Raw genomic sequence first — 56,304 nt, 5'->3', positions numbered from 1 at the left:
GCCATCGAAGGGGCCACCGCCCTGCTCTATCCGGTCTCGTCCGGAACGGATGAGGAGCCACCATGACCGACATTGCCATCGCCCTGCTCGTCATCGTGGTCGCGGGGGTGATCGTCCTGGCCACCGGGGTGATGCGGACCGTGTGGATCATTCCGCAGGCGCGGGCCCGCAACGTCGAGCGCCTCGGCCGCTACCACCGCACCCTCGAACCCGGCATCAGCTTCGTCGTCCCGTTCGTCGACCGCGTGAAGGCCCTCATCGACCTGCGCGAGCAGGTCGTGTCGTTCAAGAAGCAGCCGGTCATCACCGAGGACAACGTCGTCGTCCACATCGACACCGTGCTGTTCTTCCAGGTCACCGACCCGCGCGCCGCCGACTACGAGATCGTCAACTACATCAAGGCGATCGAGCAGCTCACCGCGACCACCCTGCGCAACGTCATCGGCACCCTCGACCTGGAGGCCACCCTGACGTCCCGCGACCGGATCAACACGGCACTGCGCGGCGTGCTGGACGACGCGTCCGGCAAATGGGGAATCCGCGTCACCCGAGTGGAGATCAAGGCGATCGAGCCGCCGCCGTCCATCAAGGACGCGATGGAGAAGCAGATGCGCGCCGAGCGGGAGAAGCGCGCCGCGATCCTGACCGCCGAGGGCGCCCGCGCCTCCAAGATCCTCACCGCCGAGGGCGAGAAGCAGTCGGCGATCCTCAAGGCGGAGGGCGGCAAGCGCGCCGCGATCCTGGAGGCCGAGGGCCAGTCCAAGGCGATCGAGACGGTCTTCGGCGCGATCCACGCCGCCGACCCTGACCCGAAGCTACTCGCCTACCAGTACCTCCAGACCCTCCCGAAACTCGCCGAGGGCCAGGGCAGCACCTTCTGGGTCATCCCGAGCGAGGTGACGACCGCCCTACAGGCCGTCTCGCAAGCGTTCGGCGGCTCCTTGGACGAAGCCAAGTCCGCCCTCGAAAAGGCCGCCGGCAAACCCGAGTCCACCGATCCGCAGCAACTGCCCCAGCCGGACGGCCCCTTCGAACTGACCCCCGGCGCCAAGCACAACGGCCAGGAGGACCCCGCCGACCGCACCTGATCTGAGCCCATTCCCGTTTGCGGTGCCACCCGGCTACGGATCAGCCGGTGAACGGGGGTGCGGCCTTGAAAGCGGGGTGGAGTTCGATGGTGGGCGCAACCGCGGTCATGAGGCGGCGGGCACGGGACAGGGGATGCTGCGGGAAGTGGGCGTCCCAGCCAGGGTCTTCGGAGTGGTTGCGCGGGAGGCCGCCCTGGACTTCCGGGGCGTAGGGGTGCTGCGCCCACCAGCGCATCATCTCCTGCATGTCCCGGCCCTGCCCGTACTGGGACATGTAGTGGTTGAGAGCCGTGCTGTCACGTATTCCGGTGACACCCTGTTCCAGGCACTGGGCCTTGAGGACCAGGCTCCGGTCGGCGCGCGGGACGGTGAAGCTCCCGATGTAGGCCACACCGCTCGGGCGGTCGGGCAGCGGCAACTTGATGATCTGCCGGATGGCGGGCAGCCCGTCCAGCGTGATCACGTCCAGCTCGATCAGCCCGCCGCCGCCCTCGGCCGTCTTCGCGACGGTGCGGCCGCGGAGCAGGTCGAGCTGCTCCAGCGGCGCCGGCAGGTCCGGCGGGATGTCGAACCCGTAGAGGCCGAGGGTGTCGCCGTCCGCGTTGCGGAAGGCGCCGGGCTGGATCTGCTCCCAGCCGGTCTGATCGAAGCGAAGCGACATAACGGTGCACATTACCGGCCCTGCGGCGCCCCTCGGCAGGACGGTGGGAGCGGCACGTGGCATGCTTGGCCGATCCGAACCCAGAAGGTCCACGGGGGGCCGGACGGAGGCTAGGCGATGGGCATGCGGGGGAAGACGGCCGTGGTCATGGCCGGGGTGGCGCTGGCCGCCGCGGCGTGCGGCTCCGGTGACTCCGGTGCGAAGGGCGCGACGCCGCCGCCCTCCGCGAAGCCGGGAGGCACCGGTGGCAAGCAGCCGACGAAGGCCGCCAAGGAGCCGATCCTGATCGCGTTCGGCGGCGACACGCACTTCGAGGGCCAGCTGCGGGGCCAGCTGGCTCAGCCTTCCACCGCGCTCGGCCCGGTCGCGAAGCAGCTGCGCGCGGCGGACCTCGCCATGGTCAACCTGGAGACGGCCATCACCACCGGCGGGACGCCCGCGCCCGGCAAGGAGTTCACCTTCCGTGCGCCGCCGTCGGCGTTCAAGGCGCTGAAGGCGGCCGGTGTGGACGTCGCCTCCATGGCCAACAACCACGGCATGGACTACATGGAGGGCGGCCTACGTGACTCCTTGGCCGCCATCAAGCGCAGCGGGTTCCCGGTCGTCGGGATCGGGAAGAACGCCGACGCCGCCTACCGGCCGTACCGCGTCACCGTAAAGGGCAACAAGGTCGCCATCGTCGGCGCCACCCAGGTACTGGACGACAACCTGATCCAGGCGTGGACGGCCACCGACACCAAGGGCGGCCTGGCGTCCGCCAAGAACATCCCGCGGATGGTGCAGGCGGTGAAGGAGGCGCGCCAGGGCTCGGACGTCGTCATCGTCCACCTGCACTGGGGCGAGGAGCTGAAGTCGTGCCCGCTCGCCCGTCAGCAGGAACTCGCCAAGGCGCTCGTCGCGGCGGGCGCTGACATCGTCGTCGGGGGGCATGCGCACATTCCGCTGGGCGGCGGATACATGAACGGCTCGTACGTCCACTACGGCATGGGCAACTTCGTGTTCTACTCCGCCAGTGGCCAGACGGCGAAGTCCGGGGTCCTGTACCTGAAGGTGGAGAACGGCAAGGTCACCAAGGACAAGTGGGACCCGGCCCTGATCTCCGGCGGTCTTCCCGTCCCGATGAAGGGGGCCGCGGCCAAGACCGAGGTCAAGCGGTGGAACGGCCTGCGTTCCTGCACGGGTCTGAGCGCGCGACCGTCCTGACCTGGAAGATCTGGTGGGCTGATGCGAGACCAGCGGGTGAGGTCGGGCGAGATCGGGTTGGCCGTGCGGGTGCGCGGCGAGGAGAACCGGCCGACGGTCGTCCTCGTTCACGGCTACCCCGACACCAGCGCCATGTGGGACGAGGTCGCCGGGCGGCTCGCCGGGCGGTTCCGCGTCGTCGCCTACGACGTGCGGGGCGCCGGCACGTCCAGCAGCCCGTCCGACCCGCTGGACTACCGGCTGGACGCGCTCATGGGCGATCTGGAGGCCGTCCTGGACGGTGTGGGCGCCGATGAGCCCGTCCATCTGGTGGGGCACGACTGGGGCTCGGTGCAGGGCTGGGAGGCCGTCATCGGCGACCGGCTCCGCGGCCGCATCGCCTCGTTCACCTCGATCTCCGGACCGGACCGGCGGCACATGGCCCGCTGGGCCCGGGCCGCCGTCCGGTCCGGCCCGCGCGGCGTCGCCGAGGTGCTCGGGCAGGCGGTGCGCAGCGTCTACATGCCGGTCCTGATGGCGCCCCGGGTCGGTGAGGTCGCCGCCCGCGTGCTCGCCGTGGGCTTCGGACGGGTGATGCGGCTGCGCGAGGGCGCCGAGCCGCGCCCAGGTCACCCGGCGGACACGCTCGCCGCGGACGCCCGCAATGGGCTCGGCCTGTACCGCGCCAACATGCGGCGTCGTCCGGGCACCGCAGGGGATGGGCGGACGGACATACCTGTCCAGCTCATCGTTCCCGTGAAGGACCGCTACGGCTCGCAGTCACTTCTGTTGTCCGCGCGTGGGCCGGTCTCGCGTCTGTACGTGCGGCGTGCCCCAGCCGGGCATTGGGTGGCGCGTAGCCACCCGGAACTCATAGCCCGCTGGATCAGCGAGTTCGTAGAGCACATCGACGGCGGACCGGAAACACCTGGCCTGGCCCACGCGCGCGCGGCGGGAGCGCCTGTGGAACGGCGCCACCGCTGACTCAGGGTCGCTTCAGCGTCTGTGTGGGTGTCTCACCGAATCGCTGCCGGTAGTGGGCGGCGAAACGGCTCATGTGAAGGTATCCGGCGGCTTCGGCGACATCCGTGATCGTGCGGGGCCCTGGCCGGGCCACGGAGAGTGCGGCGCGGGCGTGGTCGAGCCGTACGCCGCGCAAGAGCTGGGTGGGTGTCAGGCCCCACTCGTCCTGGCAGATGGCCTGTAGCTGCCGTACCCCGACGCCCACTGCCACCGCGATGTCGGTCACGCCGATCGGACGGTGGTGGTTTGCCTCGACCCACTCCCGGATGAACCCGGCCAGATAATGCGGGATCTTGCGGTGTGGCTGGGTGAGGCTCTCCACGCCGGTATGGGGCAGGCCGAGGAGGATGGACGTGAGCAACGCCTCCTCCAGGGTGCGCTCTGCGAGCGGGTGGAGACCGCCGTGCTCGGTCGCGTGGTCGAGGACGTCGCACACGTAGCGCCAGGTGCGTTCGACGATCGACGGCGAAGTGATGGCCGGCTTGTCGACGTTGTGGAAGCGCAGGGGCGCGGTGTAGTCGCGGCCGAGATGATCGGCGAGATGGTCGGCGAGACGGCCCGTGCTCGTGGCGATGACCAGGCAGCCCAGCGTCGGATGCGGCCTCATCCGCATCGCCTCGTCATGGGACAGGACGAGGCTTCCTCCGGCGGTCTCCCGGTTCTTCGTGGCCCGGTACTCGACGCCCATGGGCGCGATCGGGGCGCACATGGCGAAGTGCCCTTCCGTCGGCGGCGTGTCCACGATGACACCGCCGCCCCCGTACCGCACCCACACCAGGTTGACCGCCCCCACATTGAGGGCATTGACGAGGCCGTCCAGCGGGATGTCCGGCTTACACGCCTGGAGGTCGTGACCGACGGCGAAGGGTTCGACCGTGTCATGCAGGACGTCGATGTCGTTGCTGGCGACCCGCTGGTGGGCGGACAGGGGCGGTGCGATGTCGAGAGAAGTCATGGTCCTTATGGCGAGGCCGGTTCCTGACGGTCGATGGACAGAACACCCCGGGCGCGCAGCCGCGGCATGACCTCGGCGGCGAAGTAGCCCAGTTCATCAGCGTAATTGAGGAATGACAGAGCGATACCGTCGAATCCGGCACGGGCGAACTCCGCGATGCCGTCGGCCACGTCGTCGGGGTCGCCGACCAGCGGGCAGCTGCCGTGCCCGGCCGCGAACCTGTCCCGGAACACCTGCAGCATCTCCGGCGTGAACGACTGCGCGTGCAGCCCCTGCAGCCGCATCACCTCGTCGACGGCGGGCCAGTCGGCGTGCTCGTCGGCGTAGTAGCGCAGGAAGTCCTCGGCCTCGGTCCTCGTCGGGCGGCACACCACGTGGCCGAGCGTGAAGACACCGACCGTCCGGCCGTGGGACTCGGCCTCGGCGCGGATGGCCTTCACGATCTCCGCTCCGTCCTCGGGCCCGGCGACGACGGTGAACGCCCGGTCGGCGTTGCGCGCGGCGAACGAGCGTCCCTGGGTGGAGGACCCGGCGTTGATGACGGGGAGGCTGTGCCCGTTGTACGGCTTGGGCCTGCCCACCACGTGCTTGAGCTGGAAGAACCGGCCGTCATGGTCGAACGGCTCGTCGGTCGACCAGATGCGCTTGACGACGTCCCACCATTCCTGCGCGAGCCCGTAACGCGTGTCGTGGTCGTTGGGCAGGGTGAGGCCGAACATCTCGTACTCGGGAGCGTGCCAACCCGCGACGATGTTCAGCCCGATCCGCCCCTTGCTGAGATGGTCGGCGGTCGCGAGCTGCTTCGCCGCGACGACGGGGTGGTGGAACGCGGTGTGGACGGTGCTGAACACGCGGATGCGGCTGGTGGCCGCCAGAAGCCCGGACGCCCATACGAGCGGGTCGAGGGCGCTTCTGTGGAAGTCGGTGTCGGGGCCCCAGTCCGTCCAGCGCGCGACCGGGAGAAGGAAGTCGATGCCCGCCTCGTCCGCGAGCCGGGCGAGCCGCAGGTTGTTGTCCCAGGTGGCGTGCCATCTTTCCGGAGCGGTCGTGATCGCGAGCCCCGATTCGGTGTTCGGGGAGAACAAGCCAAGCTGGAATCCCATGCCGACCCCTTTTCGTTACGGCCGTGTCCGGCATTGCCCGCCCAGTATCGGAAGCCGCCGGACGGCGGGCAATGGCCGAAAATAGCCATGTCAGACCGGGATGGCGCCGAGCGCGAGCCGGTCGAAAGGCCCCGGCCCATTAGGGCGGTGGTCGTCGGTCGTCGCGTACACGACGACCTGCGCCGGATGTCGGCGCTGCTCACGGGCATGCAGCGCCAATTTCTGGACGGCTTCGGCGAGATGGGCCCCGCAGGAATCGAGCCCCCCGTCCCGCGGGCCGTTCGCCGCTTCGAGCCGCACATGGAAGCACGACGACCGACCGCAGCGCGGTATCGAACAGGCTCGCAAGGATATGCCTCCGTGGCGGGGGGACGAGGCTCCAATGATGACCCACTCGGCGCCGCTCTTCAACGCGGACGAGATAGTCCATCGCGCGCACGGGCTAGTGTCGCGGCCATCCGGGCGGCGAAGGCGACGTAGGGTGGCGGGCATGCAGGCCCGAGTCCTCACCTTCAACACGCTGTTCAAGGGCGAAACCCGGGCGCGCATGGGCGTCCTGGCCGAACTCATCGAGCAGGCGGACTATGACGTCGTCTGCCTCCAGGAGGTCATTTCGCCGCGCGTTCTGGCCCTGCTGCGCCGGACGGCCGCGTCATACCCGCACATCGCCTGTGTTCCGAGGTTCCCGCTCGTCCGCGGCGGCCTGGTGACCCTCTCCCGCCATCCGGTGACCCGGCGCCACTTCGAGCCGTTCACGCTCGTCCGCCCGGCCCGGCCCGAATGGCTGCTGAGCAAGGGCGCCCTGTTCACCCGGATCCGTCTGCCCGGCGGGTTCCTCACGGTGGTGAACACGCATCTTTCGGCGAACATGGACATGGACTGGTCCCCGTCCAACGCTTACACGAAGGTGGAGGAATCCGAGCTCCGCGAGCTGGCGGCCGCCGTCAACAGAATCGATCGGGCGGAACCGCTGGTGGCCATGGGCGACTTCAACGTCCCGCGCGACTCGGACTACTTTCAGGGGTTCCTTTCCACCACGGGGCTGCGGGACGCGTTGGCGGGCGACAACGAACCGACCTATCGGCCCGAGTACGCGGACATCGGCGCCATTGACCAGCTCGTCGTCAGGCCGGGCCTTGAGGCGACGACACGCCTGGTCTTCAAAGAGGAGGTCCGCCTCCCCAACGGCCGCTCGGCCGTTCTGTCCGACCACTACGGCATAGAGGCGACCCTCACCGCCTGACGTTTCACGCTTTGCTGGCCACCGCCGTCCAGCCGGCGTTGGTGATGTATTCGCCGCCGTACGGACGCCATTTGTGCAGGGGGACGACGCCCGGCTCGACAATGGTCAGGCCGTCCAAGAGGGCGGTCACCTGGTCGCGGGTCCGGGCGACCAGGGGCGCGCTCGCCGATTGGGACCGGTAGGTCTCGCCGACCTGCTCGTTGCGCAGCTCCTCCGCCGCCGCGTGCGACAGGATGACGAAGCTGCCCTCCGGCAGTGCGTCGGTGAAACGCCGGACGAGTGCCCCCGGGTCCTCCGCGTCCGAGAGGAAGTGCAGGACGGCCACGAACAGCACGCACACCGGGCGCCGGAGGTCGATCAGCCGGTGCACCTGCGGGTCGTCCAGCACCTTGTCCGGATCGCGCACGTCGGCGTGGACGATGCCGGTCCGCTTGTCGGTGGCGACCAGTGCCCGCGCGTGGACGACGACCATCGGGTCGTTGTCGACGTAGACGACACGGGCTTCCGGATGTTCTTCGCGGGCGATCTGGTGGACGTTTCCCTGCGTGGGCAGGCCGGTGCCGATGTCGAGGAACTGGTCGATTCCGCGTCCGGCGACGTAGCGGACGGCGCGCTGGAGGAACGCACGGTTCGCTCTGGCGACGCCCTCCACCGTGGGCAGCGCCTTCACCACTTCCTCGGCCGCGACACGGTCGCTCGCGTAGTTGTCCTTGCCGCCCAGGAAGTAGTCGTACATCCGGGCCACACTCGGCGTGGTCGTGTCCACGCCGGGCATGGACGAGGCCTCTCCGGAATCCGTCATCCCGCCCGCCACGCCTTCCCCAACCGGTTCAAACCATGATCATTCAGTCTACGGCGGCGCCTGGGAGCACAGGACTCGATGGCCGGAGGCGGGCGTTAGGCTGCCGACATGTGTGAGACGGCTGACGGGGAGGCGCAGGCGTCGATGCCGCGCCCGGCACCCGGGGCGGCGGTCGATCCCGTCGCGCTGGAGCCGGTGGACGAGGTCGAGATCGTCACCCTGGTGGACAACGTCTACGACGCCCTGCTGGGCGACGACGAGCGCACCCGCCGGGCGGGGTTCGGCGCCGGGGTGGTCACGGCGCCGCAGTTCGAGGAGGGCCGCACCTTCGCCGGGATGATCGCCGAGCACGGGTTCTCCGCGCTGGTCACGGTGCGGCGCGCGGGCCGCTCCACCACGCTGCTGTTCGACACCGGCCTGTCGCCCGACGCGATGGTCACCAACGCCGCGAGGCTGGGGATCGACCTCGGTGACATCCAGGGCGTCGTGCTCAGCCACGGCCACTTCGATCACGCCGGAGGGCTGTCCGGCCTGGCGGGCCGGCGCGGCGTCCGGTCGCTGCCGATGGTGCTGCACCCGCTGGTGTGGACCAGGCGCAGGCTCGCGGTCCCCGGCCGGGAGGTGGAGGAGTTGCCGACGCTCAGCAGGCGGGCGCTGGACGGGGAGGGCTTCGAGGTCATCGAGCGCCGCGAGCCCTCGCTCCTGCTGGACGGCAGCGTTCTGATCACCGGCGAGGTGGACCGCACCACGGAGTTCGAGCACGGCATGCCGCCCCCGCACCAGGCGTGGACCGGGTCCGCGTGGGAGCACGACCCGCTCGTGCTCGACGACCAGGCGCTCGTCGTGAACGTCCGGGGCCGGGGCCTGGTCGTGCTGACCGGCTGCGGTCACTCGGGTGCGGTCAACATCGTCCGGCATGCGCGGCGGCTGACGGGAGTGGACCGGCTGCACGCGCTCGTCGGCGGGTTCCATCTGGGCGGCCCGGCCTTCGAACCGGTCATTGCGCCCACCGTCGCCGCCCTGACCGAGCTCGCGCCGAGCCTCGTCGTTCCGGGTCACTGCACGGGCTGGCGCGCCCAGCACGCCCTCGCCGCCACCCTGCCCGACGCCTGGGTGCAGGGCAGCAGCGGCACCTCCTACCGGCTGACCGCCGCGGCGTAGGAAGCGGTCAGCCCAGGGCGTGGCCGGTGGTGGCGTCGATGTGGGACGGCACCGCCTCGTGCCGGTCGCCCACGCTCAGCGTGCCGGCCGGCTCGAACATCAGGATGGACGCGCCGGTCGGCGAGGACGGCCTGTGCTCGGTCCCCCGCGGGACGACGAACACCGATCCCGCGGGCAGCTCGACCGTCCGCTCCCCTCCGGAGTCGCGCAGGGCGATGGACAACTCGCCGTCGATCACCAGGAAGAACTCGTCGGTGTCGTCGTGGGCGTGCCACACGTGGTCGCCCTCGACCTTGGCGATCCGGACGTCGTAGTCGTTCACCCGGGTGACGACCCGCGGGCTCCACAGCGCGGTGAAGGAGGCCAGCGCGTCGCGCAGTTCGATCGGTTCGTCGCTCATGGCCCCACCCTGCCGTTCCGCCGCACGGCCCGGTCAGTGCTAGGAATTGCATATGTCGCAAGGATCCTCGCACCGGGTGGTGATGATCGTCGACACCGGCTCGAACCCGTTCGAGCTCGGGGTGGCGACCGAGCTGTTCGGCCTGCGCCGTCCCGAGCTGGGCCGGAGGTGGTACGACTTCGCGCTCTGCGCGGCGGGCGGCCGCGCGGACATGCACGCCGGATTCTTCACCATGTCCGGCGTCGCCGACCTGGACGCGGTCGACCGCGCGGACACCGTGATCGTGCCGAACCGTCCCGACCCGGAGGACGGCCCGGCGCCGGCCGTCCTGGCGGCGGTGGAGCGCGCGGCCGGACGCGGCGCCCGGCTGGTCGGGCTCTGCACCGGCGCGTTCACCCTGGCCGCCGCGGGCGTCCTCGACGGGCGCCGGGCCACCACGCACTGGCGCTGGGCCGAGCGGTTCCGCTCACGCTTCCCGGACGTGACGCTCGAACCGGACGTCCTCTTCGTGGACGACGGCGACGTGCTGACGTCCGCCGGCAGCGCGGCCGCACTCGACCTCGGTCTGCACCTCATCCGCCGCGACCACGGCGCCGAGATCGCCAACGCGGTGAGCCGGCGCCTGGTGTTCGCCGTCCACCGGGACGGCGGGCAGCGGCAGTTCATCGAGCGCCCCGTGCCCGACGTCCCGGACGCGTCGCTGGCGCCTCTCCTCGGCTGGGCGCGGGAGCGGCTGGACCGGCCGCTGAGTGTCGCCGGCCTGGCGTCCCGCGCGGCCGTCAGCCCCGCGACCCTGCACCGGCGCTTCCAGGCCGAACTCGGCACCACCCCGCTCGCGTGGCTCACCGCCGAGCGCGTGGCGCTGGCCTGCACCCTCCTCGAACGCGGCGAGCCCAGGCTGGACGTGGTCGCCCGGGCCAGCGGCCTCGGCACCACGGCCAACCTCCGCACCCAGTTGCGGCGCCGGACGGGCCTCAGCCCCTCCGCCTACCGGGCACGGTTCGCCCGGGCCTCCGGCTGACCCGCCGGGTCGGGGGCGTCATGTCATGCCGGTTTGCGGGCCTCGATCAGGGTGCGGGCCGAGTGGGCGATGAAGGGGCCGTCGCGCCGGATCCGGTCGTGCAGTTCGCGCAGGCGGGCGCGGTGGGCGTCCACCGTGAAGCCGGGCACTATCCAGATCACCTTGCGCAGGAAGTAGACGACCGCGCCGATGTCGGAGAACTCCATGCGGAGGCGTTCGGAGCGCAGGTCGACGATGTCCAGCCCGGCGGCCCGGGCGTCGGCGCTCTCGGCGTCGGGGCGGCGTTTCCGGCGGGCCTCTGGTTGCGGGCCGAGGAAGTACTCGGTCAGCTCGAAGACGCTCGCTGGGCCGACGTGCTGGGCGAGATAGGTGCCGCCCGGGGCGAGGACGCGGGCAATCTCCGTCCAGTGGACGGTGGCGGGGTGGCGGCTGACGACCAGGTCGAACGCCTCGTCGGCGAAGGGGAGCGGCGGTTCGTCGGGGTCGGCGACGACGACGGCTCCCCGGGGGTGGAGGAGGCGGGCGGCCTTCTCGATGTTCGGCGGCCAGGATTCCGTGGCCGCCATCGTGGGCGGGAATTCGGCCGCCCCGGCGAGCACTTCGCCGCCACCGGTCTGGATGTCGAGCGCCGCCCGGGCCCCGGCGAGCCGTTCGCTCATCAGGCGCTGGTATCCCCAGGAGGGGCGCTGTTCGGTCGCGCGGCCGTCCAGCCAGGAGAAGTCCCAGCCGGCGACGGGCGCGGACTCGGCCTCGGCGACCAGGACCTCGAACGTCATCCCGGGATTCCGAACATGGGGAGGCACGGGGAGAGCCCTTCGATCGTGACGGGAATGGTGCGGTGGCGTTCCCAGTCGGCCCGGGTGAGGCGCAGCCGGCGTTCGACGGTCATGGCCCCGCGGACGACGTGGCGGTACACGCCGTTGGGCTGATAGCCGAGCTTGCGCGAGACCGCGTGCGAGGCGTGGCTGTCCTGGAACGCGGCGGAGAGGGCCTCATCGGCGCCGAGGCCGGTGAACGCCAGGTGGAGGGCGGCGGCCCGCATTTCGGTGCCGATCCCCTCCCCCTGGTGGCGGAGGCCGAGCCAGGAACCGGTGTCGACCTGGCGGAGGACGGCGAAATCGCACGCCCTCACCGTCTGCTGGCCGGCGACCTCGCCGACGTGGAACACGGTCAGGTCGAGATCCCAGTCGTCCGGCGTCCATTGTGCGAGCGTCTGCCAATGATGCTGGACGACGCCCCGGGCGACCTCGGCGGCCGGACGGTCCGTCCACGGCACCGCGAACGGCATCCTCTCGGGAGCGTGAATGCCCTCCGCCGCGACATCGGCGAGGGCGGCGAGTTCCTCGGGCGCGGGCAGCCGCAGTTCGAGCCGGGGTGTCGTCAGCCGTAGGCCGAGCAGCGGGAAATGGTCGACCAGCATCCCCTCACCATGGCGCTTCCGGCGGCGTGCGGCATCTTGTTTTCCGTGCCCCGGTCAGTGCGCCCGCTCAGGCGTTGCCGCCCCAGCGCGGGCCGGCGAATCGGGCGACGGTCGCCTCGATCTCTTTGCGGGAACCCTTGAGCCGATGCACGGGCACGACCACGATCCAGCCGGTCTTCCGCTCCAGGTAGCAGAGCGGCGTGCGCGGTCCGCGAATCGCCGGCAGGGCTGTGCCGGGCAACGGGAACACGCAGATCGACCATCCGGCGTGGTCCGCACGGCGGACCACGACGCGGCCGATCTCATGCCATCGGTAGAAGATCCGGCGTCCGCTGTACTGAAGGTCGATTCCTTCCGCGCCGACCTGCAGCTCGCAGGGTTTCCGCAGCGCGTTGACGAGCGGGACGATCCAGGTCGCGGGAAGCCGGGTGAGCCAAACCGCGATCGCGAAGAGGCCCGCATGGACGAGCGCGGCCATGGGGCTGTCGCTCAAGTCCCCTGAGTTGGTCGCGCTGACCACCACGAGCAGGCCGAGGCCGAGCCCGAGCAGAAGGCGGAGGGAATGCCCGACGAGCGCGAGTGCCACGGGAGCGATGTTGCCTTTGAACAGCATGGGGGGCAGTTGGTGGGGGATGGGCGGCTCGGGCTGCCCGGCCGTGCCGGGATCCAGCGGTTCCGGGGAAACGGCCGTCCACCCAGAGGTTCCGGATCTGGGGCCGGTTCCGGAAATGGGGCCGGGCCGGGGAACGGTGCCGGTTCCGGGAACGGGATACCGGGTCAGCATGTCCTGAACGGGTTGCGGAAGCCAGGCGCTGTTCTGCCCGGCCGTGGCCAGAGTTTCCAGCAATTCCGCCGGTTTCGGACGCGCGGCGGGTTCCTTGGTGAGGCAGCTTGCGACGATGTCGTGCAGCGGGGCGGGCAGGCCGTCCAGCACGGGCTCCTTGTGGACCACACGGTAGGTCAGCGCGTCCGACGGCCCTTCGCCGAAAGGCCGGACCCCCATGACGAATGCGAGGACGGCGCCGAGGGCGAACACGTCGCAGGCCGGGGTGACGGAACCGTCCGAGATCAGCTCGGGCGCCATGAAACCGGGTGTTCCGGCGTGGGTGGTGACACCGGAGGCGTCGACGGCGCGGGCGATGCCGAAATCGATGACGCGCGGGCCGTCGGCGGCGACCAGGACGTTGGAGGGTTTGAGGTCGCGATGCACGACGCCGACCTGGTGAATGGCCTCCAGTGCCTCCGCCAGTCCGGCCCCCAGCACGAGGGCCGACTTCAACGGAAACGGTCCGTGCTCGGCGATCGCGGTGGCGAGCGACGGTCCGGGAACATAGGCCGTGACCAGCCACGGGATATCGGCGTCCGGATCCGCGTCCACGACGGGCGCGGTGTGGAAACCGCCGACCTGGCGTGCCGCCTCCACCTCGCGTTTGAAACGCCGCCGGAACTCGGCGTCGGCGGCGAATCCCGCGTGCACCAGTTTGACGGCCACCGGCCGGCCGCCGGGGGACGAGCCGAGGAACACCTGCCCCATTCCGCCCGCGCCCAGCCGGGCCGACAGCGCGTAGCGTCCGACCGTACGAGGATCCCCAGGTCGCAGTTCGTCCACCGCAGCGCCTCGTCTTCCGTTGTCCGGTTTCCATCCGCGCAGACCAGATGATCTTTAGATTCAATCGGACGGGTACGACACGCGGTAGGTCATAGGACGCAGAAACGCCGCCCTTTTCACGACGCGGGGCCGGTCAGCCGGGAATCGATTTCGCAGAGCAGTTCCAACGCCGCCTCGTCGTCCGTCCGGGCGAAGGCGGCGCCGACCGCCTCGGCCGCCGCGCCGCCGGTCAGCCAGTCGACGACCTGGTGGTACGGGCGGGACGAGACGTCCCAGAACGCGTTGCTCAGCCGCGGATGGCCGCGCTGCCAGGACAGGCCCTGCACGACGAACTCGTGCAGTTGCCTGATGGACGGCTCCGACGGCAGCCGCCCCCATTCGTCCAGGTAGCCAGGTATGTCGGCCTCCGCGGCGGCCAAGGCGCAGATGGCCGTGTCCACAGAGGGACGGGACGGGAAACTCTCCAGAGTCCGCGTCCAGAACGCGCCGAAGAAGGCGGCGATGGCGTCGCGCTGCCCCCAGGACGTCCATCCCGCCTGGCCGAACTTGGCGAAGACGATCTCCACGTCCGGCCAGACGAAGGCGTCCGCGGCGGCCAGCTCCAGGAGGCGCGGCGCGAAGTAGCGGAGGTCCTCCGGGCCGCCCCAGGTGTTCAGCACCTTGGCCGCGTACCGGGACAACTCGTCGGCGCTGCGCTCTCGCGGAGGGCGCCGAAGCAGCGCACACCCCTCGGCGGGGTCGACGCAGCACGGACATCCCTCCACCGAGGAGGGGCGCGGGACGTGCGTGAACGCCGCGTACAGGTCCATGGCGGCGCTTAACTCGCAGCGGTGCGGAACTCTGTGATGGTGAGCTTCTGCTTGGGCTCGCCGTCAGTGGAGCCGTTCTCCACGCCTCCCTTGGCAACGGTGTCCACGATGTCCATGCCAGACGTGACACGTCCGAAGACCGTGTAGGTGGAGTCCAGGACCTTCGTGTCCCCGTAGAGGATGAAGAACTGGCTGCCGTTCGTGTTCGGGCCCGCGTTGGCCATGGCCACGGTCCCCCGGGTGTAGCGCGCGGAGCTCAGGCTCTCGTCGGCGAACTGGTAGGCGGGGCCGCCCGTCCCGGTCCCGCTCGGATCGCCGCACTGGACGACCTTGAGCGTCGGGTCCGTCGTGAGCCGGTGGCAGGATGTGCGGTCGTAGAACTTCTGGCCCGCCAGGTAGGCCAGAGAGTTCACCGTGCACGGCGCCTTTCCGGCGTCGAGGGACACGTCGAGCACCCCGAGGTTGGTCTTGATGGTGGCCTGGGACGGGCTCGGCGTCGGCGGCGTGGCCGGTGGTGTCCCGACGTCCTTGACGGTCTCGCTGGTCGAGGGCACGTACCGGCAAGGACCGGACGCCGTCGACTGCGCGACCGGAGTGCCGCCCCCGTTGCGGCCCTTGTCGCCAGCGTTCTTCTCGCCGTTGTTCACGAGCAGGGCCGCGGTGACGAGCGCGCCGGCCAGCAGAAGGGCGCCCGCGGTGGCGCCGACGATCAGCAGGGGGCGGCCGTTCCGTCCGCGGTCCGGTGGACCGCCCGGGTACGGGAACCCCGGCGAAGGCGGCACGCCGGGTGGGAACGCGCCGGGCGCGGTGCCGTGCGGTACGACGGGAACCGTCCCGGCCTCGGGCGGTGCCCATGCCCCGGGCACCGGTGCGGGCAGTGCTGGTGCGGGCGGTGCTTGTGCGGCGGCGGACGTGCCCTCCGCGAGGAGGTTCGCGTTAGGGCCCAGGCCGAGCAGCCGCTGGAGTACCTGGAGCGCCGTCGGGCGCCCCGCCGGGTCCTTGGTCAGGCAGGACGCGACGAGCGCGCGGAGGTCCCCGGTGAGCGCGCCCAGCTCCGGCTCCCCGTACAGGACCCGCTGCATGATGGCCGGCACCGTGTCGTTGCCGAACGGCGGAACGCCGTTGGCGGCGAACGCCATCGTGCAGCCCCACGCGAACATGTCCAGCGGCGCGCCGCCGGGCGAGCCGGCGACCTGTTCCGGCGCCATGTAGGCGGGGGTGCCGACGGCTCCGGTCAGCGTCGCGGACGTCGCCTCCAGCGGCCGCGCGACCCCGAAGTCGATCACTTTCGGCCCGTCCGGGCCGAGCAGCACGTTGGCCGGTTTGAAGTCGCGGTGCACGACGTCCGCCTCGTGGATCGCGGCGAGCGCGGTGGCGGTGCCGATGGCGAGCCTGACCAGTTCCGCGGGGGAGGCGACGCCGTTCCCGGTGATCTGGTCACGCAGCGACGGCCCGTCGATGTACTCGCTGACGATGTACGGCGCGTCGCCGTCGGCCTCCGCCGCGAGGACGCGGGCGGTGCAGAACGGGGCGACGCGCCTGGCCGCGGACAGTTCGCGTTCGAAGAGGGTGCGGGCTCTGTCGTCCCGTCCGACGTCGGCGTGCAGGAGCTTCGCCGCGACCCGCTGCCCGGTGTCCGACTCGCCCAGGAAGACGATGCCCTGGGCGCCCTCGCCGATCCGGGCCGTCAGCCGGAACCCGCCGAGCTCGGGGGGATCGGTGGCGCGCAGCGGACGGGTCTCCGGCATTCAGAACCTCCACGAAGATGCGGAGAAAGCAGACTATCCACGCCCGCCGGGCGCCCCTCCGGGACGCGCCGGGCGCGCGACCCGGCCGATGCGGGGGGCGGAGCGGGGTTTCATGAACCGCCCGCGTGCTCCTTCAGTTCCAGGTCGATGAAGGCGCCGATCATCGCCCGCCACACCGTCTCGGCGACGCCCGGTGCGAGCCCGGTCGCCGCGGCCCGGCGGCGGGCGAGCGCGACGACCCGCTCCACCCGGTCGGGCGCGCGGACGTCCTGCTCGTCGGCCTTGAAGGCGGCGGCCGCCTTCACGAGCCCCTGCCGTTCGGCCAGCAATCGGACCAGCCGCTCGTCGATCTCGTCGATCCGTGCCCGTACGTCCGCGAGCGATTCCGGGGTTTCCATGCGCCCAAGCATGCCGGTCATCCGACGCGAGGGTGGGCCGGTCAAGGGGAGGCGCCCACGCGCAGCAGCAGGTTCAGGAGTGTGGCCCGTTCGCCTTCGGAGAGCGGAGAGAACAGCTCGGTCAGGACCTCGTCGGCGATCTGCTGCCCGGCTTCGAGGATCTTCTCGCCGGCGGGTGTCAGGCGGTGTTCCCGGCTGCGCCGGAGGCCGGGGCGCCGGTCGATGAGACCTTGGGCGGCCAGTCGTCCCGCGAGGGCCCCGAACGCCTGCTCGCTCTGGAACGTCTCCGCGGCGAGCGCCCGGGCGGACGCTCCGGGAGCGCGGCTGATCGCGCGCAACGCGTCCCACTGCGCGAGCGTCGTGCCGGCGCCGGCGAGCCTGCTGTCGAGCGCGCGGTGCTGCCGGTAACGGGCCTGTCTGACCGCTCGTGCGAGAACCTGCACTTCAACGGGCATGTCACAAGAATAGAAGCGGTCGCGCGTCGTGCTCGGGAGCGACGCCTACATCGGGTTCCTGGACGACGCGATGAGATCGCGGTACCAGCCGTAGGACTTCTTCGGCGTGCGCTTCTGCGTCCCGTAGTCGACGTGGACGAGGCCGAACCGCGGGTGGTAGCCCTCCGACCATTCGAAGTTGTCCAGGAGCGACCAGGTGAAGTAGCCGCGGATGTCGACGCCCTCGTCGATGGCCGTGCGCATGGCCTCGATGTGTGCGTCCAGGAACTCGATGCGGGAGGAATCGTCCACGACGCCGTCCGGGCCGGCCTCGTCGGCGAACGAGCATCCGTTCTCGGTGATGTAGAGCGGCGGCAGGTCGTAGCGGGAGTCGAGCGTCCGGAGCAGGGACAGCAGGGCGTCCGGGACGATCGGCCAGCCCATCCCGGTCGTGGGGTAGTCGGTGATGTCCACGATGTCGAAGGGGAGCGGCCCCTCCGCCGGAGTCGTCAGCCGTGTCGGGTTGTAGTAGTTCACGCCGAGGAAGTCGATGGGTGAGGCGATGACCGGCAGGTCCTCGGGACGGACGAACGGCGCGTCCCCCATGAGGTCCGGGTAGCGGCCGAGCAGGACGGGGTCGGTGAACAGCCGGTTCATGAACGCGTCGAAGGCGTCCGCGGCCGGCTGGTCGCCGGGGGACGCGGCCCAGGCCGGCGAGTAGTGGTTCGTCAGGCCGATCTGGCGGGCACCGCGGCTGCGCAGGGCGTTGACGGCGAGGCCGTGGCCGAGGAGCTGGTGGTGCGCGGTGGGAAGCGCGTCGAGCAGGAGCGCCTGGCCAGGGGCGTAGACGCCGAACGCGTAGCCGTAGGCCATGACGACCACGGGCTCGTTCAGGGTTATCCACATGTCCACGCGGTCCGCGAGCCGCTCGGCGGCCAGGTAGGAGAATTCGGCGAACCGGTAGGCGGTGTCGCGCTCCATCCAGCCGCCGGCGTCTTCGAGCGGTTGCGGGAGGTCCCAGTGGTAGAGGGTGGCGGCGGGGGCGATGCCGGCGTCGAGAAGCCCGTCCACCAGACGGTCGTAGAAGTCGAGGCCCTTCGCGTTGACCGGGCCGTTCCCGGACGGCTGTACGCGCGGCCACGCGATCGAGAACCGGTACGCGTCGACGCCGAGGCCGGCCATCAGCGCGACGTCCTCGGGCCAGCGGTGATAGTGATCACAGGCGACGTCGCCGGTGTGGCCGTCCCGGACGCGCCCGGGCGTGTGGGAGAAGACGTCCCAGGTGGACGGTCCCCGCCCGTCCTCCTTGACGGCGCCCTCGATCTGGTAGGCGGCGGTGGCGACGCCCCAGCGGAAGCCTTCCGGAAGCCTCATCGCGGTTCCCTCCCCGGCATGCCCTGCAGGAATGCGAATAGCCTTCGGATATTAGTGCCGGGGTGGTGCCCGCGGAAGACTCCCATGACTCCGGGGTGGTGAACGGCGTGCTGAGCATGCCCGGCACGGGCCTGTTCGGGGGACAATGGCGGGGTGACCGACATCCGTACCCCGCTCCGCCGCCGTCCCGCCCAGCGCCGCAGTGCCGAACGCGTGCAGCGGATGCTCGACGCCTGCGCGGACATTCTGGACGAGGACGGCTACGACGGCCTCACCACCACGCGCATCGCCCAGCGCGCGGAGGTGGCGATCGGTTCGGTGTACCAGTTCTTCCCCGACAAGCGCGCGGTCGCGCAGGCGCTCGCGCTGCGCAACCTGGAGGAGTTCGGCGAACGGATCTCGGCCCGGCTCGCCGAGGGCGGGTTCGGCGACTGGTCCGACACGGTCGGGGCGATCATCGAGATCTTCGTGGAGATGCACCGGACCGTCCCCGGCTTCAAGGTGCTGCGCTTCGGCGACGTCGCCGACGTCAACCTGCTCGACTCCGACGCCGACAACAACGCGGTGGTCGCCGACCGGCTCCGCACGATGATCGTGGACACGTTCGGCGTCCAGGACACCCCCGGCCTCGCCACCGCCCTGGCCATCTCGGTCGAGGCCGGCGACGCCGTACTGAAGATGGCGTTCCGCCGCAGCCCGGAGGGCGATCCCGAGATCGTCGCCGAGGCCGAGCGCCTGATCCACGGCTACCTGGCCGCGCACATCCAGGAGTCCTGAGGCGGAACGCGTCCCGCACCCGCGCGCCCTTTCCTGGCCGCGCGCCGGCCCGCCGGTGACCCGTTCCCGGCCGACGGCCTGCGGGAAACCGGCGGATGACGGGGGTTCGCTGTGGCAGACTCCCTCCGCAAACCGACACAGAACGGGTGAGTTCGCTGGACGAAGAGAGACTCCAGGCGCAGCACAGGCTGCTGATCCGGCAGCGGGTGCGCCTGATGGTGAACCAGTACGAGGTGCACGCCGAGGGGCCGGGCGGCCAGGAGGGCGAGCTGCTCGCCTTCGCGCAGCAGAAGCGGCTGGCGTTCAAGGAGCAGGTCACCCTGTACTCGGACGACTCCAAGACGCGTCCGATCCTCGGGTTCAAGGCGCGCAAGCGCATCGACCTGGCGTCGGCCTACGACATCACGGACGCGCACGGGCAGCCGATCGGCATGTTCCGCAAGGACTTCAAGAAGTCGCTGCTCGCCTCGACCTGGCATCTGGAGCAGCCGGGCCTCGGCGTGACGACGGGCAGCGAGCGCAACAAGTTCGTGGCGGTGCTGCGGAGGATCTGGCAGTTCATCCCGTACGTGGAGAACCTGCCGTTCGCCTGGCCGTACCACTTCGACTTCCACGCCGGCGACCAGGTGGTCTTCTCCGTCGAGAAGAAGTTCGGGTTCCGCGACCGCTACGTCGTCGAGATCAACGATCCGCGCCTCGACCGCCGCCTGGTCGTCGCCCAGGCCGTCGGCCTGGACGCCCTCCAGTCCCGCTGACCCGTCGACTGAGCGTTAGCTGAGGAGTACGGGTTCCGGCGTCTCCCTGGTCTGGGAGCGCTTTACATGTTACGAAGGTATGTAAAGCCGTGGGCGGAGCACATCCGCGTCGCGATCGCGCGGCGTCACCCCTGGACGGAGGATCCCCGTGAGTTCCTACGACCTCTACTCCACGCCGGTCCCGACCGAGACGTGGAACGTACCGATGGCGGGCGACACCCGCTTCACCTGGGAGTACGACGAGGGACGCGACCGGCTGCTGAGCCTGTACCAGAAGGGCAAGGACAAGCAGTGGGACGCGCAGAAGCGCATCGACTGGGACATTGACGTCGATCCGGTCAACGTCGCCGGCCTGCCGGACAACTTCAACCCGCTGTTCGGGTCCGACATCTGGGAGAAGATGTCGCAGAAGGAGCGGGACGAGTACGGCCGGCACCAGGGGTCGTGGCTGTTCAGCCAGTTCCTGCACGGCGAGCAGGGCGCGCTGAACGTGTCGGCGCGCATCGTCCAGTCCGTCCCGGACCTGGACTCGAAGTTCTACGCCGCCACCCAGACCATGGACGAGGCGCGGCACGTCGAGCTGTACACGAAGTTCGTGCACGAGAAGATCGGCATGTACTACCCGATCAACCAGGACCTGGCGAAGCTGCTCGCCGAGTCCCTGGAGGACAGCCGCTGGGACCTGCCGTACCTCGGCATGCAGGTCCTCATCGAGGGGCTCGCCCTCGCCGCGTTCGGGCTCTACCGCGACATGTCGACGAACCCGCTGGTCAAGCAGCTGCTCGCGTACGTCATGCAGGACGAGGCGCGGCACGTCGCGTTCGGGCGGCTCGCGCTCAAGGACTACTACGCCGAGCTCACCGACAAGGAGCGGGCCGAGCGCGAGGAGTTCGTCGTCGAGGGCTGCTACCTTATGCGCGACCGTTTCAAGGGACGCGAGATCTTCGAGCAGCTCGACATGCCGGTCGACAAGTGCATGGAATTCGTCGACAACTCCGACATGTACACCCTCTATCAGTCCCTACTGTTCAGCCGGATCGTTCCCTGCGTCCGGGACGTGGGTCTCTGGGGCGACAAGGTGCAGGCCGCCTACCAGGACATGGGCGTCCTCGACAACGCCAAGGCCGACCTTGAGGCGCTGATGAAGCAGGACGAGGACATCGCCGAGAAGGTCGACGAGGAGCGCTACGCGGCCGAGCTCGCCGCGCGCCAGAAGGAGGTCGACCAGGCCATCTCCCTCGGCTCGGCCGAGTAACCGCGGGCCAGGGTAGGCGGGGGCGTCCTTCGGGGCGCCCCCGCTTCATGCTTTGTCGGACCTTGTCGCAATTTCCCTTTCTGGATGGTCGCCGCCACCTTCACGTAGATCTTTATTGTCTTCGGTGATTGATTCTCGAATTGGCGGCGCGCGCGGCACCGGCGTGTACTAACGTCCCCGCTCGACGGTGCGCCGGATGAGCATGCCGCGCGGGCGCACAATCACACGCGCAGGGTCAATCCCAAAAACCCCGGGGGGAAAGAATGAATCGATCCGCCAAAAGCCTGCTGAGCCTCTCCGTCCTCGCTCCGGTCGTCGCGGCGCTCGCCGTGGCGGCCGCACCGGCGAACGCGGTGCCGGGCCCTTCCACCACGCTCCTCTACGACACCACCGCGGCCGCCGCCCCCGTCACCAGGACGCTCCCGGCCCGCGTCACCAACACGGCCGGCCGGACCATCGAGACGGGCACCGGCGTCGTCGACGGCGTCATCCGGAAGGTTCCGGCGTCCTCCGCCGGTCGCGGTCTTCCGGCGGCGTCCAAGCTCCGCGCCGAGCGCGCCGGGTGCAAGCTGAACCCGGACACGCGGCTGCCGACCGTCGGCAAGGCCCCGCTCGGCGGCCTTCCCAAGGGCGACTGCCTCGGCGTGACGCGGCGCCTCGACAGCGACCCGGGGACTGTGCTGCCCGTCCCGCCCGGCAAGGCGGGCGGGGCGCTGCTGGGGCACGCCGGCAAGGTCGGCAAGGTGGTGCGCGGCGGCAAGGTCGGCGAGCTCACCGGGGCGCGGCCGGGTCTCCCGGGCGCCCGCCGGGCGGAGATGCCGGTGAGCATGGCCCTCCCGGGCCCGACCGGCGGGCTGCCGAACGTCCCGTCCCCGCTCGGCGGTGGCCCCCTCGGGCTGCCGGTCGGCTCGCTCGTCCCGGCGACCGGACGGTACGCCGCTCCGGAGCCTTCCCGCGACCTGCTCGGCCAGGCCAACGTCACCGTGAACAAGGTCGGTGCCGGGCTCGGCAAGACCGGGGACGGGGTGGGCAGCGTCGTGGACGTGCTGAAGGCCAAGAACCGCCTCGCCAGGTCGGCGGACGGCCCGCTGTCCATGCCCGGCGCTCCCGGGCTCGGCCTCCCCACGCTGCCGGGGATCGGCTGACACCAGGTCTCTCGTCCCACGTCACGGGGCGTTCCGGCGGAAGCGTTCTTCCGCCGGAACGCCCCGTTCCGTTTGGTCGCGAGCATTTGTTATCTGCCCGAGATACGCGTTCTATGGCAGGTAAAGACGATCTTGAAAAGCGGTCACCCAGCGAAGTTGATCAGCTTCGCAGGGCAAAGGCTGAGGTGACAAACCCCACAAACCAGGGCCCTGCGGCTTGATTCACGCGGATCACAACGTACGGTCAAGGACTTGTGCGGCATCTGAGAGATCGAAAAGTGAAGATGCCTTTCCAGCCGCACCTGCCGGACGCCGGACCGCGACGACGCGGGCGCGCCTGAGAGCGGCGCGGAGGCGGGCTGAGAAGCCCGCGGGCGGCGGGGGATTCGGGGACGACCGACGTCGCCCGACCGCGCCGCGAGAACGGCGGTATGCCACGCCGGGCGTCCGGGGTCCTGTCCCCTAACAAAGGACTCCTCTGTGGGTAGCCCTGTCAGGCGTCTTCTTCGCGTACGCCTACGAACCATCCTGATCGTCTCCGGCGCCGCCGTCGCCGTCCTGGCAGTGGGCGCGTTCGCCCTGGCCGGCGCGGACGGACCCGCGGAATCGGCGCGCGCGGCGCAGTCCACGCCGCAAGCCCCCGACCCGCTGGCGGACCGGCCGGACGGCGACCCGCGGGCGAGCCGGGGCAAGCCCCGCTCACCGGAGCCGTCGCCTTCGAAGACCCCCGGAAAGAAGCCGAAGCCCGACGCGACCGCCGCGCAGGTGGCGAAGCCCGCGAAGAAGAAGCAGTACAAGGTCGTGAAGTCGGGTTCCTGCCAAGCCTCCTACTACTCGGAGGGGCAGATGACCGCCAGCGGTCAGCCGTTCGATCCCAGCGAGCTGACGGCGGCGCACAAGACGCTGCCGATGGGTTCGAAGGTCCGCGTGACCAACAAGAACAACGGCCGTTCCGTCATCGTCCGCATCAACGACCGCGGCCCGTACGCGGGCGGACGCTGCCTGGACCTGTCCAGGGCCGCCATGGAGAAGGTCGGCGGCACCGGTTCGGGCATCATCCCCGTCCGGTACGAGGTGCTGTCCCGCCGCTGATCCCCGCGGTGCCCTCACCCGCCCCGGCGGGCGCCGGAGCGTGCCCGCCGGGCGATCAGGACCGGTGGCCCACGCCGGCGCCCGTCCGCGGCGGGGCGGTGTCCTGCCCGCCCGGCGACCAGGACCCGTGCCGCGTGTCCACCGGCTGGGTGACGCCCGCCTCGGAGTGCGGGACGCCGGCCGGGTCGGCGGTTTCCCGTGGAACATCCACGGGTTGCGTGTCGCCGGCAGTGGCCTCCGCCCGCGTGTCCCCGGGTGCCTGATCGGCGAGGTGGTCGCGGAACCAGTCGGTGAGGACGCCGTCCACCCGGACCGCCTCGGTGATCGGCGGGCGGGGCTCGGTGCCCGGTTCGGCGGCCAGCGCGTGCCCCATGCGGAACGTGGCGGACTCCACCGAGCCGCCGTGCCTGCGCAGCTGGTCGCGGAGCGCCGTGATCTCCCGGGTGGGGACGACGCGGTCCTTGGCCCCGCCGATGAGCAGGGCAGGGACGTGCCGTCCGGCGATGTCCGCGGCGTGGGTGCCGAGGTCGAGCCGTTCGGCCAGCGCGAGGGCCTGGTCCGTCCAGGCGCGTTCGCGGCCGGACCGCTTCTCCACCGCGCGCGCGGCCCGCGACGGCGCGACGACGGGCGCCACGAGCGCGACCGTGCTCACCGGCACGGCGCCCTGCGCCACGGCCAGCAGCGCGGCGGCTCCGCCGGCGCTGAAGCCGGCCAGCCCGACCGGCCCGTCCGGGATCGCGAGGTCGCGGCGGATCTCCGCGAGCGCGTCCGGCAGCCGCCGGGCGGCGTTCTCCACCGCCGCGCAGTACGCCTCGATGTTCTCGGTCTCCAGGATCGCGCCCGAGCCGAGACCGCCGGGCGAGCGTCCGGGCAGGTCGAGGTAGACGCGCCACACCGGCACGCCCGTCATCGGGATCGCCGCCGCGAGCGCGGTCGCGGTGCGGGGCGGGTCGAACCCGGGCCAGGCCACGATCAGCCGGGTCGGGCCGGACGCGGACGCGTCGACCGCGGTCGGCGGCAGCGCGACGTACGCGTCGCCGGCCGCGGTGCCATGGACGGGGCGGTTCGTATGCTCGCCGCTCATATCGATACGTCAGCTCCTGCGATGCTCGACGGGCCATGCCGGTCGGTGCCGGGGGAGGCGGCGCTCCTCCCGAACGTCCCATGCTTCCAGCGAACACGGGGCAACACGCCGTGAATCGCCGCACGTTGCCCGGGAGAGTGATGAAGAACTCACTTGTGGTAACCCAGATCGCACGTTAAGGGAAGGGAGCCTCGGCGATCATTCCGGCGCCGGTCCGGGCGCCGCGGCTGTGACACGGGCCTCATGCTCGGTTCGAGGGAACAAATCCGACACCCGTCACGTCCTAGACATACGTGGGCGCCGCGGGGGCGCGCCCTCACGAACATCTGGATGAGGAGTACTGGTGGACAGGAAGCGCAGTGCGGCCGCCGCCGGGCAGGCCTGGCAGATCTACCGCGAGACGCTGGAGCCCGAAGCCCCCGGGCTCTGGGAGCGTATTCGCGCCGTTCCCCGGATGCTCAAGTCGGTCCTGCGCGGGCAGTACAAGGGCATGTCCTTCGGGACGCTGGGACTGCTCGCCCTCGGCCTCGTCTACATCATCTCCCCGATCGACGCCATCCCCGACGTGATCCCCATCGCGGGCCTCGCCGACGACACCGGACTCGCCCTCTGGCTTGCCGCCGTCCTCGTCAAGGCATCGGGCGACTTCGTCACCTGGGAGCGCAGCGGACGCCCCACCGTCATCGTCGGCGAACCGGTCGACTAGACCTCCCGCCAAGGGCGAGACCACATCCTGGTGGTCTCGCCCTTTTCATGTCGTCGGGCCCAGTTCCTTGGCGAAGCGCTCCGCCGCGTCCCGCATGATGGGGACGACGTTGGGAACGGCCTCGTGCGTCATGCGTCCGGACGGACCCGAGACGGAGATCGCCGTCAGCGTCGGCGCGCCTTGCAGCGCCACCGCGACGCAGCGGACACCGATCTCCTGCTCCTCGTCGTCCAGCGCGTAACCCCGTTGGCGAATCTTCCCGAGTTCTCTCAGCAACGCCTCTGGGTCGGTGATGGTTTTGGGTGTGTGCGCGTCCATGCCCGTCCGGGCGAGGATCTCCCTGACGCGGTGGTCGGGCAGTTGCGACAGGAGCGCCTTGCCCACGCCCGTGCAGTGGGGCTGGACGCGCCGTCCCACCTCGGTGAACATGCGCATCGAGTGCTTGGACGGCGCCTGTGCGACGTACACGGCTTCGTCGCCTTCGAGGACGGCCATGTTGGCCGTCTCGCCGACCTCGTCCACCAGCCGGGCCAGCACCGGGCGCGCCCATGTGCCCAGCAGGCGGCTCGCGCCCTCGCCGAGTCTGATGAGCCGCGGCCCCAAGGCGTAGCGCTTGGACGGCTCCTGGCGCACGTAGCCCTGGTTCACCAGCGTCCGCATGAGCCGGTAGATCGTCGGCATCGGCAGCCCGGAGACCTCCGTCAGCTCCGACAGCGCCATCTCGCCCCCCGCGTCCGCCAGATGCTCCAGCAGATCGAACGCACGCTCCAGCGACCGAACGGCCTCCGCCACCCCGTGTCTCCTCTCCCCTGCAACCCACCCGATTCTACGGAGAATTGATTTCGCTATGCGAAAGACAGCGAGTTGCCAGAGTGATGCACGTTACTCGCGTGGATGACCTGGCAATAACTGTCTGTGCCCGGCGACACGTCGCCGCCCCCTGGCAGCCGTAAGGAAACGCTAGGGGGATCGAGTGCGAGAGGGGCGCCGAAGAAGACGCTGGGGCGCGACCGCGGCGAGTGGTGCGCTGGCCGCGCCGCTGATGTTGACGAGCCCAGCCGCCCAAGCCGTACCGGACGGACACCCGTCGGCGGTCCGCTTACTCATGGACACGGCGACCCACGGTGCCACGACCCTCGGACAGGACTACGCACTCACGTACACGGTCCGTCTGCGGGCCCAAGGCGGCGTCGCGCATCAGGTCGCGTTGCGCCTCACTGCCGAGCGTCCACTCTCTTGGACGAATCACTCACCGGAGTGCTCGGAAACCGAAACCCGCCGCGAACTGCGCTGCGCCCTAGGCGATGTCAGTGCGAACCCCCGTGCGCGGACGGGCACTGTACGCATCCCTGCGTCGATGGTGTCGGGACCGTCCGCGAGACCCCTGGCCATCGTCGCCGTGGCGGACGCCTCCAACGCCTCTGGCCGGTCGACCCGAGCGGTGTTCGACTTCTCCGGAACCGCCCCGGACCCCCGCAAAGACCACCCTGCCGCTACACCCCACCCCTCCGGGGCCGAACCCGGCAAGCACCCCAGCGTCCAAGGCCGCCCCGCCCCCCGGCCGTCCGGTCCGAAGCCGAGCCCGGCGGTCCGGCCATCCGGAGAGAAGCCGACCGCAGGTCCCCAGCCGGGCGGGACCGGCAAGCCCAGGTCGTCCGGGGTTAGGCCGAGCCCGAGTGGTTGTCATGGGCCATGCTCCAGCGGAAAGCCGGAAGTGAGCACTCAGCCCAGCGTGAGCGGCAAACCCACCGGCTGCGCAGGAACCAATGGCGGGTGTCCTACGGTCCAGCCGTCCGGGCAGAAGCCGACCGCGGGCTCTCAACCGGGTGGGGGCGGCAAGCCCAGGTCGTCTGGGGTTCGGCCGAGCCCCGGGGGTTGTCATGGGCCTTGCCCGAGCGGAAAGCCGGGAGGGGCCACTCATCCTGGCGGGGGCGGCAAACCCGCCGACTGCGGAGGAAACAGAGGCGGGCCGTGTCCTGCCGTCCAGCCGTCCGGGGGGAAGCCGACCGCGGGTTCCCAGTCGGGCGTGGGTGGCAAGCCCAGATCGTCCGGGGTTCGGCCGAGCCCCGGGGGTTGTTCTGGGCCTTGCCCTAGCGGAACGTCCGGAGGGGGGACTCATCCTGGCGGGGGTGGCAAGGCCACGTATTGCGCGGGGAGTGAGGCGGGTGCGGGGCCGTGTCCGGCGCCTTCGTCGTCCGGCGGTGCGGGTTCCCAGCCAGGTGGTGGTGGCGCGTCTTCGCACTGTGCGCCCGGGTGGTCGTGTTCGGCGGTTCCGTGGTCCGACGGTGGGACCCCGCGAGGGGACGGCCCGGCGCCCTGCGATGGTGCGGGCTGCCCCGATGAGGCCGCTCCGGGCGATGGGGTGCCCAGCGTCCCCGAAATGCCGGACGCGCCGGAGCCGTCGATGCCGGAGCCGTCGATGCCCGCGCCGTCGGCACCGGGGCCGGACGCGGTGGTGCTGCCGCCGTTGAACGCTCCGTCGCGGACGCAGGCAGCCGGCGGGGAGAGCCAGATGACCCTCATGTCCCCGGCCGGGATGGAAGAAGGGGACGAGACGGACTGGGCGGTCGTCGTCGGCGTGGCGCTCGTGGCCGAGATCGGGCTGCTGTGGGCCGCCGCGTGCATCGCGCTGTGGCGGCGCCGGATCGCGCTCGGCCGCGCCAGGTCCGGCACGCCCGAGGATTGGACGGGGTGACGTCGGCGCGGGGGCCGGGACGACGCGAACGGTGGTGTGCCGGTTCCGGACGACCGAATCGGCGGATGAGTGTCCCGGTACCACCCCAAATGGGGTCCGGTGTCAGTAAGCTGACCGCCTGGCGGTAAACACTGTCGTGACGGACAGGGGATCCGGTATGTCAGACGCGACGCTGCAGTGCCCGAAGTGCGAGTCGAAGCTCGACACCCATGAACGCCGCGGGGTCGTGATCGAGGAATGTCCGGGATGCAAGGGCGTGTTTCTCGATCGCGGCGAGCTGGAACAGCTGATCGACGCCGAGAGCCGTTACCTCGCGGAGCTTCCGGACGAGGTGAACCCCGAGACGACCTATCAGGGACGGCATCGCCGGGGCATCGTGCAACAGATCTTCTCCTAGCCCTGGGCACGGTCGGTGACCGGCCGGATCCCCAGGTGTAAAGGGGAAATACCTCTTGTCACGGCGGTGACAAACAGCCCTTTGGCGAATGTGACCGCGAGCTAATATCGCGCACTGACTACCATCCGGTAGCTTGACGATCATCGCTGGTCACCAGGGGCGTCCGGACACGGTCGTCCGGCAGGCGCGGCGCACCTCGGCCGGCGGCGTCACCCCCTCACGGCGCCGCACCCGGCCCGGCTCCTCGGGAGATGATCAATGGCTTTGGGCTCGCTGCTTCCCGAACTCCTGCCCGGCGGCTCCGGCCGGACTCCGCTGATCGAGCGGATCGCGAGGTGGGCGAGGGAGAAGCCGGACGCCCCGGCCTTCACCTTCGTCGACTACTCGGCGGACCCGTCCGGCGCGCACCGCACGCTGAACTGGGCCGAGGCGGACCGGCGCGCCCGGGCCACCGCCGTGACGCTCCGGCAGGTCACCGGGCCCGGGGAGCGGGCCGCGCTGCTGCTGCCGCAGACGCTCGAATACATGATGACCATGCTCGGCGCCCTGTACTCGCACGTCATCGCGGTGCCGCTGTTCTCGCCGGACCTGCCCGGGCACGCCGACCGGCTGATCGGCGCCTACGCCGACGCCGAACCCGCGGTGATCGTCACGACGCGGAACGCGCTGCCGCACGTGGAGAAGTTCCTCGCCGACCACGACGTCCCGCGGCCGAAGGAGATCGTGTTCGCCGAGGAGATCGACCTCTCCCTGGCTGACCGGTGGGAGGACGAGCCGGTCGCCTTCGACGACGTCGCCTACCTGCAGTACACGTCGGGGTCGACGCGCCGCCCGGCCGGAGTGGAGATCACCCACGGGAACGTGACGGCGAACGCCGCGCAGTTGTGGGCCGGGTGGGCGCCCGAGAAGCCGGATCCCGAACTGGTGAGCTGGCTGCCGCTTTTCCATGACATGGGCCTGATCGCGACGATGGCGCTGCCGCTGGTGCGCGGCGACCACGCGATCTACACCGATCCCGTCTCGTTCATCATGAACCCGATGCGATGGCTTCAGCTGATCGCGGAGCGCCCGGGCAAGAACGTGTACACCGCGGGGCCGAACTTCGCCTACGAGTACGTCGCGTCCATGGCCTCGCCGGAGAAGGTCGCCGGCCTGGACCTGTCCGGGCTGACGACGTGCCTGAACGGGGCCGAGCCGATCCGGACGGCGACGCTGTCCACCTTCGCGGACGCGCTCGCCCCGGCCGGGCTGCGGCCGGGCGCGCAGGCCCCGGGGTACGGGCTGGCCGAGGCGACGGTGTTCGTCACCGCGGCGGCGGAGGACGTCCCGCCGAAGGTCATCTCCGTGGACCGCGACGCGCTCACCCAGGGCGACCTGCGGCTCCGCGACGAGGACGGCGAGGGGACCAGCGCCCTGGTGTCGTGCGGGCGCCCGTCCGGGCAGATCGTCGCGATCGTCGACCCCGAGACGTGCACCGAGCAGCCGGACGGGAGGGTCGGCGAGATCTGGGTGCACGGCCCCAACACGGCACTCGGCTACTGGCGCAACTCCGAGCGCAGCCAGGACACGTTCGGAGGCGAACTGTCCGAGCCCGGGGAGTTGCCGTCCGGACCTTGGATGAAGACCGGTGACTACGGTGTCGTCCACGACGGCGAGTTGTACGTCACGGGCCGCATCAAGGATCTCGTCATCGTGGACGGCCGCAACCACTATCCGCAGGACATCGAGGTCACCGCCCAGGAGGCGCATCCGGCGATCCGTCCCGAATACGTGGCCGCCTTCGCGCTCACGGGGGAGGAGACCGAGCGCCTGGTCGTGGTCGCCGAACGCAACCGTCGTGTCCCTCTCGGACGTCTGGACGTGGACGAGGTGGAGTCGGCCGTGCGTGGAGCCGTCAACGTCGAGCACGAGATGAGCGTCCACGACTTCGTCTTGATCGAACCGGGTGGCGTCTCCAGGACGTCCAGCGGAAAGATCGCACGCGCGGCGACCCGGCAGCGCTATCTGGACGGGGACCTGGCAACGACCGCGGCCCGCCTGGCGTCTCGTAAGTGACCACAGAAGAGCGGTCACCGGGAGCGAGGGAGCTCCCAGGAGGCCGTGGCGAAACAGGAGGATCATGCTTTCGGGGCTGGGCCGTCTCATCCACCGGCGACGCTGGACCAGCCTTGTCCTGATCCTGGTCATGACCGTGGTCGCGGGCGCCTGGGGACTGGGCGTGTTCTCCAAGTTCAAGGAGGGCGGCTTCGAGGACCCGGACGCGTCGTCGACGCTCGTCGCCAAGCTGGGCGCGACCTACTTCGGCAGCACCAACCCCGACGTTCTCGTTCTCTACACGAGCGACACCCTGACGGTGGACGACCCGCGCTACGAGTCCGCTGTCGTCACGACCATCGCGCGCCTGCCCAAGGCCCAGGCCGAGGAGATCATCTCGTACTGGTCGTTCGACGGTAAGGCCGCGCACTCGTTCGCGTCCCACGACCGGCGCTCCACGTTCGTCGCGATAAAACTGCGCGGCGAGGACGGTGCGGCCCAGATAGAGAACTACCACGCCATCAAGGACCGCCTGGCGGCGCCAGGGCTGCGCGTCCAGTACGGCGGCAACATTCCGCTGGGTGAGGAGTTCGGCCAGCAGGTCGTCACCGACATCGTCCGTGCGGAGACCATCACCGCGCTGCCCCTGCTCATCTTGCTCGTCATCCTGTTCGGTGCCTTGACGGCGTCGTTCCTGCCGATGGCCGTGGCCGCGTTCTCGATGGTCGGCGGACTGGCCGTCCTCCATGTGGTGACGTATGCCGCCGATGTGACGTCGTTCGCCCTAGAGGTCGTCACCATGATGGGTGTCGGTCTCGCGATCGACTACTCGCTCTTCATCATCAGCCGTTTCCGGGAAGAGCTACAGCGCGGCATGGCCGCGCAAGGACTGCCCCAGGGCAAACCATGGAAAGAGGAAGCCGACAAGGCGGCGCGCAAGGCCGCGAAGACGGCGCACAGGACGGCGCTCAAGCCCGTCCGTGAGGCGGCTCTGGCCGCGACCATGGCGACCGCGGGCCGCACCATCATGGTCAGCGGCATCACCGTGTCGGCTGCTCTCGCCGGGCTTCTTCTGTTCCCGCAGATGTTCCTCAGGACGATCGGGCTCGCCGGCATAGCCACCGTCATGGTCGCCGTGTTCGGGGCCACGGTCTTGTTGCCGACTCTCCTGGCGCTCCTAGGGCCGCGCGTCGAATTCGGACGGATGCCGTGGCGGCGTCCCACATCCAAGCGCGCGCAGCGAGACCCGGACAGCGGCTTCTGGTACAGGCTCGGCCACAGCGTGATGAAGCATCCGCTGCCGTACTTCGCCGTCGTGCTCGTCATCCTGGCCGTGATGTTCGGGCCGTTCCTGAACGTCCAGTTCGGCAGCGTGGACGCCCGCGTCCTGCCCAAGGACAGCCCGACGCGCGCCGTGGTGGAGACGGTCAAGAAGGACTTCCCCAACGGGTCCGCCGAACCCATCGACGTCGTCGTGTCCGGGGACCTCATCCCGCGCGACTGGACGCCCTCGGGAAAGGGCGATCCCATCCCGCCCTACCTGGAACAGTTCAGGAAGCGCCTGGCAGCCCTCCCAGGTGTCACCGAAGCCCAGTACACGGGCTATTCGGGTTCCTACGGGGGCGTGCGCATCTCCGTCACGCACAAGTACGAGCCGATGGACCAGCACGCCCAGGACCTCGTCACGAAGATCCGCGGGATGAGCCTGTCCAAGGACGGCTACCCGATGCACATCGACGTCGGCGGCAGCACGGCCGCGCAGATGGACCTGATGTCGAGCCTGATGAAGTCCCTGCCCAAGATGGCGCTCGTCGTCGGGATCGCCACGTTCGTCCTGCTGTTCATGTTCTTCGGGTCGATCGTCCTGCCGTTGAAGGCGATCGTCATGAACGTCCTGTCGATCGGCGCCTCGTTCGGTGCGATCGTGTGGGGCTTCCAGTACGGGCACCTCGCCGGGCTGCTGGACTTCACCCCGACCGGCGGCGTCGAGGCCACGAGCATGATCCTCATCCTGGCGGTCGTGTTCGGCCTGTCCATGGACTACGAGGTCTTCCTGCTCAGCCGCATCCGGGAGGAGTGGGACCTCACCCACGACAACCGTGTCGCCGTCGCGTCCGGCATGCAGCACACGGGCGGCATCATCACCAGCGCCGCGCTGCTGTTCCTCCTGGTCATCGCCGCTTTCAGCATGGCGGGGATCACGGTCGTGAAGCTGATCGGCGTCGGCATGTTCGTAGCGGTCGTCGTGGACGCCGCGCTCGTCCGCTCCCTCCTCGTCCCGGCCACGATGCGCTTCATGGGCGCGGCCAACTGGTGGCTCCCGCCCTTCCTCGCGGGCCTGCACACCCGCATGGACCTCCGCGAACGCGCCGTCCTGGCGCCGTCGGGCGGCGCCGTGGCCCCACCTCGCCTTCCGGACGAGCAACCCTTCCCCTACGCCCTCAACTGGGAAGAGGCAGGCACCACGAGGTCGCAGGCCAGGCCCGCCTCCAAGGCGAACGCGGTCGAGCAAGCGCCGTGGGCGCCGTGGGCGGACGGTCCGCCGCAACCGAGGCCGCCGCTCGCCTCCCACACGAGGCGAGTGATCGTCCCCAACCCGGACGGTTCAGGTTGGCACTGGGGCGAGGAGGACGGCCCCGCCTGACGCGGTCATGGCCTCCCGGCCGGTCACGCGAGCTTGCTCTCGATCCAGCCGACGCCGAAGTCCACCACGTCGGACGCATCGAACAGGTGGCTCGTGGCGGCGCCGACCTTCCCCTGCCGTCCATGCCCGGCATCGATCATGTCGCGGGTGATGGCCTCGAAGGGGTCCTGCCCCTCCGGCACGACCGGGCTGTAGTCGAAAGCGCCGTTCTCGGAGTCGATGTCGTGAAAGTGCCGCCAGACGCGGTCGCCGTTCACGGCGATGGGTTGTTCGTAGTCGACGAATCGCTTCCCCGGCGCCTTGGCGAGTGCCTCCGCGTGGTGCAGGAGGGTGACGGTGTCCAACGGTGCCCCCAGCAGAAGGACCCGGCCGCCCATGGCGGTGAGACGGGCAAGGGGGCTGCCGGGACCATGCGGGTCGTCCCAGGGGTGGTCGTCCATCAGGGAGTGCGCCGCCGGGCCGAGGGCGGCGAAGCTGGCGTCGGGGTGGCGGCTGCGTACCGCGCCCGGCCGACGTCGCAGCGCCTCGGGCAGCCGGCCGTTGTCGTGGTCGCCCTCACTGAGCCGCGGATCGAAGGCGGGATGCTCGGCGCGCACGGCGGCCTGCCAGTCCGCGGGCCAGTCGGCGAAGTCGTAGGGCAGGGCGTCGTTCCAGCCGCAGGTGACCATCAGGGTGCCGCTGTCGCCGACGGCGTCCCGCAACGCGTCGATGACGGTCTGAGGGCCGCCGGCGACGTATCCCAGCGACGACATCCGGGTGTGGAACATCACGATGTCCCCTTCGGCCAGGCCGAGCCCGGTCAGGTCGCGGACGAGTCCGCCGCGGGTGACCGGCCCGCCGGAGCGTTCGAGGAGGTCGAGTTCATCCATGATCGAAAGGTATGCGCATTCAGCGGATCGAGTCGATGATCCGCAGCGCACGCCCCACGCCGTCCTCGTCCCGGACGATCCGCCCCAGTTCGCCCGCCCGGTCGGCCATCGCCTGGTCCCGGACGGCCCGCCGGATCTTCCGGGCGAGCCTGGGCACCGTCATCGCCCGGAACGGCAACGGGGTGGGCCCCGCACCCAGCGCCGCGACCCGCTCGCCCCAGTACGGCTGGTCACCGAAGAACGGGCACACCACCGCCGGCACCCCCGCCCGCAGCCCGGCCGCTGTCGTGCCGGCGCCCCCGTGATGCACGACGGCCGCCATTCGCGGGAACAGCCACGAATGCGGGACGTCCTGGACGGCGAAGACACGGTCGTCCGAAGTCGCCGGGTCACCCTGGACGACGCCGCGGACGCCCGCGAGCTTCAGTGCCGCCCGCACGACCATCCCGGTCATCTCGGCGTCCTTCGGCACCATGCTTCCGAACCCGACGTACACCGGTGCCGGGCCCGCCGCCAGAAACTCCGCGAGCTCCCCGGGAGGCCGCCAATCAGGCTCATCGAGAAACCAGTAGCCGGTCATGTTCACATTGGCGGCCCAATCCCGGGGCCTCGGAACGACCGCCGGACTGAAGCACGCCAGCACCGGGCCACCGGCCGCCCGCTCGCCCCGCAACGGCAGCCTCCGCAGCCCCAGCGACTCCTCCCGCCAGGGGTTGATGAAAGGGCGGGACAACTGCCACGCGATCTGATCGATCGCCAGGAAGCTCGCGCGATTCGCCCACGGACCGAGCAGCCGCGCCTGCGGAACGAACGGATGAGGAAACGCGCCTGTCGGCTCGCTCGGCTGAAAATGAATCAGCGCCCAGGGAACGCCGAGGTGTTCACCAATGTGCCGGGGAAGGAAACCGAGGGTGGGCCCGATGATCAGATCGGCGCCCTTGCAGGCGTCGGAACATTCCGCCAACAGCCGTTCGGCCATCGGCCCGATTATCCGCCGGAACCCGCCAAGGAACTTCACCGGATTCCGCCCGCCGGCCAGCAACTCCTGCCCGGCGTCCGATTCGAGTATCTCCGCCGGATCCGCCGTCAGCGGCGCGAGCTCCAGCCCCGCCGCCGCGGCCATCGGCGAGTACCGCGCACTCGCCACCAGCCGCACCTCGTCGCCCCGCGCCCGCAGCGCCCGTCCGAGCGCGACGCAGGGCTGGATGTCACCCCGCGACCCCGCCGCGAAGATCACGATTCGGCTCACGTCGTCTCCTACCAGGCGTCGTTGCGGTGGGCGGTGTGGGGCTCCTCCGCCGAACGCTCCTCCGGAACATAGGGCTCGTACCACCCGTCCGGAGGCGCGGGCCGCTCCGGCTCGCCATCGAGGTCGTCCTCGGACTTGGGGGGTGCCGGGGGTGTGGACGGGGGAGCCGGCCAGAGGGTCGGCAGGGACTCCGATGGGCCGGTGGTCCAGGTGGCGGCGTCCTCGGGCGGCTTGGGCTCGGTGTCGGTCCACCAGTGCGGGCCCGGGGTGGAGGTCGGCATGGGGTCGTCCTCCCAGGTGAGGGGGAGCGGGAAGGGCTCGTTGGGCGGTGCGGCGCCGGCCACGGTGGCAGGGGCGGCGAGGGCCGGGACGGGGTCGCGGGGCGCCGCGGCAGGGCCCGGGCGGCGTGCCGGCTCCTCGGTGCCGAGGGGGGACGACTTGCCGTGCTTCGGGCCCATCCAGCCGCGTCGGCTGGGCAGGGTGAAGCCGCTGATCAGGCCGCCGATGAGGACGAGGGCGGCGCCGAGGACGAGGCCGGAGGCGGTGCCGCCGCGGAACGTCTCCAGTTCCGCGGCGCTCGCGCCCTCGCCCGGGACGTGGTGGATGAGGAGGCCGAGGATCGCGATGCCGAACGCGCCCGAGGCTTCGCGGATCACGTTGATGATGCCGCTCGCGACGCCCGCCTGGTCCTCCGGGACGGCCTTCAGTACGTACATGACGAGCGGCATGCCCATCGCGGCGCCGACACCGACGATGAGGACGCCGGGCATGAGGTCGGCGTACTGGTCGCCCTGCCGGATGGTGGAGAACAGGAACATGCCGAAGGCCATCAGGGCGAGGCCGCCGCCGATCGCCGGACGGGGGCCGAGCTTGGCGGCCAGCCAGAACGCGACCGGCGTCATCACCATGATGGCGATCGACGGGGGCAGCATCACCAGGCCCGCCTTGGGGGGCGAGAAGCCGAGGAAGCGCTGCAGGAACGTGGCCGAGTAGAAGATCATCCCGTTGAAGCCGATGCCGTAGAGCATCTGCGAGAGCAGCCCGCCCGCGAACACCCGGTTGCGGAAGAACCGGAGGTTGATCATCGGGTCCGGGGCCCAGCTCTCCACCAGGACGAAGCAGGTCAGCGCGATGGCGGCCAGCACGAACACGCTGATCACGGACGGGTCGGCCCAGCCGTGCTTGTTCCCCGACTCCAGCCCGTAGGTGAACGCGAACAGCATGGTGGCGGAGATGAGCACGCCCGGCAGGTCGACGCGGGCGTCGCGGTCGTCGCCCTTGCCGGTGAGGACGACGAGGCCGAGCAGGACGACCAGGACGCCCGGCACGATGTTGATCAGGAAGATCCAGCCCCAGTTCCACTGCTGGACGATGAACCCGCCGATGGTGGGGCCGAGGGCGGTGGCGCTGGAGGCGGCGCCGACCCAGACGATCGTGCCGAGGGAACGCTGCTTGTCGGTGCGTCCGACGGTGACCATGACCTGCGTCGCGGGCAGCGCGAGGGCCGCGCCGGCGCCCTGCGCGACGCGGGCGAGGATGAGGGTCGCGGAGTCGGGGGCGAGACCGCAGACGGCGGACGCGGCGGTGAAGACGACCATTCCGGAGATGAAGGTGACGCGGCAGCCGTAGACGTCGGTGAGCCGCCCGCCCGCGATCATCAGGCAGGAGAACATCAGGATGTAGCCGGTCGCGACCCAGTCCTTGGCGGAGTTGGACATGCCGAGGTCGCTCATGATGGTGGGCAGCGCGTTCGCGACCACCGTGTTGTCCATGGTGATCATGAATGCGCTGACGGCCACCACCGCCAGCGCCCATCGGTATCGGCCGCGGGTCAACAGTCCGTGCGGCGTGAACTCCCGCACCGCCCGCGGGAAATCCGCCGCTTCCCCCTAATAACAGTCGTCGCTATTGTTACTATTGGTTCGCATCTCGTTACTCAGCCCTGACTCCGGGCCGGGGTGCACCGACTATCCCATCACGCCACATTGGCTCCTGCAGAGTCTTGTCATCACCGTGACAAGACGTGTGCGAGAAAAGTGGTCTGGATGCGCATCGTGAGCAGGTCGGCGTAAGACAAAGTGGTCCCTCCGCTCGATGAACGATCCCGGTTTCATGGGGGGACCCCAGCGCATGCAGAGCAACGATCGTTCCGGGGCCGCGCGGGAGAACGCGCAGGACGAGACTCGGATCGGCGAGGATTCGATCCGCCGGCACCTGATCGGGCAGATCGCGCGCCGTTCCGGTTCCACCGCCGCCGAGATCGACCCCGACCGGCCGCTGGAGGAGTTCGGGCTGGCCTCCCGCGACGCGGTCGCGATCGCCGGCGAGCTGGAGCAGATGCTGGGACGGGCCCTCCCGGCCACCCTCGTCTGGGAGCACCCGACGATCAACAAGCTCTCCGTGGCGCTGACGCGCGGGGACGGCCCCGCCGAGGCACCGCCGGAACCGGTTGTGAAGCAGGCCGTGCACGACGAGCCGATCGCCGTCGTCGGCATCGGGCTCCGCTTTCCCGGCGGCGGCCGTGACCTGACCGGTCCCGCCGGCTACTGGCGTTTCCTGACCGGACGCGGCGACGCGATCCGCGAAGTGCCGGACGGCCGCTGGGCCCCGTTCGACGACGGTTCCCCAGAGGTCGCCGACCTCCTCGACAGGACGACGAGGCTCGGCGGTTTCCTGGACGACATCGCCGAATTCGACGCGCAGTTCTTCGGCATCACCCCGCGTGAGGCCGCGGTGATGGATCCGCAGCAGCGGCTCGTCCTCGAAGTGGCGTGGGAGGCGTTCGAGCACGCGGGCATCGGCCCGGCGTCGCTGCGCGGCAGCCGCACCGGCGTTTTCGTCGGCGTGTCCGCGCCGGAGTACGCCGCGTTCACCGCGGCCGACCTGGCGTCCCTCGAACCGTTCACCGCGACGGGCGCGTCTCTCAGCATCATCGCGAACCGGCTGTCGTACCTGCTCGACCTGCGCGGGCCCAGCATGGTCGTCGACACCGCGTGCTCGTCGTCGCTGGTCTCCACCCACCTCGCCGTCCAGGCACTGCGCGCCGGTGAGGCCGACATGGCGCTGGCCGGCGGCGTGAACCTGCTGCTGTCGCCGACCGTCACGATGACGTTCGACCTCGCCGGCGGGACGGCGGCGGATGGGCGCTGCAAGGCGTTCGACGCGTCCGCCGACGGCATGGTCCGCGCGGAGGGCTGCGGCGCCGTCGTCCTGAAGCGGCTGCCGGACGCGATACGCGACGGCGACCGGGTGCTCGCCGTCATCCGCGGTTCGGGCGTCAACTCCGACGGGCGGTCGAACGGCCTCGTCGCCCCCAACTCCGACGCGCAGCGCGCCCTCCTGCGGGACGTGTACGCGACCGCGGGCATCGACACGCGAGAGGTCGACTACGTCGAAGCCCACGGGACGGGGACGTTCCTCGGAGACCCGATCGAAGCCAAGGCGGTCGGCGAGATCCTCGGTGCGGGACGCGAACCCGAGGATCCGCTACTGCTCGGCTCCGCGAAGTCCAATCTCGGGCACATGGAGTCTGCGGCGGGCATGGCCGGGCTCATCAAGACCGTCCTCGCGCTGCATCACAAAGTCATCCCGCCCAGCGCGCACTACAAGGAACCCAACCCGCACATCCCCTTTGACGAACTGCGCCTAGCCGTTGTCGCGGAGGAGACACCATGGCCCGACCGGGGCCATCCCGCGCGTGCCGGCGTGTCCGGGTTCGGTTTCGGTGGGACGAACGCACACGTCCTTTTGGAAGAGGCTCCTGCGCAGGACACGACCGCCCATCCGGCCGTCGTCCGGACGTTCCCGCTGTCCGACACAAGCGACGACCGCGTCCGCGACCATGCGGCCCTTCTAGCCGGTTGGCTCCCGACCCAGGACGAAAAGCTCGCCGACGTCGCACGGACCCTGCACCGGCGTGCCGGCCGTGGGCGAGCCCGCGCCGCCGTCGCCGCCAGGGACCGTGCAGGGCTCATCGACGGACTCGTCGCCCTCGCCGAGGGCCGTCCCCATCCCGGTGTAGTGACGGGCACTGCGCTCGGCGCTCCCGGGCGTCCCGTGTGGGTCTTCTCCGGGTACGGGGCACAGCGCGCGGGAATGGCGCGGCGCCTCCTGGAGGAGGAGCCCGCGTTCGCCGAGGCCATCGACGACCTGGACGGACTGTTCGCCGAGGAGGGCGGCCCCGGCCTGTGGGCGCTCCTCGAAGAGGGCCGCAAGCCGGACGGCCCGGCCGACACGATGCCGGTGCTGTTCGCCGTCCAGATCGCCCTCGCCCGCACGTGGCAGGCGCACGGCGTCACGCCCGGCGCGGTGATCGGGCACTCGATGGGCGAGGTCGCGGCGGCCGTCGTCGCCGGCGCGCTCACCCTGGAGGACGGCGTCCGCGTCATCTGCCGCCGGTCCCGCCTGCTGACGCGGCTGGTCGGCGGCGGCGCGATGGCCGTCCTCGGCGCGTCCGCCGAGGAGGTCGCGCGCTTGGCGGACGGCCTCCCCGAGGTGTACGCGGCCGTCCACTCCTCGCCGAAGCAGACCGTCGTCACCGGCGACGCCGGCCAGGTCGCCGAGATCGTCGAGCGCGCCGAGGCCGAGGGTCGCCTCGCCCGGATGGTCCAGGCCGAGGGAGCGGGCCACTCCCCCCAGGTCGACCCGCTCCTCCCCGACCTGCGCGAACTCCTCGCCGAGGTCGGCGCCGAACGCGGCGTACCGCTCGCCGGCGGCATCAGGCTCTACACGACGGCCCTCGACGACCCCCGGGCCCTCCTCGATGCGGAGCCGGATCTGGGCGTCGCGTACTGGGCCGCGAACCTGCGGAACGCGGTGCGGCTCACGGACGCCGTGGCGGCCGCCGCCGAAGACGGGTTCCGCACGTTCGTCGAGGTCAACGCGCACCCGATCCTCGCCCACGCCATCGGCGAGACCCTCGACGGGACGGGCGCGCTCGTCACCCACACGCTGAAGCGGGCGCCGAAGGGCCAGGAGACCGACGACACGCTGACGTTCCACGCGCAGCTCGCCACCCTCGCCGCGCACGGCCACGCGACCGCCGCGCCCGCCGACGGGCGGATCATCGACGTCCCGCAGTCGCCGTGGCGTCACGAACGCCATTGGGTGGACGCGCGGGCGCGCACGGCGGCCAAGCGCGACGAGCATCCGCTGCTCGGCGCGCACGTGGAACTGCCGGGTGAGGACCGGCACGCCTGGCGCGCGGACGTGGGCCTCACGGCGCAGCCGTGGTTGGGCGGCCTGACCGTCCACGGCCTCCCCGCGCTGCCGGTCGCGGCGTTCGCGGAGATGGCGGTCGCCGCCGGGGCGACCGTGCTGGGCACTGAGGACGTCCGCGTCAACAGCCTGTGGATGGAGCAGCCGCTCGCCCTCGCCGGCCACACGACGGTGACCACGACGTTCACCGAGGCGGAGGAGCGGGTGGAGGTCCACGCGCTGACGCCGGCGGGCACATGGGTGCGGCTCGCCAGCGCGGACGTCGGCGTGGACCACCGCGCCCCCGCCGCACCCGGGCCAGGCGCCGCCACCGAGGTCGCCGCGGCCGAACGCGGCAGCCGCCACTACCGCCTGCACCCGGAGGTGTTCGACCGCTGCCTGTACGTCCTGTCGGACGAGGCGGCGGCCGGCGACGGCGGCGTCTGGCTCGCCGAGACGATCGGAAGCCTCCGCGTGTACGGACCGACCCATCGCGGCGGCCACGTCCAGGCGAAGGTCGTGCGGGACGAGGACGGCGTGACGGGCTCTGTCACGCTCCTGGCGGCGGACGGCCAGATCCTCGCCGAAGCGACCGGCATCGTGCTCCGCAAAGTCGAACGTCACGACGTCCCCGTCCCTCTCACCGACAAGCTCGTCGAACTCGTCTGGGACGAGACCCCTCTCCACAACGTCGCGGCCGCGGATTCCTCGGGGGCGCCTTGGCTCGTGCTCTCCGAGGAGGACGACGCGCTCGCCGCCGCCACGGCCGCAGAGCTTGAGCGGCGCGGGAAGACGGTCGTCCGGCACCGGGTGATGGATCGGCCGCCGGATGAGCACCCCACCATGGACGAGCCGGTCGAGGGCGTTGTGCTCGTGCCGTCGGCCGACCTCGTCGACGAGGAACTCGTCCTCACCGTCGCAGGCGTGAGCCGTTCACTCCCGGACGGGCCCCGCTTCTACGTGGCGACCCGCGCCGCCCTGCCGCTCGAAGGGGAGGGTCTGCCGGGCCATGGCTTCGTCAGTGCGCTTACACGTGTGCTTGCCTTCGAACGGACCGTCCAGCGCGCCACGCATGTGGATGTCGACCGTCCAGCGGATCTCGTCGCCGAACTCCTCAGCAACGACGACGCGCGAGAGGTCGCGTGGCGGGGTGGCAGGCGGCATGTGGCGCGGCTTGCGCAGGCCGTGCTGCCCGAGTCGGAGGCGAAGAAGAAGCGGATCGTCCGGCGTGGCGGGGCGTATGTGATCACCGGCGGGTACGGCGGGATCGGGCTGGTCACCGCGCGGCTGCTGGCCGAACGAGGAGCCGGGCGGATCGTCCTGTCCGGGCGCGGCGGCCCGGACGCCGACGCCGAGAAGGTGATCGCCCGGCTCCGCGAGGACGGTGTGGACGTCGGCGTCGTGCTCGGCGACATCGCCCGTCCCGGCACCGCCGAGCGGCTCGTCAGGGTCGCGCAGGAGGGCGGCACCAGGCTGTGCGGCGTGGTGCACGGCGCCGGCGCGATCGACGACCGGCTGATCGCCGACCTCGGGCCGGACGATCTCCACAGGGTGTGGACGGCGAAGGTCGAGGGCGCGCGCCGGCTCAGCGAGGCCACCTGGGACGCCGATCTCGACTGGCTCGTCATGCACTCGTCGGCCGCCGCGCTGCTCGGCTCGCCCGGCCAGGCCGCCTACGCCGCCGCGAACGCCGCGATCGACGCGCTGATGGCGTACCGGCGCGCGAACGGGCGTCCCGGGACCACCGTCAACTGGGGCACCTGGTCACAGGTCGGCGGAGCCACCGGAACGTCGGTCGCCGTCATCGACCCGCTCAGCCCGGCGGAGGGCGCCGAGGCGCTCGAAACGCTGCTCGTCCACGACATGCCGGCGACGGGCGTGCTGCGCTTCGACCCGGCCACGGCGGTCGGGCTGTTCCCCGAGATCCGGAACATGCCGTACTTCGCCGCGCTGACCGAGGCCGCGCACGAGCGCCGGGACGACACCGGCTGGCCGGGCGTGGAGGCGCTCGCGGACCTCGACCCGGCGACCGCCCGGAAGATGGTCGGCGCGCAGGTCAGGCACCGGGTCGCCGCCGTCCTCGGGTTCGACCCGCAGCGCCTCGACCCGGCCGTCCCGCTCACCGACCTCGGCCTCGACTCGCTCGTCGCCGTGCGGATCAAGAGCGGCGTCGAGCACGACCTCGGGCTGACCGTCCCGGCGTCGGTCCTGCTCCAGGGCGCCAGCGTGAACGCGTTCGAGGAGTGGGCGGCCGGGGAGCTCGGCCTGGCGGACGCCTCCGCACCCGCGGCGGTTTCGAATGCCGAGTCCGGATATGTCATGCCGCGCGATGCGGCCGAGCGCCTCGCCGTCCGCATCTTCGAGGACGTCCTGGGGCTCGACCGCGTCGGCGTCACCGCCGACCTCTTCGCCGATCTCGGCGGGCAGGAGCACCAGGCCGACCGGATCGTCGCCACGGTCGCGCGGGAACTGGGCGGCGAGATCACCCGGGGCGAGCTGTTCGAGGTGCCGACGGCGGAGAACGTCGCCGAGTTCATCCGGGCGGCCGACGAGGAGGCGGCGCGGCGGACCGTCCGCCCGCTGAAGCCCTCCGGGGACCGGCGGCCGATCTTCATCGCGCATCCGGCCGGCGGCACCACGGCCTGCTACCGCCGGCTGATCGACCTGCTCGGCGACGACCAGCCGGTGTACGGGCTGGAGCGGTTCGAGGACGCGCCGTCCGTCGAGGAGCGCGCCGCCCGGTACGTCCGGCATCTGGTGGAGGAGCAGCCCGCGGGCGCGTTCCGGCTCGGCGGCTGGTCGTTCGGCGGCGTCCTCGCCTACGAGACCGCCCGGCAGCTGGCGGCGGCCGGACGCGAGGTCGAGTTCGTCGCGCTGTTCGACGCCGGCCTCCCGCTCGCGGTGGACGACGAGTCCGACACCCTCGCCCGCCGCTTCTCCGCGTTCGCCGACTACATCAACGAGACGTACGGCCTGGACGTCACCCTCACCTACGAGGAGCTGTCCGGGCTGGACGAGGAATCGCAGTTCGCGCTGGTCATGGAAAGGGCCGCCCCGCTCGTGGACCACATCCCCCCGGCGGCCCTCACCCACCAGCTGACGTCCCACCAGGACACCCGTTCCCTGGAGGCGTACCGTCCTCAGCCGTACGACGGACGCGTCATCCTCTACCACGCGCCCGAGGAGACCCCCTGGGCCGTCCGGGATGCCCGCTATGCGCTTGACGGGACCAATGGTTTCGGCGGTCTCTGCTCCGACCTGGAGATCGTCACGATCCCCGGCGCACACCACCTCAACCTGCTCGATCCGCCCGGTGTGGAGGTTCTCGCCGCGCACCTGGAGGCCCGGTTGTCGGGACGGCGGGAGCGCGACGCCGTCCCCACGCTCGACGCGGCCCGCTGACGGCCGCCCCACGAACCCCGTCGTTCCACGGAGGACACCCATGGCCCACCCCGGCTCGTCCAACGACCTGCTCGACGCCGTACGCTCCGGCGCGAGCGGCCCCGAGCTGCAGGACATCGACCTGCCGACCCGTTTCCGCGCCGCGTTCACCCGCAAGGAAGAGGTCGGCATCTTCGAGGGTCAGGCCGACAAGGACGTGCGGCGCTCCATGCACGTCGGCGAGGTCGAGATGCCCGAGCTGGCCCCCGACGAGTGCGTGGTCGCGGTGATGTCCGCCGCGATCAACTTCAACACCGTCTGGTCGGCGATCTTCGAGCCGATCCCGACGTTCGCGTTCCTGGAGAAGTTCGGCCGGCAGGGCTGGCACGGCGCGCGGCACGACCTGCCGTACCACATCCTCGGTTCGGACGGCGCGGGCGTCGTCGTCCGAACCGGCAGCGGTGTGAAGAGCTGGAAGGTCGGCGACAAGGTCGTCCTCTCCCCGTCCTACGTGGACGAGGAGGACCACGGCTCCTACGACGACGGCATGATGTCGGAGACCCAGCTCGCGTGGGGTTTCGAGACGAACTTCGGGTCGCTCGGCGAGTACTGCATCGTGAAGGCGAACCAGCTGATCCGCAAGCCCGCGCACCTGACGTGGGAGGAGGCCGGCTCCACCACGCTCTGCGCCGCGACCGCCTACCGGATGCTCGTCGGCACGCACGGCGCCCGGATGAAGCAGGGGGACGTCGTCCTGATCTGGGGCGCGACCGGTGGGCTCGGCTCGTTCGCGACGCAGCTCGTCAGGAACGGCGGCGGCATCCCGGTCGCCGTCGTCTCGTCGGAGGAGAAGGCGGAGATCGTCCGGGCCCAGGGCTGCGAGCACGTCATCAACCGCAACGAGCTGGACCTCGGCGAGCAGGGCCTCCGGCACCCCAAGGCCGGGCGGATGCTGGGCGAGGCGATCCGCCGGCTCGCCGGCGAGGACCCGGGCATCGTGTTCGAGTACCTCGGCCGCGAGACGTTCGGCGCGTCGGTCTACGTCGCCAAGCGCGGCGGCAAGATCGTCACCTGCGGCTCGTCCACCGGCTACAAGCACGAGTACGACAACCGGTTCCTGTGGATGCGGCTGAAGAGCATCATCGGTTCGCACGGCTTCAACTACCACGAGGCCGTCGAGATCAACCGGCTGATCGGCCTCGGCATGATCCACCCGACGCTTTCGCGGGTCTTCCCGCTGGACGAGGCCGGGGACGCGACCCGCGCCGTCCAGACGAACCAGCACATCGGCAAGGTCGCCGTCCTCTGCGGTGCCACCGCGGAGGGCCAGGGCGTGGACGACCCGGCCCTGCGCGAGAAGATCGGCGAGGAGAGGTTCAACCTCTACCGCCGCTGACGTTCCGTGGGCAGCGGCCGGTCATGGACGACGTGTTTCATCACGAGCGTGGAGTTCAACCGCTGCACACCGGGCAGCGCGCACAGCACGTCGTCCTCCAGTTCCTGATACGCGGTCAGGTCGGCCGTGACGATGCGCAGCAGATAGTCGGGATCGCCGAACAGCCGCTGCGCCTGCACCACCTCGGGCACCCTGGCCACCGCCGCCTCGAAACCGAGCAGCGTTTCGCGGTCCTCCTGCCGCATGGTGACGAACACGAGCGCCTGGAACGTCAGGCCGAGCGCGGCGGCATCCACGATCGCGCGGTATCCCTGGATCGCCCCGCTGCGTTCCAGCTCCCGCAACCGGCGATGGCACGGCGAGACGCTCAGCCCCACCCGCGCCGCCAGGTCCGTGACCGTCAACCGGCCGTCCTCCTGGAGCACAGCAAGGATTTTCCGGTCAATGGCGTCCATGTAGTAAATCCTCGCACGGAAGCGTTCGACCAGGGCAAATGTTGGAACCATTTCCTGCCCGATCAAACGTACTCTCCCGGTAACAGCCGATATCCGGGGAGAACTGACATGGCAGCGGGCTCGGTGTTCGCCTTCTGGGCGGTCGCGCTTCTGCTCATCGTCGTCCCGGGCGCGGACTGGGCCTTCACCATCGGCGCCGGCCTACGAGGAGACTCCGTCGTCCCCGCCGTGGGCGGTCTCGTCGTCGGCTACGCCGCGATCACCCTGATCGTCGCCGCCGGCGTCGGCGCCGCGGTCGCCGGGTCACCGTCGGTCCTGACCGGCCTCACCGTCGTCGGCGGCCTCTACCTCATGTGGCACGGCGCGACGAACTTCGCCCGTCCCTCGGCCCCTGACCCCCAGGCCGATCCGGGCACCGGCTGGGGCACCTTCCTGCGCGGCATCGGCGTCAGCGGCCTCAACCCCAAGGGGTTGCTGATCTTCGTCGCGCTGCTGCCCCAGTTCACCGACCCGGACGACGGCTGGCCGATGTCCGCGCAACTGGGCGTCCTCGGCCTGACCTTCGTGACCACCTGCGCCGGCTTCTACCTCTGCCTGGGCACCCTGACCCGCACCGTGCTGAACGCACGCCCCGGCACCGCGCGCCTGATCAGCCGCCTCTCCGGAACCGCGATGACCGCCATAGGCGCCTGCCTGCTCCTCGAACACACCCTGCCCTGACCGCCGGAACGATGATGGGCCCCGCGCAAGCGCGGGGCCCATCCGGTGATGAGGAGAACCTCCTCCTCAGAGACTTCAGAGCGTCTCGGCCGACGCCCTGATGCTGCTGCCGGTTCGCGCGGAACCTATGCGGCCGCTACCTGGCGCTCCGCCTCGGCTGACGCCTCCGCCCGGATGGACTCCAGGGAAGAGACCGCCTTCCGACGGTGCTCCGCGGCCACCTCCGGGTCCCGGTCCCAGAGGACCTCGAACCAGGGATCGGAGTCGTAACACCGGTCGCCGTACGGAGCGACGGTCCCGTAGGCCCGCAGCGGTTCCCCAGTCTCGGCGTCGGCACCGTAGGTGCGGACGACGATCTCCGGGACCGTGTCGGCGCCGGTCACGTCCGGCAGGGCGATCTCGGGCCTTTCGGTCCACGACCGCCATTGACGTTCGTTCCGGCCCGCCCGACGCAGTTCCGCCGCGTCAGGGTAGGACGGGTCGACCTTTCGGAAGGTCTTGATGACCTGGCCGTTGAACAGGAGCTGGGTGGTGGAGACCACCTCGTCCTGCTCATCGTCGAACGCCGGGTCCAGACCTTCCCGCCGCTCCGTCAGGTGCGGAGCCACGTCGATCAACCACTCCGGGTCGACCGGAGTGGCCATGCGGACGAGCCGCAGGATGTGCGTCCCACCGTAATGAGACTCGACCTCCAGGTCCCACGGGAGACCGATCAGCCATTGGGCACCGCCCACGAACGACTCACGAGCGAGGGTCCGGCTGACCCCGTCACCGTTCGAGTAGTACCCGTACTGCCGCTCGTACAGGTGATCCACCATCCCGGCGCAGACCGCCCGGAGGATGTTCTCCCGCCGGCCGTTCGAGCCGGACCCGACCTTGCCCCTGAGGGCACCGGCCAGGCGCCGCCGCTTCTCCTTGGCCTGGTAGAAGGCCTTGGGGGAGACGCCCGCTCGGGTCATCTCCTTGCGGGACATGCGCTTAGCGGCGCGGTAGACCGCCAGCTGGGCCATGATGTCGGACGTTTCATCCGACACCAGCCGCTGCCAGCAGGAGCACCTCGGCGCTCCCGCCTTCCGGCACCGGCCGCACAGCCGAGCGTTGATCTCTCCCTGTTCGAGGATCGCCGCGACCGTGATGACGTCATCGGTTACGCCGAGTCGATCCGCTTCCATGATCATCCGTGCGTGCTGCACGGAGACGGGAAGCTTCGCGACGCGGCGGCCGGTGCGCGTCACCTTGCCGTCGGCGTCCGTGCAGCCCAGCGCGCGAAGCGCCCGCTTGGCCTCACGGATGGCACGGAGGCCCGGCTGGTGGAAGAACCGGAGCTCCTCCACGTCGAACCCTGCGACGGCCAGTCGAAGGGTCTGAGTCTCAAGCCGGCGGCGGAGGATCTCCGCCTTCGCGAACTCGCGCCTTCCGCCCTTCGTGCACCAGTCGATGTAGATACCCGGCCTGGTCCGGCCGGCCCGGCCCTTGCGCTGGGCGCGGTCGGCGAGGCTGATGGGTCCGACGTACAAGCCGTCGACCCCGTTCACCAGCTCGACCCTCCGTTCCAGACCGGAGTCGACCACGGCATCGATGTCCGGGATCGTGACGCTGGTCTGCGCCACGTTCGTGGAGACGACGCACTTCGGCCGACCCGACTGAGCGAAGGCCCTGGCCTGATCCTGCGGAGTCAGCTCCCCATGCAGGGGCACGATCTCGGCGTTGAGGCCCTTGACCGCTCGAAGACGGCCAATGGTCTGCGAGATCTCCGCCTTTCCAGGCTGGAAGACCAGCACGTTGCGGCCCTCCTTGAGGAGGGAAACGACGTCCTGCTCCAGGTCGGCACCGCTGGCCGGCCGCTCCTCCACGGGGAAGGCGCGTCCCGGCACGCTGATGATCGGCGCCCCGCCGAAGTAGGCCGCCAACTCCTCTGCCTGGAGCGTTGCGCTCATCAGGACCAACTTGAAGTCGGCGCCCTTCTCCAACTGGAGCTTGCGCAACGCGACCAGGGTCTCGATGTTGAGGTTCCACTCGTGAACCTCATCGAGGACGAGCACGGACGCCCGGCGAGCGCCCGTGAGCTCGCGCACCAGCGCCAGCCCATCTGTGGTGAAGAGGCAGCGAGTCGCCCCGCTTTGCTTCCTCTGGTCGCTGGTCCGGAACCCGATCAGGCCCCCGACGGGGGTACCCGCTTCATGGGCCACCCGCTCGGCGACCGTTTTGGCCGCCAGAGAACGCGGCTGCGTCACCACGATGTCGTACCCTTCATCGAGCAAGAAACGGGGCACCTGCGTGCTCTTTCCAGCCCCGGTTTCGGCCGTCACGATGACAACCGGGTTCTCGGCCACCGCCGTCACGATCTGGTCGCGGAAGGCGGCGATCGGCAGGTCGCTGCTGGCCATTTCGTTTTATCCTCAAGCGGGTGGCTTTATCAGCCCATCGGTCGCCCGATGCTCCTACCCGCTTGGCGCGCCTTTCTTAAGGGCGCGTCTTCCGCATGACTTATGTGTTCGCCGATGCGGCATTGCGGGGTAGGAAACCCCTTGATTGAAGCGTTCCCGATCTCCGCATAGAAGGCTCAGGTACGCGCGACCCACTGATGGGCCTTGTGATGCTTTTCTTTATTTCTCCCCAGGTTGTTCGGTCGCGCACTTGGCGCAGCCTCGACGCGTTGGGAGAAGGTACTAGAGACCGTCCAGCGGCAACGGGGGGCCGCAAGGGGGCAGCGGGGCCGTGACGGCAGAACGCCCGCCTGTCCACAGGGTGCGGACGGGCGGGCGTTCTGTGTGCGGTCAGGAGCCGATGAGTTCGGCGTAGACGATCAGGTTGTCGGTGTAGTGGCCAACCTTCGCGTCGAAGGCGCCCCCGCAGGTCACGAGCCGGAGGGACGCGTAGTCCAGGTCTTCGCCGAAGACCTTCTTGTGGGGGAAGGCGTCCTTGTCGACCCGCTGCGCCGTCTGCACGGCGAAAGCGGCGGTGGAACCGTCCTTGCGGCTGACCTGGATCTTGTCGCCCGGCCGCAGCTCCTTCAGCCGGTAGAAGACGGCGGCCTTCTTGTTGGCGTCGACATGGCCGAGGATGACCGCCGGACCCACCTCGCCCGGCGTGACGCCCTCCTTGTACCAGCCGGCCAGGTTCGGCCGGCTCAGCGGCGGCTCCTCGATGCGCCCGTCGGGCCGCAGCCCGATCTGGCCGACCGGGGCCGACACGCCGATCTTCGGAATGGTGATCTCGGTGGGCAGCGAGTGGGACAGCGGCGAGGTGTTCGACGCGGCCGCGGTGCCGCTCGGGGTGGCGCCCGGGGTGGTCCCGCTCGCCGCGGGCTTCGGCATGTCCGAGGACGAGGCGCCGCCGCCGCCGTCTCCTCCGCAGCCGCTGAACAGCAGACCGGTGAGCAGCGCGCCGGTCGCCGCGGTCAGGACGCGGCGACCGGCGGCCGATGCTGGGAACCCAGGCAACTACGACCGCACCGTCCTGCGCCGGAGTGCGACCGCGGCCAGGCCGACGGCCGTCAGCGCGCCCCAGGCGCCCGCGAGCAGCGGCGCCGAAGAGCCGCCCGGCCTCCGGTACATGCTGCCGTCACCGGTGTCGATCCGCCCGACGGGGATCTTCGGCTTCGTCGGCGTCATGTTGTTGCCGCCCTTTTCGGGGCTGGTGCTGAACTTGACCGACCCGAAGCCCTTGCAGACCACCGTGGCGGTCGTCGGGTCCGGCAGGTTGCCGCGGAATGTGCCGGTCGCCGTCCAGGTGTTCTTGCCGATCTTCTTCACCGGCAGCGGGTTCCGGGTGTAACCGTTGCTCGTGATGGACACCGTGCTCGGGCAGGTCACCGTGAAGGTCGTCGTCAGGCCGGGGGCGACGCGGCGGCTGGACAGCTTCACCTTGTCGTAGCCGAACTTGAACGTCGGCTTCGGTGTCGTGGGGGGCGCCGTCGGCTCGTCGTCGCCCGGGCTGATCGCGACCCAGTGCGGCTGCTCCTGCCCGGCCTTCTTCATGCACTTCAGCAGCGTGCCGTCCTCAGCCTTCGCGGTCTTGCCGAGTTCGGCCTTCTTGCAGAACTGACCGGCCTTGGGCGGGGCGTCGGGGGTCGCGAGTGCAGGGCCCGCCATCCCGAGCACCATGGATCCCGCGGCGATCGCCGCCGCTGTCAGCCGAGTTGCGCGCATTGCCTTTCTCCTCTGATCGGGAACTCTCCATGCCTCCCGGGCGAGTGCCGCACTTGGCGATGGCGGGGGATGCCGCGCTTCGGCGCGCGACTGACATGCGGGTGCGCTCGTGGTCCGAGACCCGGTGGGACGGATGAGAATGACGCGCCCGAAGCTTAGCGAGACTCCATTGCGACACAACCCTGGGAATGGGAAAACATAGGTCGAATGACCGGGTTCGGACATCTGCGAAGACGTCGTAAACCTTTCCCGGGTTCGAGCGACCTTCACGTTCAGAGAACGTCAAAAAGGGTGCTGAGCAGGAGGTTTACCGGGGAGCCCGATGGACTCCGCGGCCGTCTGAGGGGCACGCGCCCGTGAAGATCCCGATGATCTCTGGTGGCCGCTCGAAACGTTACATGACGGCTTGGTGAACAGTCGACCGAGGAATGCAGTGCGATCCGCCGCCCCAAGTTGCGCGGCCGCCCAGAGGCTGCACGGTAGGCGATTGAGCCGCATGCACCAGGTGCGTGCGGTGACCCATACGAGATCAAGGAGGAGACGTGGCAACACACGTTCGCAAACGCAGGCTAGGCAAGTGGTGGGTGCTTGAGAAGGGCACCGACCGGGAAGTCGCCGGGCCTTTCGACACCAAGGAAGAGGCCCAGTCGCAGAAGGAGGCCCTCGACAGGAACTGACGTGGGTTGTTTCTAAATGAGGCCGGCTCCCCGCGGTACGCGGAGGGCCGGCCCACTTTTCTGCGATGGGTCGGGCCGCAGCACGGGGATCCGCTGGTGAAGATCGTTGCTTGCGGACTACGCTCCTGGCCAAAACGGCACATTGGGAGCACCTCATCGACGCCGACCAGCGTGGGTTGTCCGCCTTGTTTCAGTCCTCCGCCCTGACCGACTGGCGTCCGGTGCTGGCCTCGGCCGCCGACCGTTTCAAGGAGGGGCTGTCGGAAGGGCCGTTGCCCTTGCCGCTCGTCGAGGCGCTCCTGGAGCAGCAACGTATCGAGTGCATCAAGCACCTGGCGTCCAACAGGGACAGCGTCGGCGACGACCTCGACCTGCAGGCCCGCATCGCCGCGACCGGTCATCCGGATGTGGCGCGCGCCATCGTCTTCGGCAGGCCCGGCCTTCCCGACACGAACTGGTGGCCGCTGCGAGGCTGCCGCGAGGTGCTGGCCGCCGCCCGGCCGCACGAGGACTGGACGATACCGGGAGGCGTCCTCGCACACCTCGGGCTCGGGCGAACGCGGCGACGCCGCGCCCTGGTGGTGTGTCCGGTGGGACGATCCGCGCGCACGACGCTCATCGACATCGCCCCCGAGCTCACCCGTGCCGAGCAGTTGCGCGGGCTGCTCACCGTCCACGACCACGACGGTGGCCTCATGAGGCTGGGCCATCTCAACCAGAACAAGTTCCGTCCGGAGGTCTCCGAGGTCCTGCGCACCGTCCTGGCGAACGGCGACACCGCCGCGTTGCAGGAGGCGGTGACCCTTGCTGAGGGCTCTGAAGGCCTCATCGAAGAGCTCTACGAGAACGAGGCGCGGTACGACGCCTTGGAGCTCCATCTCGACATGGTGGGACTGCGCGACCGCATCGACTGGGATGCGCTCCGACAGGCGCACGCGGACCGCCCGTTCGGGAAGTACGCACTGAAGGCCCTCGCGACGCGCTCCGACTGTCCCGAGGCACTGCGCCCGCCTCCGCCTCCGGCGAAGATCCTCGTCAAGGACGAGACCGGCCTGCCCGCGCTGGTCGCCAAGCACCTCGGCGACAACGTCGGGGCTTGGCGCGAGGCTCGCAGACGCCTTCCCCGTTTCAACGGGAACATCGTCGACATGCTCGCCGAGGTCGGCGAGGCCGCCAAGGCTCCGGGAAGTGGGAAGGCGGCGGCTCAGTGGCCCGGCGCGGGCGAACTGCCCGCCTGGGACCGCGTCGCCTCCGTCTCGGGAACACGGGCGAAGTTCGTGGCCCTGCTGGACGCCGCGGCCGTCGAGACGCATCTGGTCCTGCTGAGGCACCTGGACGACCGCACGGTCGGCGATCTGTTCGGCCAGGGCGCCTGGCGCGCCGAATGGCTCGATTTCGCGATGAAGGCCAAGCAGAAGCGCTACCGGCTCGCGCTGGCGCAGCGGCCGTCGCTCACTTCTGAGGCCGTCGAGGTGTTGATGAGCCGAAACGATCCGGCCGTCAACGCCCGGCTGTTCCTGCGGACCGGCGCAACGGGCCCGCAGCGGGAACGGCTGCTGTCGGGACGGCTGAGCAAGGACCTGGTCGAGCGCCTCATGGAGCGCGATGGCGGGTTCCGCGCACGCGACGCGATCAGCTGCTCCAGCGTGCGGCTGCAACGACGCATCCTGTCCCACGTCCGGGTGCGCGGCGTCACCCCGCAGCTCCGGCTGCTGCTCAACCTGTGGGAACGCGGCGGCCCCCAGGCGGTTCGCGACCTGCTCGACAACGAGCCGAAGGGGGTGACCTTCTCCCGCAACGTCATCCGCCGCGAGGTCCGCAAGCCCGTCACGAAACTGCTGGCCCAGCAGGACGCAGTTGCGGCACTGGAGGAACTGCGCGCCACCGTCGCCGCCGGCGAGACCGCCGAGGCCCAGATCGCCGGACTGCGAACGCAGGGCACGCATCCCGCGGCGGAGGTGTTCCGTGAGGCGCATCTGTGGCACTGGGACGAGATCATCGCCGAACACCGGCGCAGGCCGTTCGGCCCCACCGTACTGATCGGCCTGGCCGAGATTCCCGAGTGCCCGCAGGAGATCCGCGACGAGGCCGACCGGCGGCGGTGGCGCTGGATCGAGTCCACCGGCTCCACGGTCGGGGGCGAGACCGCCCGGGAGATCCTCGGCGGCAACAGCGCAGGTCCGTGGCTGTCCCGCGCGGTCCGCGCGGGTGCCGTGACCTGGGAGGAGGTGGTCACGCTCGCGCGCCCGGCCGACGCGGCGCTCGCCGCCATGACCGGCCCGGAAGCGCGGGCGGCCCTCGCCCCGCTGGTACGCGACCACCTCGACCCCGTCCGCGAGTCATGGGTCCTCGCGCTGCGCATGCTCCCGGGCTTCACCGGAACCGTCACCGAACTCATCCACACGGCCGCCGCCGCGACGGCCCACCAGCCTCAGACGGCCGTTGGCAGGCGAGAAGCCGGCGCCGACAGCGGGCGATCGCCCGCACGGTGAGCCCGGCTACGGTGCCGCGCCCGCGGGAGGTTGTCCGGGTGGGGGTGGTGATGCGGGCAGGGCGAGGGTGTGGAGGCCGGCTCGGATGCGTTCGGGGGCCACGCCACGTGCGGTGACGAGGTAGTCGATCACATCGGCGCGCAGCGCGGTGAAGACGGCGTGGGCCAGGTAGTCGGCATCGTCGCCCGGGCGTGCGCGGCCCAGGCGACGGGCAAGCTCCTCGATCCAGAACCGGCTGGCCGGGTTGGCGTAGTAGGCGTACGGGCCGCGGTGCTCCAGCGCCCGGATCAGGCCGCGGTTGGCCCGGACGAAGTCGAAGAGGGCGTCGAGGTAGGCGTGCAGTGCTTCGTCCGGTGTCGCGCCCGGCCCCAGTGGCGGCGGCCCGGACTCCACCGCCGCTCGCAGTGCTGAGACCCGCGGTTCAATCACCGCCTGGATGAGGGCGGTGCGGTCGCCGAAGCGGCGGAACACGGTCCCCTTGCCCACGCCGGCCGCGGCGGCGATGTCGCTCATCGACACGTCCGGTACGCCCTCGCGGTCGAACAGCTCCGCCGCCGCCGACAGGATCGCCTCGCGATTACGGGTGGCATCCGCCCGCTCCGACCTGACCATCCGTCCCCCTTGCTCATCCGGACCGTGGGTCCGTATTCTAGCGCCCGAGACGATCCGGACCGAAGGTCCGCTTAGTGGGACGAGGGGGACGCCATGGAGTCGGACACCGGCCGGCGCGAGATGGCCGCGCGAGCGATCGAGGACATCCGGGCGACGCCGGTTCAGCCCCACCGTGAGGGTGCGCCCGTGCGCCGGGTGATCAGGGTGCGCGGACGGGTGACCGGGCAGTCCCGTCCCTTCGGGATCAACGTGACCCGGGTCGGCGGCGGCCTTTACCTGTGCTCGGCGATTCGCCGCCGCGACTGGGTGCGCAACCTTCTCGGGGCAGGCCGCTGCACCGTCGAGCGGGACGGCCCGGACGGCACCGACGCCGACTACGCCGCCGTTCTGGTCGAAGGGGCGGAGGCCGCCGCCGTGCTCGCGACGTACCTGCCGCAGGCCGGCTACGAGGACCCCGAACTGCCCTTTCCCATCGGCGCGCCGATCGCCGACATCACACCGCACACGACGGCGACGGCGGTCTTCCGCCTGGACCCCCTGTGATGTAGGTCGCCGTCAGGCCTCGGGGAAGACGAGGTCGGCGCTCATGCCGTCGCCGAGCAGGAAGTACCCGAGGAAGGTCACGCCGTCCTCCTGCGCGTCGAAGCGTGCGATGCGCACGCCCTCGGGCTCGTAGAACACATCACCGCGCTTGAGCAGGGTCTCGGGTTCGCCTTCGATCTGGTAGACCGCCGAGCCCCTCTCGATGCTGCCGAAGACCGGTCCGTTGTGGATGTGCAGCCCCGCGGCGTATCCGGGCGCGATGGTGATCCGCCGGATTTCGACGCGCTGGGTGGCCAGTGGCTCCGGAAGCCTCTGGTCCATGACGATCACGCGGCCGAGCGGCGGCGGCTCGGCCTGTTCTCCGCCGTCGCCGCCGTTACCGGCCTGGTATTCGGCGTCCGCCACGGCCTCGGCGAACTCCGCCGTCCTCCCGTCCTCCGGCAGCTCCTCAATGGCCAGATGAGTCATCGCGCCGCCGGGCGTCGCGCCGTGCCAATGCCATTCACCGGCCTCGATCCGCACGGTGTCGCCCGTGCGGATGGTCTCGACCTTTCCACCGCGGCGCTGCACGAGCCCCGTGCCCCCGGTGACCAGCAGCACCTGCCCGACCGGGTGCCGGTGCCAGCGCGTGCGGGCGCCGGGCGCGAAGCGGACGCTGTCGACCTGCGCACGCGAGGGGCCTTCGGGGGTGGAGAGTTCTTGGACGTGGGCCTCGCCAGTGATCCACTCGTCCGAAACGGAGACGCTGTCGTGCGGAGCTCGGGATATACGCATGCCTTCGTGCTTCCTTCGATCGGTGTTCGGGTGATCAGCGGACGGTATGCGCGCCGAGCAGTGCGAGGATTCCCTCGATCGCCTGCTCGAAGGGCTTGGTGCCGCCCGCGGCGCGGGCGAGGACGTATCCGCCCTGAAGTGCGGCGACGATGGCCGCCGCCGTGGCCGCCGGGTCGATGACCGGGCTCAGGTCTCCGGCGTCGATGCCTTCCGCCACCACGGTCGCCAGGCGGGTGCGCAGCCAGGTGAAGGTCTCCTCGACCGGCTCCCGGAGGAGCGATGCGGCCATGACGTCCGGATCCTGGGTCAGCTGGCCGATCGGGCAGCCCTTCAGGACGTCGCGCTCACGGCGAAGGTAGGCCGAGATGCGTTCGGGGGCCGTGCCCGGACCGGAGAGCTGAGCGTCCGCACCGGCGCGCATCTCCTCGGCCGTCCGGTCGATGGCCGCACGCGCCAACTCCTCCTTGCCGGAGAAGTGGTGGTACATGCTGCCCTGACCGGCGTCGGCCAGCTGCTGGATGCCCTTCGGGCTCGTCCCGACGTAGCCGCGCTCCCACAGCAGTGTGCGGGTGCTCTCGATGAGGCGTTCCCTCGTGCTCATGCGACCATCTTACATACTAGTAGGTACAGAAGTGCGCGGGTGGCTCCACGTTGCGCGGTCTTGCCTGCTCGGCACGGTAGGCCCCTGAGTAGCGCGCACTCGCACTGCGCCACCCAAACAGGGAGATTTTCCAATGATGAGTTTCGCTCGCAGGCCCATCGACCTCGCCAGGC

Annotated in this window: 50 protein-coding genes (2 of these 50 cut by a window edge); 24 read left to right on the top strand and 26 right to left on the bottom strand. The window is 70.5% G+C overall.

The annotated features are described in order from the left end of the window. Together ACQPZP_RS42725 and ACQPZP_RS42720 are read left to right on the top strand one after the other, a co-directional pair. Positions 1–66: the final stretch of an NfeD family protein gene (locus tag ACQPZP_RS42725; protein ID WP_433475308.1), read on the top strand. The gene continues 390 nt to the left of window position 1, outside the view; the window shows 66 of its 456 coding nt (coding positions 391–456); the start codon falls outside the window, past its left edge; the stop codon is at positions 64–66. Then, positions 63–1,088 carry an SPFH domain-containing protein gene (locus ACQPZP_RS42720; protein WP_433475307.1) on the top strand — a complete coding sequence of 342 codons (1,026 nt, stop codon included), beginning with the start codon at positions 63–65 and terminating at the stop codon, positions 1,086–1,088. Before ACQPZP_RS42725 ends, ACQPZP_RS42720 begins: the two co-directional genes overlap by 4 nt. 40 nt (positions 1,089–1,128) lie before the next feature. Here ACQPZP_RS42720 and ACQPZP_RS42715 read toward each other — a convergent pair whose 3' ends face one another. Next, the gene (locus ACQPZP_RS42715; protein WP_433475306.1) at positions 1,129–1,749 is read right to left on the bottom strand and encodes a hypothetical protein; all 621 of its coding nucleotides are present in this window, start codon (positions 1,747–1,749) and stop codon (positions 1,129–1,131) included. Positions 1,750–1,872: 123 nt separating this feature from the next. Between ACQPZP_RS42715 and ACQPZP_RS42710 the strand changes: the two genes are divergently transcribed. Together ACQPZP_RS42710 and ACQPZP_RS42705 are read left to right on the top strand one after the other, a co-directional pair. Further along, positions 1,873–2,952 carry a CapA family protein gene (locus ACQPZP_RS42710; RefSeq protein WP_433475305.1) on the top strand — a complete coding sequence of 360 codons (1,080 nt, stop codon included), beginning with the start codon at positions 1,873–1,875 and terminating at the stop codon, positions 2,950–2,952. Positions 2,953–2,973: 21 nt separating this feature from the next. Continuing rightward, the gene (locus ACQPZP_RS42705) at positions 2,974–3,915 is read left to right on the top strand and encodes an alpha/beta fold hydrolase (RefSeq protein ID WP_433475304.1); all 942 of its coding nucleotides are present in this window, start codon (positions 2,974–2,976) and stop codon (positions 3,913–3,915) included. A 1-nt stretch (position 3,916) separates the two neighbouring features. Here the strand turns inward: ACQPZP_RS42705 and ACQPZP_RS42700 are convergent, their stop codons facing one another. From ACQPZP_RS42700 to ACQPZP_RS42690, 3 genes are all read right to left on the bottom strand, one after another. Continuing rightward, entirely contained in the window at positions 3,917–4,909 is a 993-nt protein-coding gene (locus tag ACQPZP_RS42700) for an AraC family transcriptional regulator (protein WP_433475303.1), read from the bottom strand. Positions 4,910–4,914: 5 nt separating this feature from the next. Beyond that, complete coding sequence (locus tag ACQPZP_RS42695; RefSeq protein ID WP_433475302.1) at positions 4,915–6,012, bottom strand: LLM class flavin-dependent oxidoreductase; 1,098 nt, start codon at positions 6,010–6,012, stop codon at positions 4,915–4,917. Positions 6,013–6,102: 90 nt separating this feature from the next. Beyond that, positions 6,103–6,312, bottom strand: a complete 210-nt coding sequence (locus tag ACQPZP_RS42690; RefSeq protein ID WP_433475301.1) for a hypothetical protein — start codon at positions 6,310–6,312, stop codon at positions 6,103–6,105. Between the two features lie 190 nt (positions 6,313–6,502). Between ACQPZP_RS42690 and ACQPZP_RS42685 the strand changes: the two genes are divergently transcribed. Further along, the gene (locus ACQPZP_RS42685; protein ID WP_433475300.1) at positions 6,503–7,255 is read left to right on the top strand and encodes an endonuclease/exonuclease/phosphatase family protein; all 753 of its coding nucleotides are present in this window, start codon (positions 6,503–6,505) and stop codon (positions 7,253–7,255) included. 4 nt (positions 7,256–7,259) lie between these two features. On the opposite strand, the gene ACQPZP_RS42680 is transcribed toward ACQPZP_RS42685, so the two are convergent. Beyond that, on the bottom strand, positions 7,260–8,057 hold the full coding sequence (locus ACQPZP_RS42680) for an SAM-dependent methyltransferase (RefSeq protein ID WP_433475299.1): 798 nt from the start codon (positions 8,055–8,057) through the stop codon (positions 7,260–7,262). A gap of 108 nt (positions 8,058–8,165) precedes the next feature. Here ACQPZP_RS42680 and ACQPZP_RS42675 point away from each other — a divergent pair, with 108 nt between their 5' ends. Further along, on the top strand, positions 8,166–9,218 hold the full coding sequence (locus ACQPZP_RS42675) for an MBL fold metallo-hydrolase (protein WP_433475298.1): 1,053 nt from the start codon (positions 8,166–8,168) through the stop codon (positions 9,216–9,218). A 7-nt stretch (positions 9,219–9,225) separates the two neighbouring features. Here the strand turns inward: ACQPZP_RS42675 and ACQPZP_RS42670 are convergent, their stop codons facing one another. After that, a complete protein-coding gene (locus tag ACQPZP_RS42670; RefSeq protein WP_433475297.1) occupies positions 9,226–9,618 on the bottom strand; it encodes a cupin domain-containing protein in 393 nt (130 codons plus the stop codon). A gap of 52 nt (positions 9,619–9,670) precedes the next feature. Here ACQPZP_RS42670 and ACQPZP_RS42665 point away from each other — a divergent pair, with 52 nt between their 5' ends. Next, the gene (locus ACQPZP_RS42665; protein WP_433475296.1) at positions 9,671–10,639 is read left to right on the top strand and encodes a helix-turn-helix domain-containing protein; all 969 of its coding nucleotides are present in this window, start codon (positions 9,671–9,673) and stop codon (positions 10,637–10,639) included. Positions 10,640–10,662: 23 nt separating this feature from the next. Here the strand turns inward: ACQPZP_RS42665 and ACQPZP_RS42660 are convergent, their stop codons facing one another. From ACQPZP_RS42660 to ACQPZP_RS42625, 8 genes are all read right to left on the bottom strand, one after another. Continuing rightward, positions 10,663–11,415, bottom strand: coding sequence for a class I SAM-dependent methyltransferase (locus tag ACQPZP_RS42660; RefSeq protein ID WP_433475295.1), 753 nt, complete (start codon positions 11,413–11,415; stop codon positions 10,663–10,665). Beyond that, a complete protein-coding gene (locus tag ACQPZP_RS42655; protein WP_433475294.1) occupies positions 11,412–12,059 on the bottom strand; it encodes a GNAT family N-acetyltransferase in 648 nt (215 codons plus the stop codon). The genes ACQPZP_RS42660 and ACQPZP_RS42655 overlap by 4 nt, the downstream gene beginning before the upstream one ends. Positions 12,060–12,126: 67 nt before the next feature. Beyond that, positions 12,127–13,668: a serine/threonine-protein kinase gene (locus ACQPZP_RS42650; protein ID WP_433475293.1), complete on the bottom strand. Its 1,542-nt coding sequence runs from the start codon at positions 13,666–13,668 to the stop codon at positions 12,127–12,129. Positions 13,669–13,784: 116 nt separating this feature from the next. Beyond that, positions 13,785–14,477, bottom strand: a complete 693-nt coding sequence (locus tag ACQPZP_RS42645; RefSeq protein WP_433475292.1) for a hypothetical protein — start codon at positions 14,475–14,477, stop codon at positions 13,785–13,787. An 8-nt stretch (positions 14,478–14,485) separates the two neighbouring features. Continuing rightward, entirely contained in the window at positions 14,486–16,225 is a 1,740-nt protein-coding gene (locus ACQPZP_RS42640; protein WP_433475291.1) for a protein kinase domain-containing protein, read from the bottom strand. A 110-nt stretch (positions 16,226–16,335) separates the two neighbouring features. Then, positions 16,336–16,623 (bottom strand): chorismate mutase, encoded by a 288-nt coding sequence (locus tag ACQPZP_RS42635; RefSeq protein ID WP_433475290.1) that lies wholly within the window; start codon positions 16,621–16,623, stop codon positions 16,336–16,338. 41 nt (positions 16,624–16,664) lie between these two features. Continuing rightward, on the bottom strand, positions 16,665–17,078 hold the full coding sequence (locus ACQPZP_RS42630) for a MarR family winged helix-turn-helix transcriptional regulator (protein ID WP_433475289.1): 414 nt from the start codon (positions 17,076–17,078) through the stop codon (positions 16,665–16,667). A 45-nt stretch (positions 17,079–17,123) separates the two neighbouring features. Then, entirely contained in the window at positions 17,124–18,431 is a 1,308-nt protein-coding gene (locus ACQPZP_RS42625) for a GH1 family beta-glucosidase (RefSeq protein WP_433475288.1), read from the bottom strand. Positions 18,432–18,584: 153 nt separating this feature from the next. Here ACQPZP_RS42625 and ACQPZP_RS42620 point away from each other — a divergent pair, with 153 nt between their 5' ends. The 5 genes from ACQPZP_RS42620 (at position 18,585) to ACQPZP_RS42600 (ending at position 23,455) form a co-directional block, all read left to right on the top strand. Beyond that, positions 18,585–19,208, top strand: a complete 624-nt coding sequence (locus ACQPZP_RS42620) for a TetR family transcriptional regulator (RefSeq protein WP_433475287.1) — start codon at positions 18,585–18,587, stop codon at positions 19,206–19,208. Positions 19,209–19,354: 146 nt separating this feature from the next. Beyond that, complete coding sequence (locus ACQPZP_RS42615; RefSeq protein WP_433465195.1) at positions 19,355–19,963, top strand: hypothetical protein; 609 nt, start codon at positions 19,355–19,357, stop codon at positions 19,961–19,963. Between the two features lie 148 nt (positions 19,964–20,111). Further along, on the top strand, positions 20,112–21,218 hold the full coding sequence (locus ACQPZP_RS42610; protein ID WP_433475286.1) for a ferritin-like domain-containing protein: 1,107 nt from the start codon (positions 20,112–20,114) through the stop codon (positions 21,216–21,218). A 263-nt stretch (positions 21,219–21,481) separates the two neighbouring features. Continuing rightward, a complete protein-coding gene (locus ACQPZP_RS42605) occupies positions 21,482–22,363 on the top strand; it encodes a hypothetical protein (protein ID WP_433475285.1) in 882 nt (293 codons plus the stop codon). A gap of 480 nt (positions 22,364–22,843) precedes the next feature. Then, positions 22,844–23,455, top strand: coding sequence for a septal ring lytic transglycosylase RlpA family protein (locus ACQPZP_RS42600; protein ID WP_433475284.1), 612 nt, complete (start codon positions 22,844–22,846; stop codon positions 23,453–23,455). 55 nt (positions 23,456–23,510) lie between these two features. On the opposite strand, the gene ACQPZP_RS42595 is transcribed toward ACQPZP_RS42600, so the two are convergent. Then, entirely contained in the window at positions 23,511–24,539 is a 1,029-nt protein-coding gene (locus ACQPZP_RS42595; protein ID WP_433475283.1) for a hypothetical protein, read from the bottom strand. 343 nt (positions 24,540–24,882) lie between these two features. On the opposite strand from ACQPZP_RS42595, the gene ACQPZP_RS42590 reads away from it, so the two are divergent. Continuing rightward, on the top strand, positions 24,883–25,245 hold the full coding sequence (locus ACQPZP_RS42590) for a YkvA family protein (protein WP_433475282.1): 363 nt from the start codon (positions 24,883–24,885) through the stop codon (positions 25,243–25,245). Positions 25,246–25,290: 45 nt separating this feature from the next. On the opposite strand, the gene ACQPZP_RS42585 is transcribed toward ACQPZP_RS42590, so the two are convergent. Next, entirely contained in the window at positions 25,291–26,037 is a 747-nt protein-coding gene (locus ACQPZP_RS42585) for an IclR family transcriptional regulator (protein WP_433475281.1), read from the bottom strand. A gap of 1,588 nt (positions 26,038–27,625) precedes the next feature. Between ACQPZP_RS42585 and ACQPZP_RS42580 the strand changes: the two genes are divergently transcribed. The 4 genes from ACQPZP_RS42580 (at position 27,626) to ACQPZP_RS42565 (ending at position 33,015) form a co-directional block, all read left to right on the top strand. Further along, positions 27,626–27,940 (top strand): hypothetical protein, encoded by a 315-nt coding sequence (locus ACQPZP_RS42580; protein WP_433475280.1) that lies wholly within the window; start codon positions 27,626–27,628, stop codon positions 27,938–27,940. Positions 27,941–28,097: 157 nt separating this feature from the next. Further along, complete coding sequence (locus ACQPZP_RS42575; protein WP_433465187.1) at positions 28,098–28,337, top strand: zf-TFIIB domain-containing protein; 240 nt, start codon at positions 28,098–28,100, stop codon at positions 28,335–28,337. Between the two features lie 258 nt (positions 28,338–28,595). Further along, positions 28,596–30,392 (top strand): fatty acyl-AMP ligase, encoded by a 1,797-nt coding sequence (locus ACQPZP_RS42570; RefSeq protein ID WP_433475279.1) that lies wholly within the window; start codon positions 28,596–28,598, stop codon positions 30,390–30,392. Positions 30,393–30,456: 64 nt separating this feature from the next. After that, complete coding sequence (locus ACQPZP_RS42565) at positions 30,457–33,015, top strand: MMPL family transporter (protein WP_433475278.1); 2,559 nt, start codon at positions 30,457–30,459, stop codon at positions 33,013–33,015. 23 nt (positions 33,016–33,038) lie between these two features. Here ACQPZP_RS42565 and aac(3) read toward each other — a convergent pair whose 3' ends face one another. The 3 genes from aac(3) to ACQPZP_RS42550 are packed head-to-tail and all read right to left on the bottom strand — an operon-like array spanning position 33,039 to position 36,968. Next, complete coding sequence (gene aac(3), locus ACQPZP_RS42560; protein WP_433475277.1) at positions 33,039–33,884, bottom strand: aminoglycoside 3-N-acetyltransferase; 846 nt, start codon at positions 33,882–33,884, stop codon at positions 33,039–33,041. Between the two features lie 19 nt (positions 33,885–33,903). Next, a complete protein-coding gene (locus ACQPZP_RS42555; protein ID WP_433475276.1) occupies positions 33,904–35,133 on the bottom strand; it encodes a glycosyltransferase in 1,230 nt (409 codons plus the stop codon). An 8-nt stretch (positions 35,134–35,141) separates the two neighbouring features. Next, positions 35,142–36,968, bottom strand: coding sequence for an MFS transporter (locus tag ACQPZP_RS42550; RefSeq protein WP_433475275.1), 1,827 nt, complete (start codon positions 36,966–36,968; stop codon positions 35,142–35,144). Positions 36,969–37,263: 295 nt separating this feature from the next. Between ACQPZP_RS42550 and ACQPZP_RS42545 the strand changes: the two genes are divergently transcribed. Continuing rightward, positions 37,264–43,731: an SDR family NAD(P)-dependent oxidoreductase gene (locus ACQPZP_RS42545; protein ID WP_433475274.1), complete on the top strand. Its 6,468-nt coding sequence runs from the start codon at positions 37,264–37,266 to the stop codon at positions 43,729–43,731. A gap of 40 nt (positions 43,732–43,771) precedes the next feature. Continuing rightward, complete coding sequence (gene ccrA, locus ACQPZP_RS42540; protein ID WP_433475273.1) at positions 43,772–45,106, top strand: crotonyl-CoA carboxylase/reductase; 1,335 nt, start codon at positions 43,772–43,774, stop codon at positions 45,104–45,106. Here the strand turns inward: ccrA and ACQPZP_RS42535 are convergent. Beyond that, positions 45,094–45,561 carry an Lrp/AsnC family transcriptional regulator gene (locus ACQPZP_RS42535; protein ID WP_433475272.1) on the bottom strand — a complete coding sequence of 156 codons (468 nt, stop codon included), beginning with the start codon at positions 45,559–45,561 and terminating at the stop codon, positions 45,094–45,096. The genes ccrA and ACQPZP_RS42535 overlap by 13 nt on opposite strands. A gap of 108 nt (positions 45,562–45,669) precedes the next feature. On the opposite strand from ACQPZP_RS42535, the gene ACQPZP_RS42530 reads away from it, so the two are divergent. Further along, the gene (locus ACQPZP_RS42530) at positions 45,670–46,281 is read left to right on the top strand and encodes a LysE family translocator (RefSeq protein ID WP_433475271.1); all 612 of its coding nucleotides are present in this window, start codon (positions 45,670–45,672) and stop codon (positions 46,279–46,281) included. 125 nt (positions 46,282–46,406) lie between these two features. Here ACQPZP_RS42530 and ACQPZP_RS42525 read toward each other — a convergent pair whose 3' ends face one another. From ACQPZP_RS42525 to ACQPZP_RS42515, 3 genes are all read right to left on the bottom strand, one after another. Next, positions 46,407–48,668: a helicase-related protein gene (locus ACQPZP_RS42525; RefSeq protein ID WP_433475270.1), complete on the bottom strand. Its 2,262-nt coding sequence runs from the start codon at positions 48,666–48,668 to the stop codon at positions 46,407–46,409. A gap of 390 nt (positions 48,669–49,058) precedes the next feature. Next, positions 49,059–49,724 carry a class F sortase gene (locus tag ACQPZP_RS42520; protein ID WP_433475269.1) on the bottom strand — a complete coding sequence of 222 codons (666 nt, stop codon included), beginning with the start codon at positions 49,722–49,724 and terminating at the stop codon, positions 49,059–49,061. Further along, entirely contained in the window at positions 49,725–50,432 is a 708-nt protein-coding gene (locus ACQPZP_RS42515; RefSeq protein WP_433475268.1) for a hypothetical protein, read from the bottom strand. 542 nt (positions 50,433–50,974) lie between these two features. Here ACQPZP_RS42515 and ACQPZP_RS42510 point away from each other — a divergent pair. Together ACQPZP_RS42510 and ACQPZP_RS42505 are read left to right on the top strand one after the other, a co-directional pair. Further along, positions 50,975–51,109, top strand: a complete 135-nt coding sequence (locus ACQPZP_RS42510) for a hypothetical protein (protein ID WP_433475267.1) — start codon at positions 50,975–50,977, stop codon at positions 51,107–51,109. 185 nt (positions 51,110–51,294) lie between these two features. After that, a complete protein-coding gene (locus ACQPZP_RS42505; RefSeq protein ID WP_433475266.1) occupies positions 51,295–53,601 on the top strand; it encodes a hypothetical protein in 2,307 nt (768 codons plus the stop codon). Between the two features lie 6 nt (positions 53,602–53,607). On the opposite strand, the gene ACQPZP_RS42500 is transcribed toward ACQPZP_RS42505, so the two are convergent. Beyond that, the gene (locus tag ACQPZP_RS42500; protein ID WP_433475265.1) at positions 53,608–54,213 is read right to left on the bottom strand and encodes a TetR/AcrR family transcriptional regulator; all 606 of its coding nucleotides are present in this window, start codon (positions 54,211–54,213) and stop codon (positions 53,608–53,610) included. 93 nt (positions 54,214–54,306) lie between these two features. On the opposite strand from ACQPZP_RS42500, the gene ACQPZP_RS42495 reads away from it, so the two are divergent. Beyond that, on the top strand, positions 54,307–54,756 hold the full coding sequence (locus tag ACQPZP_RS42495) for a hypothetical protein (RefSeq protein WP_433475264.1): 450 nt from the start codon (positions 54,307–54,309) through the stop codon (positions 54,754–54,756). Positions 54,757–54,768: 12 nt separating this feature from the next. Here the strand turns inward: ACQPZP_RS42495 and ACQPZP_RS42490 are convergent, their stop codons facing one another. Together ACQPZP_RS42490 and ACQPZP_RS42485 are read right to left on the bottom strand one after the other, a co-directional pair. Next, complete coding sequence (locus ACQPZP_RS42490) at positions 54,769–55,530, bottom strand: (R)-mandelonitrile lyase (RefSeq protein WP_433475263.1); 762 nt, start codon at positions 55,528–55,530, stop codon at positions 54,769–54,771. 34 nt (positions 55,531–55,564) lie between these two features. Further along, on the bottom strand, positions 55,565–56,131 hold the full coding sequence (locus ACQPZP_RS42485; RefSeq protein ID WP_433475262.1) for a TetR/AcrR family transcriptional regulator: 567 nt from the start codon (positions 56,129–56,131) through the stop codon (positions 55,565–55,567). A 133-nt stretch (positions 56,132–56,264) separates the two neighbouring features. Between ACQPZP_RS42485 and ACQPZP_RS42480 the strand changes: the two genes are divergently transcribed. Continuing rightward, positions 56,265–56,304, top strand: partial view of a hypothetical protein gene (locus tag ACQPZP_RS42480; RefSeq protein ID WP_433475261.1) — the 5' portion only. Its footprint extends 395 nt past the window's final position; the window shows 40 of its 435 coding nt (coding positions 1–40); its start codon is at positions 56,265–56,267; its stop codon lies beyond the right edge, outside the window.

The sequence above is a fragment of the Spirillospora sp. CA-142024 genome (genome assembly GCF_050942325.1).
Taxonomy (GTDB): domain Bacteria; phylum Actinomycetota; class Actinomycetes; order Streptosporangiales; family Streptosporangiaceae; genus Spirillospora.
Note: the sequence above shows the minus strand (reverse complement) of the source record. Positions and strands in the feature narration are given on the sequence as shown.

Excerpts from the sequence above, each read along its gene's own strand:
- ACQPZP_RS42655 (WP_433475294.1), bottom strand. The coding sequence starts at position 12,059 with ATGCTGGTCGACCATTTCCCGCTGCTCGGCCTACGGCTGACGACACCC.
- ACQPZP_RS42570 (WP_433475279.1), top strand. The coding sequence starts at position 28,596 with ATGGCTTTGGGCTCGCTGCTTCCCGAACTCCTGCCCGGCGGCTCCGGC.
- ACQPZP_RS42515 (WP_433475268.1), bottom strand. The coding sequence starts at position 50,432 with ATGCGCGCAACTCGGCTGACAGCGGCGGCGATCGCCGCGGGATCCATG.
- ACQPZP_RS42695 (WP_433475302.1), bottom strand. The coding sequence starts at position 6,012 with ATGGGATTCCAGCTTGGCTTGTTCTCCCCGAACACCGAATCGGGGCTC.
- ACQPZP_RS42575 (WP_433465187.1), top strand. The coding sequence starts at position 28,098 with ATGTCAGACGCGACGCTGCAGTGCCCGAAGTGCGAGTCGAAGCTCGAC.
- ACQPZP_RS42605 (WP_433475285.1), top strand. The coding sequence starts at position 21,482 with ATGAATCGATCCGCCAAAAGCCTGCTGAGCCTCTCCGTCCTCGCTCCG.
- ACQPZP_RS42530 (WP_433475271.1), top strand. The coding sequence starts at position 45,670 with ATGGCAGCGGGCTCGGTGTTCGCCTTCTGGGCGGTCGCGCTTCTGCTC.
- ACQPZP_RS42495 (WP_433475264.1), top strand. The coding sequence starts at position 54,307 with ATGGAGTCGGACACCGGCCGGCGCGAGATGGCCGCGCGAGCGATCGAG.
- ACQPZP_RS42595 (WP_433475283.1), bottom strand. The coding sequence starts at position 24,539 with ATGAGCGGCGAGCATACGAACCGCCCCGTCCATGGCACCGCGGCCGGC.
- ACQPZP_RS42705 (WP_433475304.1), top strand. The coding sequence starts at position 2,974 with ATGCGAGACCAGCGGGTGAGGTCGGGCGAGATCGGGTTGGCCGTGCGG.
- ACQPZP_RS42565 (WP_433475278.1), top strand. The coding sequence starts at position 30,457 with ATGCTTTCGGGGCTGGGCCGTCTCATCCACCGGCGACGCTGGACCAGC.
- ACQPZP_RS42715 (WP_433475306.1), bottom strand. The coding sequence starts at position 1,749 with ATGTCGCTTCGCTTCGATCAGACCGGCTGGGAGCAGATCCAGCCCGGC.
- ACQPZP_RS42645 (WP_433475292.1), bottom strand. The coding sequence starts at position 14,477 with ATGGACCTGTACGCGGCGTTCACGCACGTCCCGCGCCCCTCCTCGGTG.
- ACQPZP_RS42665 (WP_433475296.1), top strand. The coding sequence starts at position 9,671 with ATGTCGCAAGGATCCTCGCACCGGGTGGTGATGATCGTCGACACCGGC.
- ACQPZP_RS42485 (WP_433475262.1), bottom strand. The coding sequence starts at position 56,131 with ATGAGCACGAGGGAACGCCTCATCGAGAGCACCCGCACACTGCTGTGG.
- ACQPZP_RS42535 (WP_433475272.1), bottom strand. The coding sequence starts at position 45,561 with ATGGACGCCATTGACCGGAAAATCCTTGCTGTGCTCCAGGAGGACGGC.
- ACQPZP_RS42525 (WP_433475270.1), bottom strand. The coding sequence starts at position 48,668 with ATGGCCAGCAGCGACCTGCCGATCGCCGCCTTCCGCGACCAGATCGTG.
- ACQPZP_RS42545 (WP_433475274.1), top strand. The coding sequence starts at position 37,264 with ATGCAGAGCAACGATCGTTCCGGGGCCGCGCGGGAGAACGCGCAGGAC.
- ACQPZP_RS42625 (WP_433475288.1), bottom strand. The coding sequence starts at position 18,431 with ATGAGGCTTCCGGAAGGCTTCCGCTGGGGCGTCGCCACCGCCGCCTAC.
- ACQPZP_RS42640 (WP_433475291.1), bottom strand. The coding sequence starts at position 16,225 with ATGCCGGAGACCCGTCCGCTGCGCGCCACCGATCCCCCCGAGCTCGGC.
- ACQPZP_RS42580 (WP_433475280.1), top strand. The coding sequence starts at position 27,626 with ATGCCGGACGCGCCGGAGCCGTCGATGCCGGAGCCGTCGATGCCCGCG.
- ACQPZP_RS42710 (WP_433475305.1), top strand. The coding sequence starts at position 1,873 with ATGCGGGGGAAGACGGCCGTGGTCATGGCCGGGGTGGCGCTGGCCGCC.
- ACQPZP_RS42635 (WP_433475290.1), bottom strand. The coding sequence starts at position 16,623 with ATGGAAACCCCGGAATCGCTCGCGGACGTACGGGCACGGATCGACGAG.
- ACQPZP_RS42675 (WP_433475298.1), top strand. The coding sequence starts at position 8,166 with ATGTGTGAGACGGCTGACGGGGAGGCGCAGGCGTCGATGCCGCGCCCG.
- ccrA (WP_433475273.1), top strand. The coding sequence starts at position 43,772 with ATGGCCCACCCCGGCTCGTCCAACGACCTGCTCGACGCCGTACGCTCC.
- ACQPZP_RS42720 (WP_433475307.1), top strand. The coding sequence starts at position 63 with ATGACCGACATTGCCATCGCCCTGCTCGTCATCGTGGTCGCGGGGGTG.
- ACQPZP_RS42630 (WP_433475289.1), bottom strand. The coding sequence starts at position 17,078 with ATGCCCGTTGAAGTGCAGGTTCTCGCACGAGCGGTCAGACAGGCCCGT.
- ACQPZP_RS42490 (WP_433475263.1), bottom strand. The coding sequence starts at position 55,530 with ATGCGTATATCCCGAGCTCCGCACGACAGCGTCTCCGTTTCGGACGAG.
- ACQPZP_RS42700 (WP_433475303.1), bottom strand. The coding sequence starts at position 4,909 with ATGACTTCTCTCGACATCGCACCGCCCCTGTCCGCCCACCAGCGGGTC.
- ACQPZP_RS42685 (WP_433475300.1), top strand. The coding sequence starts at position 6,503 with ATGCAGGCCCGAGTCCTCACCTTCAACACGCTGTTCAAGGGCGAAACC.
- ACQPZP_RS42500 (WP_433475265.1), bottom strand. The coding sequence starts at position 54,213 with ATGGTCAGGTCGGAGCGGGCGGATGCCACCCGTAATCGCGAGGCGATC.
- ACQPZP_RS42670 (WP_433475297.1), bottom strand. The coding sequence starts at position 9,618 with ATGAGCGACGAACCGATCGAACTGCGCGACGCGCTGGCCTCCTTCACC.
- ACQPZP_RS42660 (WP_433475295.1), bottom strand. The coding sequence starts at position 11,415 with ATGACGTTCGAGGTCCTGGTCGCCGAGGCCGAGTCCGCGCCCGTCGCC.
- ACQPZP_RS42680 (WP_433475299.1), bottom strand. The coding sequence starts at position 8,057 with ATGACGGATTCCGGAGAGGCCTCGTCCATGCCCGGCGTGGACACGACC.